This window comes from Patescibacteria group bacterium (assembly GCA_034660655.1).
Lineage (GTDB): Bacteria > Patescibacteriota > Patescibacteriia > JAACEG01 > JAACEG01 > JAACEG01.
Window position 1 is genome coordinate 1 of record JAYEJU010000012.1, and the last position, 48,232, is coordinate 48,232.

40 protein-coding genes, 7 tRNA genes, 1 rRNA gene and 1 pseudogene are annotated in these 48,232 nt (G+C 31.8%); 25 read left to right on the forward strand and 24 right to left on the reverse strand.

Translation table 11 applies throughout. The annotated features are described in order from the left end of the window. Positions 1-58: 58 nt before the first annotated feature. The 5 genes and pseudogenes from U9O55_00545 to U9O55_00565 form a co-directional block, all read right to left on the reverse strand. Positions 59-1,054 carry a DNA cytosine methyltransferase gene (locus U9O55_00545; GenBank protein ID MEA2088322.1) on the reverse strand — a complete coding sequence of 332 codons (996 nt, stop codon included), beginning with the start codon at positions 1,052-1,054 and terminating at the stop codon, positions 59-61. Continuing rightward, the gene (locus tag U9O55_00550; protein ID MEA2088323.1) at positions 1,051-1,632 is read right to left on the reverse strand and encodes a DUF3883 domain-containing protein; all 582 of its coding nucleotides are present in this window, start codon (positions 1,630-1,632) and stop codon (positions 1,051-1,053) included. Before U9O55_00550 ends, U9O55_00545 begins: the two co-directional genes overlap by 4 nt. Then, positions 1,633-2,433: pseudogene (locus tag U9O55_00555) on the reverse strand (hypothetical protein). A 7-nt stretch (positions 2,434-2,440) separates the two neighbouring features. Beyond that, complete coding sequence (locus tag U9O55_00560; protein MEA2088324.1) at positions 2,441-3,493, reverse strand: DNA cytosine methyltransferase; 1,053 nt, start codon at positions 3,491-3,493, stop codon at positions 2,441-2,443. A gap of 322 nt (positions 3,494-3,815) precedes the next feature. Next, positions 3,816-6,392, reverse strand: coding sequence for an Ig-like domain-containing protein (locus U9O55_00565; protein MEA2088325.1), 2,577 nt, complete (start codon positions 6,390-6,392; stop codon positions 3,816-3,818). 190 nt (positions 6,393-6,582) lie between these two features. On the opposite strand from U9O55_00565, the gene xerA reads away from it, so the two are divergent. Both xerA and U9O55_00575 read left to right on the forward strand, forming a co-directional pair. Further along, positions 6,583-7,422 (forward strand): site-specific tyrosine recombinase/integron integrase, encoded by an 840-nt coding sequence (xerA, locus tag U9O55_00570; GenBank protein MEA2088326.1) that lies wholly within the window; start codon positions 6,583-6,585, stop codon positions 7,420-7,422. Between the two features lie 276 nt (positions 7,423-7,698). Then, a complete protein-coding gene (locus tag U9O55_00575; GenBank protein MEA2088327.1) occupies positions 7,699-9,222 on the forward strand; it encodes a YifB family Mg chelatase-like AAA ATPase in 1,524 nt (507 codons plus the stop codon). 56 nt (positions 9,223-9,278) lie between these two features. Here U9O55_00575 and U9O55_00580 read toward each other — a convergent pair. Both U9O55_00580 and U9O55_00585 read right to left on the reverse strand, forming a co-directional pair. Next, positions 9,279-9,352 (reverse strand) — tRNA-Ile (locus U9O55_00580). A 383-nt stretch (positions 9,353-9,735) separates the two neighbouring features. Beyond that, positions 9,736-11,359 (reverse strand): 16S ribosomal RNA (locus U9O55_00585). Positions 11,360-11,600: 241 nt separating this feature from the next. Between U9O55_00585 and U9O55_00590 the strand changes: the two genes are divergently transcribed. From U9O55_00590 to rnpA, 7 genes are all read left to right on the forward strand, one after another. Continuing rightward, positions 11,601-11,675, forward strand: a tRNA-Gly gene (locus U9O55_00590). Between the two features lie 28 nt (positions 11,676-11,703). After that, entirely contained in the window at positions 11,704-12,624 is a 921-nt protein-coding gene (trxB, locus tag U9O55_00595; protein MEA2088328.1) for a thioredoxin-disulfide reductase, read from the forward strand. Positions 12,625-12,691: 67 nt separating this feature from the next. Beyond that, entirely contained in the window at positions 12,692-13,939 is a 1,248-nt protein-coding gene (gene glyA, locus U9O55_00600; protein MEA2088329.1) for a serine hydroxymethyltransferase, read from the forward strand. Between the two features lie 125 nt (positions 13,940-14,064). After that, a complete protein-coding gene (locus U9O55_00605; protein MEA2088330.1) occupies positions 14,065-14,892 on the forward strand; it encodes a bifunctional 5,10-methylenetetrahydrofolate dehydrogenase/5,10-methenyltetrahydrofolate cyclohydrolase in 828 nt (275 codons plus the stop codon). A 196-nt stretch (positions 14,893-15,088) separates the two neighbouring features. After that, positions 15,089-15,159: transfer RNA gene (locus U9O55_00610), tRNA-Trp, on the forward strand. Positions 15,160-15,227: 68 nt separating this feature from the next. Next, on the forward strand, positions 15,228-15,365 hold the full coding sequence (rpmH, locus tag U9O55_00615; protein MEA2088331.1) for a 50S ribosomal protein L34: 138 nt from the start codon (positions 15,228-15,230) through the stop codon (positions 15,363-15,365). A 25-nt stretch (positions 15,366-15,390) separates the two neighbouring features. Next, on the forward strand, positions 15,391-15,732 hold the full coding sequence (gene rnpA / locus U9O55_00620) for a ribonuclease P protein component (protein MEA2088332.1): 342 nt from the start codon (positions 15,391-15,393) through the stop codon (positions 15,730-15,732). 561 nt (positions 15,733-16,293) lie between these two features. Here rnpA and U9O55_00625 read toward each other — a convergent pair. Then, a complete protein-coding gene (locus U9O55_00625) occupies positions 16,294-17,445 on the reverse strand; it encodes an NADP-dependent malic enzyme (GenBank protein MEA2088333.1) in 1,152 nt (383 codons plus the stop codon). Positions 17,446-17,544: 99 nt separating this feature from the next. Between U9O55_00625 and yidD the strand changes: the two genes are divergently transcribed. Further along, entirely contained in the window at positions 17,545-17,781 is a 237-nt protein-coding gene (gene yidD / locus U9O55_00630) for a membrane protein insertion efficiency factor YidD (protein MEA2088334.1), read from the forward strand. Between the two features lie 13 nt (positions 17,782-17,794). After that, complete coding sequence (locus tag U9O55_00635) at positions 17,795-18,682, forward strand: ROK family protein (protein ID MEA2088335.1); 888 nt, start codon at positions 17,795-17,797, stop codon at positions 18,680-18,682. Here U9O55_00635 and U9O55_00640 read toward each other — a convergent pair. After that, on the reverse strand, positions 18,671-19,288 hold the full coding sequence (locus U9O55_00640) for a ribonuclease HII (protein MEA2088336.1): 618 nt from the start codon (positions 19,286-19,288) through the stop codon (positions 18,671-18,673). The two genes, U9O55_00635 and U9O55_00640, sit on opposite strands and share 12 nt — an antisense overlap. 61 nt (positions 19,289-19,349) lie before the next feature. Between U9O55_00640 and U9O55_00645 the strand changes: the two genes are divergently transcribed. From U9O55_00645 to U9O55_00660, 4 genes are all read left to right on the forward strand, one after another. Next, positions 19,350-19,877: a YfcE family phosphodiesterase gene (locus tag U9O55_00645; GenBank protein MEA2088337.1), complete on the forward strand. Its 528-nt coding sequence runs from the start codon at positions 19,350-19,352 to the stop codon at positions 19,875-19,877. A 643-nt stretch (positions 19,878-20,520) separates the two neighbouring features. Then, positions 20,521-21,225, forward strand: coding sequence for a hypothetical protein (locus U9O55_00650; GenBank protein MEA2088338.1), 705 nt, complete (start codon positions 20,521-20,523; stop codon positions 21,223-21,225). A gap of 6 nt (positions 21,226-21,231) precedes the next feature. Further along, positions 21,232-23,247: an alanine--tRNA ligase gene (locus tag U9O55_00655; GenBank protein ID MEA2088339.1), complete on the forward strand. Its 2,016-nt coding sequence runs from the start codon at positions 21,232-21,234 to the stop codon at positions 23,245-23,247. Positions 23,248-23,256: 9 nt separating this feature from the next. Beyond that, positions 23,257-23,330, forward strand: a tRNA-Arg gene (locus U9O55_00660). Positions 23,331-23,397: 67 nt separating this feature from the next. Here U9O55_00660 and U9O55_00665 read toward each other — a convergent pair. The 6 genes from U9O55_00665 to infB form a co-directional block, all read right to left on the reverse strand. After that, positions 23,398-23,673 (reverse strand): HU family DNA-binding protein, encoded by a 276-nt coding sequence (locus U9O55_00665; protein ID MEA2088340.1) that lies wholly within the window; start codon positions 23,671-23,673, stop codon positions 23,398-23,400. Between the two features lie 124 nt (positions 23,674-23,797). Then, positions 23,798-25,315 carry a ribonuclease Y gene (gene rny / locus U9O55_00670; GenBank protein MEA2088341.1) on the reverse strand — a complete coding sequence of 506 codons (1,518 nt, stop codon included), beginning with the start codon at positions 25,313-25,315 and terminating at the stop codon, positions 23,798-23,800. A 271-nt stretch (positions 25,316-25,586) separates the two neighbouring features. Then, positions 25,587-26,162 carry an ATP-dependent Clp endopeptidase proteolytic subunit ClpP gene (gene clpP, locus U9O55_00675; GenBank protein MEA2088342.1) on the reverse strand — a complete coding sequence of 192 codons (576 nt, stop codon included), beginning with the start codon at positions 26,160-26,162 and terminating at the stop codon, positions 25,587-25,589. Between the two features lie 70 nt (positions 26,163-26,232). After that, positions 26,233-27,183: a bifunctional oligoribonuclease/PAP phosphatase NrnA gene (locus U9O55_00680; GenBank protein MEA2088343.1), complete on the reverse strand. Its 951-nt coding sequence runs from the start codon at positions 27,181-27,183 to the stop codon at positions 26,233-26,235. Beyond that, positions 27,164-27,481, reverse strand: a complete 318-nt coding sequence (locus U9O55_00685; protein MEA2088344.1) for a ribosome-binding factor A — start codon at positions 27,479-27,481, stop codon at positions 27,164-27,166. Before U9O55_00685 ends, U9O55_00680 begins: the two co-directional genes overlap by 20 nt. Before the next feature lies 1 nt (position 27,482). Further along, positions 27,483-29,486 carry a translation initiation factor IF-2 gene (infB, locus tag U9O55_00690; GenBank protein ID MEA2088345.1) on the reverse strand — a complete coding sequence of 668 codons (2,004 nt, stop codon included), beginning with the start codon at positions 29,484-29,486 and terminating at the stop codon, positions 27,483-27,485. A gap of 832 nt (positions 29,487-30,318) precedes the next feature. Between infB and U9O55_00695 the strand changes: the two genes are divergently transcribed. The 10 genes from U9O55_00695 (at position 30,319) to U9O55_00740 (ending at position 41,683) form a co-directional block, all read left to right on the forward strand. Further along, entirely contained in the window at positions 30,319-31,188 is an 870-nt protein-coding gene (locus U9O55_00695) for a TdeIII family type II restriction endonuclease (GenBank protein MEA2088346.1), read from the forward strand. Between the two features lie 5 nt (positions 31,189-31,193). After that, a complete protein-coding gene (locus U9O55_00700; GenBank protein MEA2088347.1) occupies positions 31,194-31,835 on the forward strand; it encodes an HNH endonuclease in 642 nt (213 codons plus the stop codon). 9 nt (positions 31,836-31,844) lie between these two features. Next, complete coding sequence (locus tag U9O55_00705; GenBank protein MEA2088348.1) at positions 31,845-32,666, forward strand: Bro-N domain-containing protein; 822 nt, start codon at positions 31,845-31,847, stop codon at positions 32,664-32,666. Between the two features lie 11 nt (positions 32,667-32,677). Further along, positions 32,678-33,109: a site-specific DNA-methyltransferase gene (locus U9O55_00710; protein MEA2088349.1), complete on the forward strand. Its 432-nt coding sequence runs from the start codon at positions 32,678-32,680 to the stop codon at positions 33,107-33,109. Positions 33,110-33,119: 10 nt separating this feature from the next. Beyond that, positions 33,120-34,724, forward strand: a complete 1,605-nt coding sequence (locus U9O55_00715) for an AAA family ATPase (protein MEA2088350.1) — start codon at positions 33,120-33,122, stop codon at positions 34,722-34,724. A 145-nt stretch (positions 34,725-34,869) separates the two neighbouring features. Continuing rightward, positions 34,870-35,424: an aminotransferase class I/II-fold pyridoxal phosphate-dependent enzyme gene (locus tag U9O55_00720; protein MEA2088351.1), complete on the forward strand. Its 555-nt coding sequence runs from the start codon at positions 34,870-34,872 to the stop codon at positions 35,422-35,424. Positions 35,425-35,534: 110 nt separating this feature from the next. Continuing rightward, positions 35,535-36,977 (forward strand): cysteine--tRNA ligase, encoded by a 1,443-nt coding sequence (gene cysS, locus U9O55_00725; GenBank protein MEA2088352.1) that lies wholly within the window; start codon positions 35,535-35,537, stop codon positions 36,975-36,977. A 63-nt stretch (positions 36,978-37,040) separates the two neighbouring features. After that, positions 37,041-37,832 (forward strand): aldolase/citrate lyase family protein, encoded by a 792-nt coding sequence (locus U9O55_00730; GenBank protein MEA2088353.1) that lies wholly within the window; start codon positions 37,041-37,043, stop codon positions 37,830-37,832. A gap of 868 nt (positions 37,833-38,700) precedes the next feature. Continuing rightward, a complete protein-coding gene (locus U9O55_00735; GenBank protein MEA2088354.1) occupies positions 38,701-39,900 on the forward strand; it encodes a pitrilysin family protein in 1,200 nt (399 codons plus the stop codon). 367 nt (positions 39,901-40,267) lie between these two features. Continuing rightward, positions 40,268-41,683 carry a radical SAM protein gene (locus tag U9O55_00740; protein MEA2088355.1) on the forward strand — a complete coding sequence of 472 codons (1,416 nt, stop codon included), beginning with the start codon at positions 40,268-40,270 and terminating at the stop codon, positions 41,681-41,683. 181 nt (positions 41,684-41,864) lie between these two features. Here the strand turns inward: U9O55_00740 and U9O55_00745 are convergent, their stop codons facing one another. From U9O55_00745 to gyrA, 9 genes are all read right to left on the reverse strand, one after another. Next, positions 41,865-42,797, reverse strand: coding sequence for an aminoglycoside phosphotransferase family protein (locus tag U9O55_00745; protein ID MEA2088356.1), 933 nt, complete (start codon positions 42,795-42,797; stop codon positions 41,865-41,867). Between the two features lie 392 nt (positions 42,798-43,189). Further along, a tRNA-Glu gene (locus U9O55_00750) sits at positions 43,190-43,261 on the reverse strand. A gap of 20 nt (positions 43,262-43,281) precedes the next feature. Beyond that, positions 43,282-43,980 carry a polyprenyl diphosphate synthase gene (gene uppS / locus U9O55_00755; protein ID MEA2088357.1) on the reverse strand — a complete coding sequence of 233 codons (699 nt, stop codon included), beginning with the start codon at positions 43,978-43,980 and terminating at the stop codon, positions 43,282-43,284. A 4-nt stretch (positions 43,981-43,984) separates the two neighbouring features. Further along, a complete protein-coding gene (gene rpmG / locus U9O55_00760; protein MEA2088358.1) occupies positions 43,985-44,140 on the reverse strand; it encodes a 50S ribosomal protein L33 in 156 nt (51 codons plus the stop codon). Positions 44,141-44,209: 69 nt separating this feature from the next. Then, positions 44,210-44,286: transfer RNA gene (locus U9O55_00765), tRNA-Thr, on the reverse strand. 10 nt (positions 44,287-44,296) lie between these two features. Next, a tRNA-Thr gene (locus U9O55_00770) sits at positions 44,297-44,368 on the reverse strand. Positions 44,369-44,475: 107 nt separating this feature from the next. Beyond that, the gene (gene nusB / locus U9O55_00775; protein MEA2088359.1) at positions 44,476-44,937 is read right to left on the reverse strand and encodes a transcription antitermination factor NusB; all 462 of its coding nucleotides are present in this window, start codon (positions 44,935-44,937) and stop codon (positions 44,476-44,478) included. A gap of 69 nt (positions 44,938-45,006) precedes the next feature. After that, on the reverse strand, positions 45,007-45,228 hold the full coding sequence (rpmF, locus tag U9O55_00780) for a 50S ribosomal protein L32 (GenBank protein MEA2088360.1): 222 nt from the start codon (positions 45,226-45,228) through the stop codon (positions 45,007-45,009). Positions 45,229-45,658: 430 nt separating this feature from the next. Then, positions 45,659-48,151, reverse strand: a complete 2,493-nt coding sequence (gyrA, locus tag U9O55_00785; protein MEA2088361.1) for a DNA gyrase subunit A — start codon at positions 48,149-48,151, stop codon at positions 45,659-45,661. Positions 48,152-48,232: the final 81 nt, after the last annotated feature.

The window sequence follows — 48,232 nt, forward strand, 5'->3', positions numbered from 1 at the left end:
TTTTTTGTTTTGAAAAATGGAAGAGGGGCTGGGGGTGAATTCCATTTTTCAAAACTCCTTATTTTTTTTCAATTTGTTCAATCAATGCTTTTGCAACATGCCATATTAAAACTGGTGGTATTGCATTTCCTATTTGACGATAAGCGTCTGCTTCACTTCCGACAAACTTAAATTTATCAGGAAAAGATTGTATTCTGGCAGCTTCAAGCGGTGTAAATCTTCTATATAATTCTTTTTTGGGATTAACAAGTAAAACAGGATCTCTTGAATTTAAGCTTACTTTTGCTAGATGAGAAGTAACAGTTAAGCATGGTTTTTCTAAATCTTGCCATAAGCCTCTCTTCATATTGTTCTTAGCATTTTTCATTCCCTCAACAGCTTTTTTCGAGAAATAATATTTATCATCTTCTGGAATTAATGAATCAATAACTTTTTTTAATGGAACCCAACCACTTTGTTTTTCTTTTGGATTTTCATGAAATATGTTATCGGGAAAGACAAATTTTTGATTGAAATCTTTTCTTATGCCAACAATAAAAACGCGCTGTCTTTTTTGTGGAACCCCAAAATTTGCAGCGTTTAATAATTTGTAACTCAAGTTGTAGCCTTGATCTTCAAACTCTTTTAATACACTTTTAAAAATTTTACCTTTTTTTAATACCATTAGACCTTTTACATTTTCGGCAATAAAGGCAATAGGCTTTTTTTGTTTCAAAATTCTAGCCATATCTTTATATAATTGCCCTCTATCATCAAAAGGATTTTTTGTTGGGTTGACTGTACTAAAAGATTGGCAAGGGAAACCACCTATTAAAATATCAATATTTGGAATGTCTTTTTCTTTACAATCAGTTACAGACCCAATTATAGCTTTGTGCTTAAAATTATTGTTATAGGTATTTATTGCTTTCTGATCTATGTCTATCGCATATTTAATTTCAGTTGGTAGTTTGTCATATTTTTTATCAACAAATTTAAAACCACCTAAAACACCTAGGTCGCTACCACCACAACCACAAAAAAGTGAACCTATTGTATATTCTTTCTTTTTCATACTTTTTCAAAAGTTAAATCAATAGATTTAAGTGAGAAATCCAGTCTGTAATTTATTGGAGTACACTTTACTAATCGTTCCTGATTTTTCAGATATGGGTTCTTAATTACATAAACAATAATTTTTTCTGGGGTAAAATAGACCCTGTAAATTGAAAAAGAATTGGAGTGTTGTTCTGCTGCAATCCATTCATTTCTTGTTAGCGTGATGGCGTCTATCCAACCGTCAATTCCCTCATTTGGAACTGTAACTCTTTTTGTGGACTTAACTTCAATATAATGCACAAATTCTGATTTTTCAGAACCGTCTGCAAAAATTGATTGTATGTCATATCCAAGACCTTTTGTTTTGCCGAGTAATAATACTTTATTAGTAAGTCTTTTATCATACTTTTCGACTTTTTCTTTTTCGTAAGTAAATACAAAACTTTCTCCATCATCTCCAAGTGCTATTTTATCAAAGTCGGAAATTTTTGGAGCTTTTTCTTCAATATTAAACTGAATTGCATTGATCGATGTGCTAAATAGCTCTATGCCACCCTTGTCAACGCTTGAAAAACAAACTTGCCAATCATGCAATAATCTCTTTCTGTCCTCTATGGAAGAAAATGAATATTGATATACATCAAAATTTGGCTTTTTGTCATGAAACGATCTTATATAATCAATTGCAACTTTTTCGTAGGGATTTAAATAAATTACTTTATGATCTGTTCTAATTAAATTTGCAAGTTCAAGTAGGTTTAACTGTTCATTTATATGTTGCATTGAATAAGATGAGGCTTTTCCATCATCTTGTACTTTAACGATTTTACCTAAGTTTCTATACTCAATAATTTTTTCATATACTTGAATAGGTGGCACAATAGATTGCAAGACCTCAAGACTGTTCAAGACAAAATAAGCAATTTAATCTTTTGTTATTTTAGTGTTATTTTCTTTCGCAATATTTAAGAGTTCTAAAATAAATGGGAATTGTCTAATAGAAATATTTTGAGATATTTTTTCTTCAATAGTGTGAATACTATCCATTCCATTTGGAAATTGAAATTTTACACAAATATCTTTAAAAAATGCTGGTTGATCTTCATTTTCTAAAAACCTTAATGTGCGTTCAGAGGGATATACAGTATTATCACTATCGTAATAATACATACCAAAAAGTTTACCTGCTATTTCAGTTCTGTGGTTATCTAGAGTTTTCTTTGTTCCGCCTATTATTCTTTCAAGGTATTCATTAAATATTCGAGGAAACTCGTCTTTAGAGCATGGGCAAATCTCTTGAATAATTTTTGCGTATTTTGGCAACAAATTATCTAGGTCTGTTTTTGCCTTACCTCTTATTATTGTGCATCTAAATTGTATTTCTGGATTAAACATATTGGTATTATAGAAGTTTTAAAAGGTTTTTTCCAATAACTTTTCCAAGTATGGGAGGGACTGCATTTCCTACTTGTTTTAGTTGATCATTTTTCTTCCCACAAAAAATAAAAGTATCGGGAAAAGATTGTATTCTGGCAGACTCTCTTACAGTTGGCACTCTATTAAATTTATAATGAAAATGATGATTATGTCCTGTATCAATCGTAAAACTTGGTTTTTTACTATTTAATCTTGTCCAAGCAATATTTACTTTTCTTGTGTTCTGTAAATTTTTTGGTAAATCTTTATAGTTTCCTCCGTCTGGAACAAGTGAAATTATTTCCACTGTTTTTTCAGTATGTTTTGTTGTCTCATGATTGAAAATTTTTATTGAATTTTCTCTTATCATTTTTTGATATTCTGATTTCGGAAAATGAGGGTACAAAGTACCGTCTTTAATTTCGTTTTCTGGTAAATCACTAATGGCTTCAAAAGCAGTTATTTTATTATCTTTATATTTTCCTTCTGGGAAAGTAAAACTTTTACCATTTTGCAATCCGACAAACACAACTCTTTTTCTGTTTTGAGGCACTCCAAAATCAGAAGTAAGCAAAATTTTATAAACTACTTTGTAACCTAATGCTTCAAATTCTTTTATGATTTGATCTTTAACTTTTCCATTATTCATGGCTACCAAATTTGGAACATTTTCCATAATAAAAGCCTTTGGCTTGAAATATTCAACAAAGGAAACAAAAGATTGATAGAGTTTATTTCTCGGATCGTTTGGATTTCTTTTTCCTGAAATTGAAAATCCCTGACATGGAGGACCACCAATAATCACATCAAATTTTCCATTGATTTCTTGAGGTTTAACTTTTGATAAATCTGCACATAAAACCTCTGAATTTTTATGATTATTTTTAAATGTTTTCAATGATTCTTCCCAATTATCTATGCCTAGTGAAATTTCAAAACCAGCCTGTTCAAAGCCAAGAGATAAACCACCGCAACCACAAAATAGATCTAAAACTTTTAAATTCTTTTTTGCCATTTTTGTTTTCGTATTTCCTTGCATAAAGTAAATAAGTTAATCATTTGTATTGTATCTATTTTCTCTTTATAAATAAATCGTTTTCGGAGCGATAGCGGAGAAAACACCTTTTACCCCCCCCTCTTAAAAAATTAAAAAAATCAAATTCCTTATTTCTTAAAGCCCATCAAAAACATTTCAATAAACAAATTTTTCAAAAATATGTCGCCTAACATTTTGCATATCAGATGTTTTGCGAAGCGTAGCGGAGCAAAATATGGGAGAGGTCTCTGTTAAGAGACCGAACCTGATATGCTGTGTTAGCTGATGTATTCCTTTTCTTTCCCCGATTCTTATCGGGGTTGTTTTAAAAAATTTTCAAATTTCTTTGTTTATTTATTAAAATTCCTCGAGTAATTGGCCCAAAATAACCAATGCTCGGGGCTATACTGTTGTTTTTTTGGAATTTAATCAGAGCTTCTTTTGTTAGTCTGCCGAAAAACATTGTTTCTTCTCCAGGAGAGCCAGGTCCTGATTCAGTCAGGATAGAACCATTGTTATTAAGGTAGATCTGCAATTGTTTTACATCACCTCCGGTTGAACCAAGAAATAAGTCGCGGGTAAATTCAGTCTCAGCTTTTTTATACTCTTCTGTTTTTTGATCCTTAATTTTTATTATTTTCCTCTCTGGGTAGGTGAGGTTGCTATTAATAGTTATAATCTCATCCCAATTATAATTAAAGTAATTGAACGTTTTTTCATCGTAGATCCAGTGCTTTACCCCGTCCGTTAGCAAGTAGATCTTTGGTGAGTCTGCATACTTGATTAGTTTGTTGTTACCAAAAGACTGGAATGATAGTTGCTCAAAAGTTAGGTCAATCCGGTTAACTAATAGTTCATTGTAGGTTAACTTAATATCATTAATATTATCGTTGTCTAAGTCAATGTGTTGGGCTTCTTCAATGTCCAGTTCTAATATTTGATGATTTGGTGTAATTTCCACTTTAATTTTTTGGCTTATCATGTCTAAATTAGCTATTTTTAGATTACATACTTGAGCCTCTTGTGTTTTACTGACTACGGCACTAAATTCTGCGGTTGAATCTATAAACATCAAAACATTGATTGGTGTTTGGTTAAATTTATGTATAGGTTTTAATTTATACATGGGAATAAAAGTATCAGTCTGACCAATACCAATCGACGGAAGAATGATACGTGCCCCACCACCAGAAGCATTACATGTACCGTCTGAAAGAGTATATCCATCATTGCAAGTAGCCACCCCGCAGGTTGGGTATGCGTTGTAGGTGGCGGTATTATCTATTGTTGGGCAGGTTGGGGTTATGAATGCCCAAGAAGTTGTATCAGAAATACCAGCATAGCTATTTCCTGTCGCATCATCAAAGGCTGTGGCATCTATTTGGATATAATATTGTGTTTCATTATTTAGGTCAGAAGTGGGATCAATAGTGATTTCAGCGGTTCCAGAACCGGAAATATTAGATGTTACGTCAAACTGTTCAATTTGCGTGCCGTCTGATTTGTATAAAGTAATATAGCCCGATTCAGCATCAACAGCTTCATCAAAGGTAGCGACTATGTTAGAATTAATGGCCACACCAGTGGCACCGTCTGCAGGTGAGAGGGTGGAGACAGTGGGGTTGGTTTCATCCGCTGTAGTAAAGCTATATGTGGTGCTATTTGAAATACCAGCATAGCTATTCCCTGCCGTGTCGTCAAAGGCTGTAGCATCTATCTGTAAATAATAACTTGTTTGATCATCTAAATCAGCGGTTGGATTGATGGTTATTGTGTCTGTTCCCGACCCACTTATATCTGAGGTAACATCAAATTGCTGGACCAAAGTATCATCTGATTTGTATAATGTTATATTTCCGCTCTCTGCATCTACCGTTTCAGTAAAAGTAATCACAAGGCTTGAATCAGTTGCTACGCCGGTAGCATCATCCGCCGGAGTAGAACTAAGTAGCAAAGGATCACTATCTTGTGTATTTGTAATGATAATATTTGTACTATCTTCAACTGTTGCAGTCTCACCTCCTAAGCCACCATATTCAATAACATAATCAAGAGCATGAACAGGAACATAATCATTCCATCCACCTGAATTACTAATTGCTAAATAATTTTCAAATCCCGCATCTCCCTGATTTACATTATTTGGCTCTCCTACGTTCCAATCTTCATAAAATCCCGGAACAACACTTCCTCCTAGTCCTCCAGTCCAAAACTTTGTTCCTGCTTCAGGCCCCGTCGCCCATTCCCATTCACCCTCTGAAGCTCCTTCTGCTACTGCGTCTGAAGCACCATACCATGCGTCAGACCCTTGAGGCACCTTTGATTTAACAAAATCATTTTCACTAGAGCTGGTAATTGTTGCTAAATAACCAGTTAACCCATTGAATGAGCTAGAAGATGCGACAATTTTTGCCGCATCCCAATTTAAACCACTAGCTGATAGTTTATAGTAATGCCCATTATCTGGATTATAAGCAGCCCCGGTCGGAGTTGCAGATGCTTCTAGCGTGGTAGACGAACTTCCGCTTCCTTGATAAGAAAGAGTTGCAAGTGCATTATTAACATTAGTTTGTGAACCTTCAAAAGCAATTGTACTACTACCAGTCCAATCTCCAGAACCATATCCTGTTGGAGCTGTTAATCCAGTTGAAGTTGTTATTTTTATAGTTCCACTTGTTACCGAAAGCGTGATAATAAGATCTGTAGAAAAACCACTCACTGAGGAAGTTGTTCCCGAAGAAGAAAGCAGTACGTAGGATGTTGTATCTGCTTCCAATGTAGAGGGCATCGTAATCGTTGCCGCATGTACATTACTTTTAAGTATAAAAAAACACATAAATGATAATACAGAAATTAATATTACTCTGTTTATTGTATTATTTTTTATAAAAGTTTTTATCATAAATTTTTTGATTATAATATGTGTCATTATATCATTTTTGTGGAAACAAATAAAATATTTTTTAAAACAATTGGGCGATAGCCCAGAAAAGAAAAGGAATATTTCAGTTAACAAGTTATATGCGAATTAGTTGATTCATTATTTTAAACAAGCTAAAATAATTATATAAACTTTAAATCATAAATAGTTTATGAAACAAAGTGATTATTATCCAAGCCAAAATCCAATTTTAAAATTAAAACAAGAAATGAAACTGCGAGGCTTTAGCCAAAAAACTGTTAAAAGCTATTTATATTATATCACAGAAGTTTTAAAATTTGCAAATAAAAATCCAAAGATAGTTAATACAAAAGATATTAGAAATTATTTGGAAAAATTGGCGGATAATAAACAATCAGCTTCAACTTTAAATACAGCTTATAGCGCTTTGAAATTTTATTTTGAAAAAATTTTATATCGTCGCTTTTTTGTTAATATTCCGCGAGCGAAAAAATCAAAAAGATTGCCTGAGATTTTTACTAAAAGCGAAGTTAAAAAAATATTATCAACTATTCAAAATGTAAAACATAAATTATTATTAGGATTGATGTATTCTTCGGGATTAAGAGTTTCTGAAATAGTTAATGTTAAAGTTAGGGATTTAGATTTTGAAAATAATATGTTAAAAGTTAGGCAAGCCAAAGGTGCGAAAGACAGAATAACTATAATGTCAAAAAAAGTGGTTAATGTTTTAGAAAAATATGTAAAAAACAAGAAATTAAATGATTATGTTTTTGAAAGCACGCAAGGAAGCAAATTAACCGAAAGATCTGTCCAAAAAGTATTTACACAAGCGTTTAAAAAGTCTAAAATAAAAAAGCAAGCCAGTTGTCATAGTTTAAGGCATAGTTTTGCGACCCATCTATTAGAAAGCGGAACCGACATTAGATATATTCAAGAATTGTTGGGACATGCCAGAATAGAGACTACACAAGTCTATACTAAAGTCGCCGGCAATAAAATCAAAAACATCAAAAGCCCGTTGGATTAAGAATTTATAATATAATTTGTAAGAATCAAGAGCATTGTTTGCACTTTTTGAAAAATTCTTCTTGGTTGTCATTCCGAAAAGTATAATTTCTCGACGAGCTTGCGAGTCGTAAGAAATTAACTTATCCGGAATCTACGCTATATATAACCACAAATCAATTAAAGCTATAGATTCCGGATAAATGATTTTATAAAAGCTCGCAGGCTCGCTTAGAAAATCTATTTTCTGGAATGACAAAAAGTGTAAATAATGCTAGTATATCTTACATATAATTTTATGTCATCAAAAATATTTTCAGCAGCAGCTGTTGGTTTAGACAGTGAATTAATAGAAGTAGAAGCTGATATTTCGGGCGGACTTGGTAATTTTATTATTGTTGGTCTTCCAGACACTGCCGTGCAGGAATCAAAAGAGAGGGTTAGAGCCGCTATTAAAAATAGTTTTATTCCTTTTCCGCAAACAAGAGTGACAATAAATTTGGCGCCTGCTGACATAAAAAAAGAAGGGCCTGCTTATGATTTGCCAATAGCAATCAGTATTTTGCTGGCAAACAATAAAAGATTTTTACCAAAGTATGATTTGAAAAAATCTGTTTTTATTGGTGAGCTTTCATTAGACGGATCATTACGTGGTGTTAATGGAATATTGCCGATTGCCATAATGTGCAGAGATAGAAAAATTAATACTCTGTATTTGCCAAAAGCTAATGTTAAAGAAGCGACTTTAATAAAAGGCGTTGAAATAATCCCTGTTGAAAATTTAAATCAATTAGTCAAACATTTAAGTGGAATTGAAAAAATATTGTCTTATCAATGTCATGGAAATTTTTTAAATCAGGAAAAGCAATATGCTTATGATATGGCGGATGTTCGCGGTCAGGAATACGCAAAAAGAGCAATGGAAATCGCGGCGGCTGGAGCGCATAATGTTATAATGGACGGGCCTCCAGGATCTGGAAAAACTTTATTAGCGCGGACAATGCCGTCAATACTTCCTAAAATGACGTTGGAAGAAGTATTGGAAGCTACAAAGATTTACAGCGTGTCAGGCAAATTAGCAAAACGCAAACCATTAATAAATATTCGCCCGTTTAGAAATCCGCACCATACTGCTTCTTCTGTTGCTTTAATCGGCGGAGGTTCGTGGCCAAAACCAGGCGAGATAAGTTTGGCTCACAGAGGAATTTTATTTTTGGATGAGTTTCCTGAATTTAATCGTCAAGTGTTAGAAAGTTTGCGCCAGCCATTAGAAGACGGAGTCGTGACTGTTTCGCGTGCGTCCAATAGTTTAGAATTTCCTGCTAAATTTATTTTAATCGCGGCGCAAAATCCATGTCCTTGCGGTTACGCAAGCGATCCTGACAAAGAATGCGTTTGCTCCCCCGGTCAGATTATGAAATATCAGCGCAGGATTTCAGGTCCGCTTTTAGACAGAATTGATATGCATATTAATGTGGAAAAAGTTAAATTGGAAAAATTAACCTCAGACGCAAAAGGCGAAAAATCAGAATTAATAAGAGAAAGGGTGCAAAAAGCGCGGAATATGCAGAATAAAAGATTTGAAGAAATGAATATTTTTACTAACGCGGAAATGAGTTCGCGACAAGTAAAAGAGCTTTGTAAATCTGAAGACCAAGCGTTAAATCTTTTGAAAAATGCTGTTCAGCAATTTCATTTGTCAGCGCGTTCTTATTTTCGGATGTTAAAACTCGCTCGCACAATAGCTGATTTAGCGGAAGAAGAAATAATCAAAATTCAGCATATGGCAGAGGCGTTGCAATACAGGCCAAAAACGGAATAAATTTATTAAAAAATAAAAAGCAGGAAGTTTTTAATGAACTTCCTGCTTTATTTTTGTGGGCATACGTGGACTCGAACCACGGACCTCGTCCTTATCAGAGACGCGCTCTAACCAGCTGAGCTATATGCCCCAAAATCACTTTAACATCTAAACACACTAATATTTAAACATTTTAAATATAATTTTTATTTGAATTAATTTTATCAAAATTTTTTAAAAAAGCAATTGTTATTGTCTAAAATAATTTTACATTTTGATTTGTTCTGCTAGAGGCGGACAAGCATTTTGAGTTTTGATTTTTGCATTTTGAATTCTTACTAATAAACCCCGCTATCGCGGGGTTATTTTTTAACAACTAAACAGCAACAAGTAGATAACATTTTTTAATGTTTTGATTTATCTAATCTCATAGACAAGTAATAATCTGATTTCCCCAAATATAATTTGGGGCGACCTATAATGATTAGTAAAAAAATTATATAAAATAATTTTTTACTAATATTTTCTCCCTAGAAAGGAGGTGATCCATCCACAGCTTCCGCTACGGATGCCTTGTTACGACTTTGTCCCTGTTACCAGCCTTACCTTCTTCCGCAATACTGCGGAATTCGGGCACTGCCGGCTTCCTTGACATGACGGGCGGTGTGTACAAGACTCGAGAACGTATTCACCGTGACGAGGCTGATTCACGGTTACTAGCGATTCCAACTTCATGAGGGCGAGTTGCAGCCCTCAATCCGAACTGAGACCAGTTTTGATGGGATTAGCTCCACCTTTCGGCTTGGCAACCCTTTGTACTGGCCATTGTAGCACGTGTGTAGCCCAAGGAGTAAGGGCCATGCTGATTTGACGTCATCCTCACCTTCCTCCCAGCCCAAAACGCATTTCGTTTCACTCATGTTTAATTTTTAATTTTATAATTTTTAATGTTTAAATAAATTTTAATTTTTAATGTTTAAAAAATTATTTAAAAATTACAAAATTAGTAATTAAAAATTAAAGCACGAAGTGCGCTTAGGGCTGGGCAGTTCTCTAAGACATAGTAACTTAGAGTAAGGGTTGCGCTCGTTTTCGGACTTAACCGTACACCTCACGGCACGAGCTGACGACAACCATGCAGCACCTGTCACCGAGTTCCTTGCGGCACTCCCGCATTTCTGCAGGATTCTCGGGATGTCAATCCTTGGTAAGGTTCCTCGCTTGTCGTCGAATTAAACCACATGCTCCACCGCTTGTGCGAGTCCCCGTCAATTCCTTTGAGTTTTAAGCTTGCGCTCGTACTTCCCAGGCGGGATACTTAAGATGTTAATTTAGGTAAACAACACTGACAGGGTCGAAACTGCCAATGTTTAGTATCCATCGTTTACGGCGTGGACTACTGGGGTATCTAATCCCATTCGCTCCCCACGCTTTCGTATCTCAGCGTCAGACATGTTATAGCAAGCTGCCTTCGCATTTGGTGTTCCTGCTGATATTAATGGATACAACCCCTACACCAGCAGTTCCGCTTGCCTCTCCCAGTCTCAAGTCTAGCAGTATTATTCGCAGCCCTGATGTTAAGCATCAGAATTTGACAAATAACTTACTAAACCGCCTACATACTCTTTACGCCCAATAATTCCGGGTAACGCTTGGGGCTCACGTATTACCGCTGCTGCTGGCACGTGATTAGCAGCCCCTTATTCTTTAAGTACCGTCGTGTTTCTTCCTTAAAAAAAGTCCTTTACACTCCGAAGAGCTTCTTCAGACACGCGGCGTCGCTCCTTCACGCTTTCGCGCATTGAGGAATATTCTTGACTGCAGCCTCCCGTAGGAGTTTGGGCAGTGTCTCAGTCCCAATGAGGCGGGTCGCGCTCTCACGCCCGCTACTCGTCATAGCCTTGGTAGGCAATTACCCTACCAACTAGCTGATAAGCCATAAACTCATCCCAAAGCGTTAAAACTTTATTTAAACAATTTATATTGCTTAAACATATCGAGTATTATCCAGCCTTTCGGCAGGTTATTCTCGTCTTTGGGGTAGATTATTAATGTGTTACTCACCCGTTTGCCATGCCGAATAAATTCGGCATTAGACTTGCATGCCTTAGACACGCCGCCAGCGTTCACCCTGAGCCAGGATCAAACTCTCAATAAAATATCCAGTTAAAGATTAACTGGAAAAAAGTTTAAAATCCAAACTAAAAATAAAAAGAAATTATTACTTGTTGCTGTTCAATTGTTAAAGTTCTCAAATAAAAAATTGATAAAAATAGATTTTTATTTTTATTATTTTTAATATAAATGATAACTAAAAAAATGTCAATAGTGTTTGCGAAAAAAATTTAAAAATTTTATTATTGACTTTTAATAAAAAAAATATAAAATAGAATTTAATTGCGGGTATCGTATAGTGGCTATTATATCAGCCTTCCAAGCTGAGGACACGGGTTCAATTCCCGTTACCCGCTCCATCAAAATAAAGTACTCAAAATTTATTATATGCTTTACGATGTTATTATTATTGGGGCAGGACCTGCTGGCTACACGGCGTCTATTTACGCTTCACGATATAAATTAAAAAATTTGATCATAAGCAAAGAACAGGGCGGGCAAATTAACGAGGCGCATTTGGTTGAAAATTATCCAGGATTTATTAGCATTTCAGGGACAGAATTAATGTCTAAGTTTAAAGAGCAAAGTGAAAAATTGGGCGCTGAAATAATTTTAAAAGAAATAAAAAGGATTATAAAAGAAAAAAATGATTTTGTTGTGATTACTGAAAATAATGAAAAATATTTTGCCAAGACAATTATTTTAGCAATGGGAATGGGGTATAGAAAATTAGAAATTCCAGGCGAAAAGGAATTTATAGGCAAAGGAGTTTCTTTTTGTTTTGTTTGCGATGGCATGTTTTTTAGAGACAAAACAGTAGCTGTTATTGGAGGAGGAGACAGTGCCGTGACAGGCGCTGTTTATTTAGCTGATATTGCCAAGAAAGTTTATCTGATATACAGAAAAGAAAAATTAAGAGCAAGTCCGTCGCAACAAGAAAAAATTAAAAATAGTCCAAAAATAGAATTAATATTAAATACGAATTTAATGGAAATCAAAGGAAATAATATTGTTAAGGAAATTATTTTAGATAAAGCTTTCCAAAACAAAAAAACACTCGCGGTTGATGGAGTGTTTATAGAAGTTGGATCTGTTCCAAATTTCGCGCTTGCAAAACAGCTTGGTATAAATATTGACGATGACGGACGTATAAAAGTTGAAAAAAATCAATCAACAAATATTAAAGGAATTTTCGCTACAGGCGATATTACTGACGCGTCTAATGGGTTTCGGCAGGTTATTACGGCTTCTTCTGAGGGAGCAATAGCTTCCAGCGCGGTTTATAAATTTTTGCAAGAAAAAAAATAAATAATAACTATAAAATTTTTAATTCATCAGCTGACGAATTAATTTTCAATTTTTTTTATATAAAATTATGTTAAATTATAAAAATTTATCAGAGCAGGATCCACAAATAATGGACGCGATAAACAGTGAAGCAAGAAGGCAATCAGAAGAGATGGAACTGATTGCTTCTGAAAATTATGTTTCAAAAGAAATTTTAGAAGCAATGGGAACGGTCTTAACAAACAAATACAGCGAAGGTTATCCTGGGAAAAGATATTACGGTGGGAATCAGAATATTGACGATATAGAAAATATAGCAATAGAACGGGCAAAAAAACTTTTTAACGCGGAACATGTGAATGTCCAGCCGTTGTCTGGCTCGCCTGCTAACGCGTCTGTTTATATGGCTTTTTTAAAATCTGGCGATAAAGTGCTTGGCTTGAAATTAGACCATGGAGGACATCTTTCGCACGGACACCCAGTTAATTTTTCAGGAATGCTTTATAATTTTGCGCAATATGAAGTTGACACAAAAACTGGCAAAATTGATATGGAAGAAGTAAAAAAAATAGCTAAAAAAGAAAAACCAAAAATGATCGTTGCTGGATATAGCGCTTACTCTCGAGAAATAGAATGGAAAAAATTTAAAGAAATAGCTGATGAAGTCGGGGCGTACACTTTTGCTGATATAGCGCATACAGCCGGTTTGATTGCTGCAAAACAAATGGATAATCCAACTCCTTTTTTTGATGTCATTACAACAACGACGCATAAAACTTTGCGTGGACCAAGAGGGGCAATAATAATGTGCAAAGAAAAATTTGCTAAACAGATTGATAGAGCTGTATTTCCAGGAATGCAGGGCGGTCCGCATGATCATATTATCGCTGCAAAAGCGGTAGCTTTTGGAGAAGTTTTAAAACCAGAATTCAAAGATTATGCAAAACAAGTTATTGCTAATGCGAAATTTTTAGCTCAGAAATTACAAAATTTAAATTATAAAATAATTTCCGGAGGGACTGATAATCATTTGATGGTAATTGATTTAACAAATAAAGGATTAGCAGGGAAAGAAGCTGAAAATATTTTGGATAAGGTTGGAATTTCCATTTCTCGTTCTACTATTCCTAATGATCCAAATCCTCCAATGAGTCCTTCAGGAATTAGACTTGGAACTCCAGCAATTACTAGCCGTGGAATGAAAGAAAAAGAGATAAAACAGATAGCGAATTTTATAGATCAGGCAATACAGAATAAGAACAAAGAAGAAAAATTAAAAGAAATAAAAGAGGAAATTAAAAAAATTTGTTTAAATTTTCCAATACCAAGCGTATAATCAAAGTTCAAAGTTTAAATAGTTCCCCCTTTGAAAAAGGGGGATTTAGGGGGATTTTATAATCAAAAAATTTAAAAATCCTCCGACTTCCTTTGTTAAAGGAGGAATATATCAAATTAAAATTTATGATTTTGCGAGGGGACAAATTAGCAAAAGAAATAAACAAAGAAACTAAAAAGGAAATTCAAAAATTTAAAATAACGCCGGGACTGGCTGTTATTTTAATTGGCAATAATCTAGCTTCTAAGCTTTATGTTGAATTAAAAGAAAAAACAGCCAAACAAATTAAAATAAATTTTTATAAATTTTATTTTTCAGAAAAAGCGAAAGAAAACGAAATTTTAAAAATCATTACAGAATTGAATCAAGATAAAAATGTTAGTGGGATTATTGTCCAGCTTCCTTTGCCAGAAAAATTTAATACTAATAAAATTGTTCAATGTATAAATTCCAAGAAAGACGTTGACGGGTTTCATAAACAAAATATAAAAAGTTTATTAACAAAAAAATCAAAAATAATTTCTCCTTTGATTTTAGCTGTTATTAATATTTTAAAATCAACTAAACAAAATTTATCAGATAAATCAGCAGTAATTATTTCTAAAAATAAAATTTTTGTTAAACCTCTTAAAATAGTTTTGCAAAAAGAAAAAATAGCTTGCGAAAAAATTGAATGGGTAAAAGAAATTAATAAAAAAACAATTGAAAAAATTGAATTGGCTGATATTGTTATTGTAGGCATTGGAAAAGCAAGAATTTTGAAAAAAGAAATGATTAAAAAAAATGCAATAGTAATTGACATTGGCATTAACAAAGAAAACAATAAAGTCGTTGGCGACGCTGATTTTAAAAATTTAAAAAATAAAGCGTCTTTTATTACGCCTGTTCCCAAAGGAGTTGGGCCGATGACTGTCGCGATGTTGATGAAAAATGTTTTAAAATTGTCGCGATAATGCATTGACAATTTATAAATTTATAATAATATTATAATTCAAAGTTCAAATAGTTTTCCCTTTATCAAAGGGGGACAGGGAGGATTTTAAAATTAATTTTCAATTTACAAATTATTGTTTTGTTGTTTAAAAAATTAAGTCATTAAAAATTGTTTAAAAATTAAAAATTAGAAATTGAAAATTTTATATTATATACGCGGGATTAGTATAATGGTAGTACAGAGGTCTCCAAAACCTCTGGCGGGGGTTCGATTCCCTCATCCCGTGCTAATTTACTTGATTTTTTATAAAAATCATTTATAATCTTGATATATTTGTTAACCATTTTTATTTATATGCCGAAAAGAACTTTTCAGCCGAACACAAGGCGAGCCAAGAAAAAGCACGGTTTTAGAAAAAGAATGTCAACTAAGGCTGGGCAAAATATTTTAAAAAACAGAAGAGACAAAGGAAGAGAAAAATTAAGCAAATAGGTCTAATAAACAATTTGCTATTTTTATGTTGCCTAAAAAAGAGCGATTACAACACAGAAGAGACTTTGACAATGCTTTTAAATCTTCAAAAGGCGTTTTTACTAAAATTGTCGGAATAAAATTTATTGCCAATGGTTTGGAAAATTCCAAATTTGGAATAATTGTTTCCAATAAAATTTCCAAAAAAGCTGTTGTCAGAAATAGAATTAAAAGGCAGATCCGCGAAATTATCCGTTTGAATTTAGAAAATATTAAAAAAGGTTTTGATATAGTTATAATTATAAGGATTGGAATTGTTGGAAAAAAATATCAAGAAATTGAAAAAAATATTTTAAATATTTTTAAAAAAATAAAATTATTAAAATAAAAAAATTTAATCTTCCTTTTTTTATTAAAAAGAAAAAGCCCTGGCTTAAAAGTCAAGGCTTTATTTTCAAATTAGACCAGCTTGCTTTTTAAAAAAGCAAGATTAAGAAAACAAAGTTTTTTTAGGAATATTTTTTTTTGTAAAAAATAACCACCCCCTTAAATCAGTTACTGCTGTTGACTCACAATTTGGGCAGCGGAAGCATCCTGGGCAATATTCCTCTAATCTTGCGCCGCAAAAACAAGTTTTGACATTTTTTGTTATTATTTTCATGTTTTTCTCCTCTTCCTTCTTTACTTGTTGAAATTCATTGGGCGTCCATGGCGCCGCGTACAATTTTTTTTCGGGCATTTTTTCCTCCTTTGAATTTGTAAAATGTGCGTAAAATAAAACCGACTCCTTAGGAGCCGATTTTTTGTATTTTATTTTTGTTATTACTTATTTATTCAATACAAAATTTCTGACTCCGAAAGCCGCTGAAAAACCAAAAGCTGAAAAAATAAAAATTTTGTATTAAGATGTTTTTCATATATTTACACAATAACATAGTAAATATTTACGTCAAGTATTCCAGGCCTTTTTTACGGCATTTGTTACAGCAAGATGCGTTTTAGGATTAAGAATACTTGGAATAATATTATTTTTATTTAAATTTTTAACCAAATTCGCGAGAGTGTAACTGGCTGAAAGTTTCATTTTTTCTGTAATTTTTTCAGCGCGCGCGTCAATGGCTCCTCTAAATATTCCTGGATATGCTGAAGCATTATTAATCTGATTTAAAAAATCAGAACGCCCAGTCGCCACAATATACGCGCCTGCCTTTTTTGCCTTGTTTGGCAAAATTTCAGGATCAGGATTTGCCATGGCAAAAACAATCGGTTTTTTGTTCATCAATTTTATCCATTCTTTTTTTAAAATATTAGGCGCTGAAACCCCGATAAAAACATCCGCGTTTTTTAAAGCATCTGGCAGCAAGCCATTTTTAATATTTTTATTTGTGAATTTAGCAATTTTTTGTTTATGTGGAATTGATTTAATATCTGATCGTTGATTATAAATAATTCCTTTGCTGTCGCACACTACAATATTTTTCGCCCCAGCCATTTTTAACAGTTTCCAAATCGCAAATCCGGCCGCGCCAGCTCCGCTAATTACGATTCTAATCTTAGTTAAATTTTTTTTAACAATTTTTAAAGAATTAATCAACGCTGACAGAACAACAATAGCTGTTCCATGCTGGTCGTCGTGCATTACTGGGATTCCTATATTTTGCAAATTGTTTTCTATTTCAAAACAGCGAGGCGCTGAAATGTCTTCTAAATTTATTGCTGCAAAATTCGGCGCGATGTTTTTTGCGATATTTATTATTTCTTTCGCGTTTTGAGTTTTAACACAAATCGGGAAAGCGTCAATATTCACGAATTTTTTAAAAATTACTGACTTGCCTTCCATCACTGGAATAGCGGCATAAGGCCCAATATTACCTAATCCCAATACCGCGGAACCGTCGCTCACAATCGCGACTGAATTTCCTTTCATTGTCAGTTTATAAGCGTTGTTTTTGTCTTTATAAATTTTTTTGCTGACTTCGGCGACACCCGGCGTATAAATAGTTGAAAGGTCGTTTTTATTTTTTATAGAAACTTTTGGCTTTATTTCAATTTTACCATTATATTTTTTATGCAAAGCAATTGATTTTTTAAAATAATTCATAGTTGTTATTTTATTTATTTTATTATAATATTAAATTACCTTAAATATACTAAAATGTCAAAACGAAATTTAAAAAATAATTTATTATTATTCTCGTTTATCCCAAGACAAATAATTCTTAAATTAATAAAATTTTATCAAAAGACTTTTTCTTTTGATCATGGATTTTTAAAAATATTTTTTCCAAATGGATATTGCCGTTTTAGACCGACTTGTTCTGAATATGGTTATGAGGCAATTAAAAAATACGGTATAATTAAAGGAGGGGTAATGGCGCTTTGGAGAATTATAAGATGTAATCCATGGAACAAAGGAGGCAATGATCCCGTTAAATAATTTATTTTAATTTATGGTAAAAATATTAACAATTGATGTTGGCGCGACAAAAATCAGCGCTGGCATTGTTTCTAAAAGTAAAGTTTTAATTTTTGAAAATTTTAAAACTGATATAAAAGCTGATAAGCAAAAATTTTTAAGCGATTTGAACGATATAATTGAAAAATTTATTTCAAAAGAAATAAAAGGAATAGGAATTTCATTAGCGGGACAGGTAAATTGGTTTGATAATATCGTTGATATAAGCCCTTTTTTTAAAAAAGGAATAAAAAATTTTTCTTTAAAAAAATATTTAGAAAAAAAATATAAGTTACCTGTTGCTATTGATAATGACGGGCATTGTTTCGCGCTAGCTGAAGCAGTATATGGCGCTGGTAAAAAATATCAAAATGTTATAGGCGTTGCGATCGGAACTAATTTGGGATGTGGTATAATTATAAATAAAAAAGTTTATCGCGGATCACAAAATATGACTGCTGAATTTAGCCATTTTATAATTGATAAGTCTTCAAAAATAAGATGTAGTTGCGGGAATATAGGACATTTCGCGAGCTTGGCAAGCGGTTCAGGAATGGTAAAATTATATAAAGAAAAATATAAGAAAAAAATATCAACTCAACAAATATATAAGGACTATAAAAATAAAGACCAAAAAGCAATAGAGATTATTAAAAAAACAAGCGCAAATTTAGGAATAGGCTTTGCAAGTATTATAACAATCCTTAATCCAGATGTTTTGATTTTAGGCGGAGGGCTTTTAAAAATCAAACCGCTTTTTAATTTAACAAAAAAACAGACTATTAAAAATCTGCCATTTAAAAAACTTAAAAAAGTTAAAATCTTAAAAGCTGAACTTGATTATCCGCATTTAATCGGGGCAGGATTGTTATTAAAGATTTGACATTGGTTTAAATGATTTCCTGTGAATTTCACAAATTCCGTATTTTTTAATCATTGCGCGATGATAAGCAGTGCCATAACCTTTGTGTTTTGCAAATCCGTAATTTGGAAATTTTTTCTCATAGGAAACCATTATTCTATCGCGAGTTACTTTTGCGATTATTGAAGCCGCTGAAATTGAACATATTTTTTCATCGCCTTTTTTTATTAAAATATAAGGAATATTATTTGTTATTTTTATTTTCTTTTTTAATAAAAAATCAATTAGTAAATAATTAGGTTTTTTCTTTAAATTTTTTATCGCTTTATTCATCACATCAAGATTAGCTTGGCTAATTCCAATTTTGTCAATTATTTTATTACTGATTATTTCAGCTGACCAACAAATAGCTTTTTTAATAATTATTTTATAAACTTTTTCGCGAGTGATAGGAGATAGCATTTTAGAATCTTTCAAATCAGGAATTTTAATATTCGCGGGTAAAACAACAGCCCCCGCGACTATTGGTCCGGCCCAAGATCCGCGGCCTGCTTCATCAACTCCGGCAATAGTTTTAAAGCCTTGTTTTATTAATTTGTTTTCATATAATGAATTTGGATATTTCATAAATTAATTATAATATAAAATAAAAATATTATAAAAATAAGTAAAATATAAATATACAAAAATGTCAACAAAAGATTTAAAATTCGCGATTATTTCCGATGTTCATGACAATTTAGCAAATCTAAATAAAGTTTTAGATTATTGTGATAACAAAAAAATAAAAATTTTAATCTGTTGCGGGGATCTTGCTAATATGGAGACTTGGGAATATTTGAAAAGCAAATTTAAAGGAAAGATTTATTTTGTTTTTGGAAATATGGACGAAGATTATTTTAAAAGCGAGGCGCAGAAAAAAAATTTGCAAGAAGCAAACCCAGATGTAAAAATTTTTTATAAAATAGGGGAGTTTGAAATAGAAAATTTTAAAATAGCCATTACGCATTTTCCAGATATTGCCAATGATTTGGCAAAAACAAAAAAATATGATTTAGTATTTTTCGGGCATACTCATAAGCCAACATTAGAAAAACAAAATAATACTCTGCTTCTGAACCCGGGAAATATTGCTAATTTATATTACGCGCCAAGTTTCGCAATATTTGATATTGAAAAAAACAAGCCAGAGCTGATATTACTGAATGAATTATAAACAGCGCAAAATCTTGGCAAAATCTATTTTTTTAATAGTCTTTGTTGATATCTTTTTGTCAATCAAAAAGTAAAATTAATCAAATAATAAATCTATTTTGAACACAAAAGGAGGAGGTTATGGATTTAAAAGAAATAGCTGAACTATTGGAAGTAGGAAAAACAACAGTTAACTTTGTCTTAAAAGGAAAATGAGCAATTCCTTTTTTAACAACCCCAAAGGAAGCTATGGGGCTATATAATAGTTGCCCTAGTTCAATGAAATCTGCTATAATTAAAATTTTATCCAAGATGTAGAATAGGGTGATTGACGCTATTTCAAGCCGAAGGCAATTTGTCTTCGGCTTTTATTTTTTTGACACAAAAACAAAAAATATTTATAATCAAAGTATATTAAATATTCAAATAAAAATTTTAAATTTTTGACGCCCCAAATATTGACTTTTATAGCCTTAAAGCTACAATATAAAATGTAAGATATGATAGAGTTATTTATACTTTTTGAAAAATTTTTTTTGGTTGTCACGCTATATATAATTACAAATCAACTAAGGTTCTAGATTCTGGATAAATGATTTTCTAAAATGACAAAAAGTGTAAACAACGCTCTTGGCTCTTATATATAAAATAATAAAATAAATTTTATGAAAAACAATTTTTTTGAAAAAATACAATTAGAAGAAACGGAAAAAGAATTTTCCAGTGATCGTTGTTTAGAGCAGGCAATAACTTATATCAGTGATTTTAAAAAATTTTATGAAAGCGATTTTGTAAAAGAAACCTCTATGGAAAAATATGGATTTTCAAAACAAGAGCAAGAAAAAATATTAGGACTGGCAGAAAAATTAAAAAGTAATATACTTGATGAATATGAAAATAATGAAAAATTATTAGTGTCAGGAGATTCTCAATTCAAACATTTAGCTGGAAATTCTACAATGGTTTTTGCTGGCGGGCAGGCAAGGCGTTATGAAAGTGGAAAAACAATTTCCGAAGAATTCAGAAAAAAGATAAAAAATCAAATAGAACTTTTAAATTATTATATTCAAGAATTAGTTGAAAATAAAGAATTATTGCAAGACGAATTAACGCTTAAAAACGGGCATTTGCAAAAATTTTCTAAATATTTTTCCAGTGAAGTAGTTTCTGAGTCGCCAAAAAGAATTTTAGTTTTTAAATTTTTTCGCGATTTAGAAAAACAAGGAATCCTCAAAAAAAACTTTTCTCATCGTTTAGAAGAAATAGATGAAGAAACCAAAATAAAAAATTTTTTAGACATTAAAAAATTAGAGCAAGAAGGATTAATTTTAGTAAAAGAAAACGATGATGAAATATATAAATATGTTTAACTTTGTATGACAGCAGAAGAACTTAGAAAAAAATATATAAAATTTTTTAAAGAAAAAGGGCATCAAGAAATTGCGTCAGCTTCATTGGTGCCAGAAAATGACCCAACAACACTTTTTATAACTGCCGGAATGCATCCTTTGGTTCCGTATTTAATGGGCGAAAAACATCCAAAAGGAAAACGACTTGTGAGTGTTCAAAAATGTGTCAGAACAGTAGATATAGAAGATGTTGGAGATAGCACGCATAATACTTTTTTTGAAATGCTTGGAAACTGGTCGCTTGGAGATTATTTTAAACAAGATTCAATTAAATGGAGCTGGGAATTTTTAACAGATAAAAAATGGCTTAATATTTCTCCTGAAAAAATAAAAGTGACAGTTTTTGAGGGCGATAAAGATGCTTCGCGTGATGATGAATCAGTAAAAATTTGGCAAAAATGTTTTAAAAAATCAAAAATTTCTTTTGAAGTTTATGACAATAAAAAAAAGAATAATAAAACCGCGCGAATTTTTCCTTTGCCTAAAAAAGATAATTGGTGGGGGCCGGCTGGGGAAACAGGTCCGTGTGGTCCTGACACAGAGATTTTTATTGATTTAGGCAAGCCAGTAAATTTTGAAAAATGTCCAAATAACAATAATTGTAAACCTGGCTGTAATTGTGGAAGATATATTGAGATATGGAATAATGTTTTTATGGAATATAACAGAAAATTCAAAATTCCAAATTCCGAATTCCAAATAAATTCAAAATCTCAAATTCAAAATAATAAAAAATATAAGTATATTGCTTTGTCGCAAAAAAATGTGGATACAGGGATGGGATTAGAAAGAACTTTGGCAATTTTGAACGGGTTTGATAATGTTTATGAAATAGAATTGTTTAAGCTGATTATTCAAAAAATTGAACATTTAACAATAAGGACATTAATGCATTTTGAAACAGAAGAAAAAGAAGAATATGAAAATAGTGGAACTAAATATAAAGACAACCCAAAAGCTTTTAGAATAATAGCTGATCATATAAGAACATCCGTGTTTATGATTTCCGATGGTGTGATACCGTCTAATCTTGGAAGAGGATATGTTTTAAGGCGTTTAATTAGACGAGCTATTCGTTATGCTAAAATGATTAAAATAGAAGAATCACATTTTACTTTTTTAATTGCGAAAGAAATAATAAAAATATACAAAGATGTATATCCAGAGTTAGAAAAAAATAGAGATTTTATTCAAGACTGTTTAGTAAAAGAAGAACATAAATTTTGTCAAACTTTAGAAAGAGGATTAAAAGAATTAAAAAAAATTTATGGAACGGTTATTAGAGGTGTAGATCCTGAAAATTTGTCAAAAGATATGGTTATACAAAATAATATAATGCGTGCTGACGGCAAAAAAATTTTTCATATTTATGAGACTTATGGGTTTCCAATTGAGATGTCGCAGGAAATTATGAAAGAATGGGGAATAGCATTTGACGAAGAAACAATTGAAGAAGCAAAAAAAGCATTTAAAGAACATCAAGAACTTTCTCGCACTGCTTCAGTAGGGATGTTTAAAGGCGGATTGGCAGACGCCGGGGAACAAGCAACTAAATATCACACAGCAACACATCTGCTTTTGGGATCTTTGCGAAGAATTTTAGGAAATCATATTTATCAAAAAGGAAGCAATATCAACGCTGACAGATTAAGATTTGATTTTTCGCATTCGGAAAAATTAAGTGAAGATGAAAAACAAAAGATTGAATATTTGGTAAATAAACAAATACAAAAAAAATTGCCTATCAATAGTGAAGAAATGAGTTTAGAAAAAGCGAAACAGCTTGGAGCAATAGGAGTTTTTGATTCTAAATATGGAGATAAGGTAAAGGTTTATACAATAGGCAACCCAGACAATGTTTTTAGCAGAGAAATTTGCAACGGACCTCATGTAAAAAATACTTCTGAATTAGGGAAATTTAAAATAAGGAAAGAACAATCTTCGAGCGCCGGAGTCAGAAGGATAAAAGCTATTTTAGAATAAAAATATTAAGCGCTCGTAGCTCAACTGGATAGAGCGTCTGGCTTCGGACCAGAAGGTTGTGGGTTCAAGTCCTACCGAGCGCGCATAAAACAAAAAATCCCTAAATAGGGATTTTTTGTTTTTTACAATTTTTTTGTAAAAAATAAAATTTTATTTTTTAAGAGCGTCCTTCAAATTTTTGCCTGCTTTAAATTTTGGCACAACAGTTGCCTTAATTTGAATTGTTTCGCCAGTCTGAGGATTTCTCCCTGTCCTTGCTGCTCTTTGTTTAGCGGAAAAAGTTCCAAAGCCTGTTAAAGCCACTTCTCCTCCAGCTTTTAATGTGTCAATTACAATGTCAGTAAAAGAGTCAACAAAATTTTCAGCATCTTTTTTACTAGCTTCTGTTTTATCAGCAACAGCTGAAATTAGTTCTGATTTGTTCATTTATATTCACCCCCTTTCTATATTCACTTTAACATTTTAGCAATATAACACATAAACAATTTATAATTCTAATGCCATTTTTGTTAAAATGTTTTAATAAATTATTTTATCTCAGATGTTTTTATTAACGGGCATATTCTAACACGCGTGTTTCTCTGATTATATTGACTCTTATCTCGCCGGGATATTTTAGTTCTTTTTCTATTTCTTTAGCAATATTTTTAGCTAATTTATGCGCTTGGAGATCGCTTATTTCTTCGGAATTTACAAAAACTCTTATTTCCCTGCCTGCCTGAATCGCGTAGACTTTATCAACTCCGTCAAAGTTTTTAGCTATGCCTTCAAGCTCTTCTAATCTTTGAAGATATTCTTCGTAAGTGTCTTTTCTTGCTCCTTGGCGAGATCCAGAAATTGAGTCAGCAACCTTTACAATTATCGCTTCTAATGTTGGGGGGTGATCATCGTGATGAGTGAGAATTGGTATTATGATTTCTTCTGGCAGTTTAAATTTTTTAGCAATGTCTCTGCCAATTTCAGGATGCGTGCCTTGTATTTCTTGGTCTACTGCTTTTCCAATATCATGCAGTAAACCAGCTTTTTTAGCCACAACAGAATCAGCGCCAAGTTCTTCGGCTAATATAGCAGATAGTTGAGCTACTTCCACGCTATGTCTTAATACATTTTGCCCATAGCTTGTGCGATATTTTAATCTGCCTAAAATTTGAACCAACTTTGGATCCAAACCAGCGACTCCTGTTTCATAAACAGCGTCTTCGCCTGCTTTCTTAATATCAATTGATAATTCTTTTTTAGCGGAAACAATGGCTTCTTCGATCCTTCCAGGGTGTATTCTTCCATCTTTAATTAATTTTTCTATCGCAATTTTCGCGACATTTCTTCTAATTGGGCTAAATCCTGATATTATTAAAGTTTCTGGTGTATCATCTATTATAATCTCCACGCCTGTTAGTTGTTCAATAGATTTGATATTTCTTCCTTCTCTGCCAATAATTCTGCCTTTCATTTCATCGTTTGGCAACGGCACTGATGTTGTTGTTGTTTCAGCAGTATGTGAAGAAACACATCGTTCAATAGCTGAAATTAAAACCTCTTTAGCTTTCTTGTCAACTTCTTCTGATGATTCTTTTTCAACTTTTCTAATTCTTGTAATAAGATTTTCTTCTGCTTCTTTTTCTATTAAATCAAGCAAAATATCTTTTGCTTTGGTTTTTGTTATTGTAGCTATTTTTTCTAATTTTTTAATTTGATTTTCGCGAATTTTTTTTATTTCTTCTTTTATTTTCGCAATATGATACGCTTCTTTTTGAATTCCTTTTTTCTTATTTTCAATTTCCAGAATTTTTTTGTCAAAAGCTTCCTCTCTATTTTCTAATCTAGATCTCATTCTTGATAGTTCGCGACGTCTTGAATATTCTTCTTGCTTTGCCTCATCAATAACTTTTATTGACTTGTCTCTTGCTGACAAAAGAACTTCCCTTGCTTTTTCTTTTGCATTAGAAACCAGGTCAGTTGATTTTTTTTCAGCGTCATCAGCTTGTTTTATCGCGACTGTTTTTCTCAGTAAATACCCCACCGCTATGCCAGAAAATATCCCGATAGTTAAAAATAATACTTCCATCATATTTTTTGATTTTTCAAAAAACTATCAACACAATTTTTGCTTTTAAGCTAACTTTTTATTTTTAAACTTAATTCTAACGCAAATAAAAAAACTATTTATAAAGTATTCAAATTTTTAGTAAAATTAAGTTTTATTTTTTTTATATCCATTTTTTTATTTTGTAGATACTATGCTCTTCAGTATTGAGTTGATTAGCTGTCTGAAATTATTTAATAATTTAAAATTTTATTTTTTTATATTAAAAATATAAAAAAATAAAATTTTAAGTTATTTATTTCACAATTTTATCAATAATTCCATATTTTAACGCTTCTTCCGAAGACATATAATAATCCCTGTCCGTGTCTTTTTCAATTTTTGGGAGATTTTGTCCTGTATGTTTTACTAAAATTTTATCTAATTTTTCTTTTAATTTTAAAATATATTCCGCTCTGATTTTAATATCTGACGCTTGCCCCTCAGCTCCGCCCATTATTTGATGGATCATAATGCTTGAATTTGGCAAAGCAAATCTTTTATTTTTAGCGCCAGCAGACAAAAGCAATGCTGCCATTGAAGCAGCGTTTCCAATGCAGATAGTGGAAATATTTGATTTTACGTATTGCATTGTGTCGTAAATCGCCAAGCCGGCAGTTACAGATCCGCCATTACTGTTGATGTAAAGTTTAATATCTTTATTTTTATTTTCACTTTCTAAAAATAGAAGTTGAGCGATGATTGTATTCGCGACAACATCATTAATTACTGAACCCAAAAAAATTATTCTGTCTTTTAAAAGACGTGAATAAATATCATAAGCTCTTTCGCCAAAATGTGTTTTTTCAATAACTGTTGGAATTAAATGCATAAAATAAAAAATTTTTATTTTTTTTCATATTCTCACTATTTAGCTGTTTAGTCAAGTATTTTTATAATAATTAAACAATTTTCCATCCATAAGCTGTTTTTTTGATACATCCGTTTATTGTAAAGCCAGCAGCTTTTTTATGTCCGCCTCCGTTAAAAAAAATTGCGAAATAAGAAAGATTAATATTTTCTTTTGTTGTTCTTAGGCTAATTTTTACGCTATTTTCCTGCTCTTTTAAAACCATAACAAAGTCTAAGTTTTTTAAATTATTAAAAAAATTTACCAGATCTTCAACTTTTTCAATAAAACCGTTTTTTTCAGCGTTTTTGATTTCGTTTTTATGAATAACAGTATGGGCAAAATTATATTGTTTATTTTCTTTTATTCTTTCAAAGGATTTACCCCAAAATTTTAAAGTGTCTATTTTTTTGTTTTTGTGATTATTACGATTAAATTTGGCGATATTCGCGCCTTTTTCCAATAAATATGACGATATAGCAAATGCGTCTGAAGATGTGCCTTTGTTAGAAAAGTTATCAGTGTCTGTTAAAATTCCAAGTAATAGTGCTGACGCAGTGTCTTTGTCTATTTCAAAATTAACTGTCTGAAAAAATTTAGTTAATATTTCGGTTGTTGAAGAAGCATTGCTGTTAACTAAATTAATATCTCCAAAATTATTATTTGATATGTGATGGTCAATATTAATAATTTTTAAACCAGTTATTGCCTTGTCTAATCCTGTCCTGGCCAAATCTCCAGAGTCTAATGTTATTAACGCGTCAAAATTTGCATTGCTAATATTTTTTATGTCAACACTGGTAAAATTTAAAAAAGGCATATTTTTATAATTATTTTCGCCTTCTATATAAATTTTATAATTTTTGCCTTGGCTTTCTAAATATTTAGTTATAGCAAAAATAGAGCCTAAAGCGTCGCCGTCAGGTTTTTGATGCGCTGTAACAAGAATTTTTTTAGCTGACTGGATAGCTAATTTTATTTTTTTATATTTTATCTTTAACATAATTTTTTTCATCCTCTATCGCGAATCTAATCAGTGGAGAATGTTTTAAAGAAAGCCTTTTGCAAATCAAATGCTTAAAATAACTTGTTCTTTTGTTTAATAAAGTTAAAACTTTCCCGCTAAATCTGCCCGGCAAAACTGAAATACAAATTTTTGCCTCTTTGCAATTTTTTAAAGTTTCAACTTTAATAACGGTAACTAAACATCCTTTTGGAAAATCAATATTTTTTAGCATTATATCGCCGAGTTCTTTTCTAATTTGTTCATCCATTTGTAAATGTCTGTAATCTGTTTGCATATTAGGCTTTTGGAATTATTTCTTCCTTTTTGTAAATAATTATTTTATCATCTTTTTTAATAATTGGATCGCCAGCAAAAAGCATTCCAAACTCTTGTCCGTCTTCAACAAAAGAAACTTCTTGCCTTCCTGATTGCAAGCTTTCAATTTTTCCAATTCCTATTTTTTCGTTGTCGCGCCAAATTTCTGCTTTATCTGTTTTTTCAGCTTTTCCTTTCAAAATTTTGCCGCCGATTATCATTGATTTTTTGTCTGTTTTAAAAATTTCAACAACAGATAATTGAGCTATTTCTTTTTCTATAGTTTCTACGCCAATCATTTCTTTTACAATTTTATTAACATAATCCAACAAACCGTATATAACCTGAAACAATTCTATGCTGATATTTTTTTCTTTTGCCATTAAATCTGCTTCTGCCGCGGTTTTAATATTAAATCCAAGCAAAATTGTTTTGCTATTTTTTTGTTGATTATTAATAATTCCTTCCATTTGTAAAATATCAGACTCTGTAATATTTCCCAATCCTTTATTAATAATTTTTATTTTTACTTTTCCTGATTCTATTTTTTCTAAACTTTCCATTATTACTTCTGTTGACCCCAAAACATCAGATTTTAAAAGAATATTCAGAGAATTTTCCCTGTTTTTTTCGTCTTCTTGATTTTGGCTGTGAGCAAATTGTTTTGTATCCACGCCAGTTTTTTGCGTTTTTTTAATTTTTCCTCTTTTATCTACGACTTCCAAAATATCGCCAACCTGCGATAAATTTTTGATCCCGGATATCCTTACGGGAGTTGACGGAACAGCTTTTTCAATTTCATTTCCATTGCAGTCTTTCATTATTCTTATTTTTCCAGAAAATTGCTTATTAATGTTAATAAGATCTCCTTTATTTAATTTTCCCTTTTGGATTAATATTGTCATTATTCCTCCTTCGCCTTTATCTAGGCAAGATTCAATAACAGTGCCGACTGCTTTTCCGTTATAATCAACATTTAATCTTTCTTTGTCAATATCAATTGTTAAAAGCAGCATATCAAGCAGTTCATTTATCCCTATCTTATTTTTTGCGGAAATAGGGACACAAACAGCTTTGCCTCCCCAATCTTCCGTAACCACATTATGCGTTGAAAGCTCTTTTTTAACCTTATCTATATTTGCTTCTTTTTTATCAATTTTATTTATTGCGACAACAAAAGGAATTTTTGATTTCTCAATGATTTTTATCGCTTCTATTGTTTGCGGTTTTACTCCATCGTCAGCCGCCACAACTAAAATAGCGATATCAGCAATACTAGCGCCGCGAGATCTCATTGCCGTAAAAGCTTCATGCCCTGGAGTGTCAATAAAAGTAACTAAACGATTATTTTTTTTAATTTGGTATGCTCCGATATGCTGGGTAATTCCGCCAGCTTCTTTGTCAACTATGTTAGTTTTTCTAATTGCGTCTAAAAGTTTTGTTTTTCCATGGTCAACATGTCCCATCACGACTACAACAGGCGGTCTTTCTTTAATATGATCGTCATTTTTATTCTTTTTTAATAAATTAACAAGATATTCTTCTCTATTTAAATCATAGTTTTTTTTATCCATTTCTATTTTTTTTGTTTTAGCTCCTAAATCCATAGCAATTATAGCGGCTGTGTCATAATCAATTTTTTCATTAAGCGAAATAAAAATTCCGTTTTTCATTAAAATTTCCATAAGCTTATTAACTGGGATTGAAAGGAGAAACGAAAAATCCTTTACTGTTATAAAAGGCGGTATTTCTATTTCTTTATCTTGAAAATCTATTTTTTCTTCTTTTTCTTTTTTAATCTCTTCTTCAGCGATTATTTTTTTATATTGGATTAATATTCTATTCCAATCATTTAAAACCCTTTTAGCTGTTTGCTTGTCAATTTTGATGGCTTTTGCTCCAATATCAATACCAACCGCGGAAAGAATTTTACGCAGTTCTTGAGGCGATATTCTTAATTTTCTCGCTAACTCAGAAATATTCATAGATTAAAATTAATATTTAATATTATTTAGCCTACTATAAATTATTGAATTAGTCAATAAAAACCGCTTTAACACTTGAATATACAAAGACTTTAGCGCGCCAATGCTTTAACATTTAAACATACAAATTTTAATACGCGAATGTTTAGCCTTTTTAAATTGTTGTGAAATTACAACGACCGCAAGTTTTTTACAACAATTCAATTTTTTTTAAAAAAATAGAAATTTAAAAATTTTAGTTGTTAATATTTTTTGGATTTTTTTTTGTTGTATTTTAATAATTTTTTATTATAATACAAATAAGTTTTGATTGCTTTAAAATTAGAACATTTAATTTTCAATCTTCGCTCAGGATTATAATATATTTGATTTTTTTGTTCTAATTATTTTATTATAATTTTATGTATTCATAATCCTTGCTAATTATTTTGAATTACGAAATAATATTATTTCATAGTTCCCCTCTTTGAAAAAGAGGGGTAAGGGGAGATTTTTAAATAAAAATCAATAATAAATCCCCCTTGCTCCCCCTTTTTCAAAGGGGGAAACCTGCTTTCAATGAATTTCGTAATTCAAAATAATTACATATTTACTATAAAATATTGTTTATTTTGAATAAAATAATTAACTAATTCAGATATAACTTGTTGTGTGAAATAATTTTTTTCTCTTTTTTAAATTTTTATTTATTGGTCTTTTTTAATAAGGAAAATTTTAATTTTTTTTATTTATTTTAAAAGGGGTATAAGGAGTGTTTTTTCCGCTATGCTACGAAAACGATTTATTTTAATTTTTTATTGATGTATAATTATAATAACTTTAAACCATATTTATGACAAAAAATACTTTGGATAAAAAAGAGGCAATAAGATCATTGGTGCATACAGCAGTTGAAGCATACGCAGAGGGTTTTCAAGCACGACACGAGGGAGAAGTTGATAATCCAAACGGAACAATCAACATGAAAATTCATAATGTTTTTATTGCAGCGCTTGGAGAGGATATACAATATTATTCATCTCTTGTTCGTTCCCTTGATAGTTCACTTGGGAATATGCTTGAAAAATTAGCGATAAATATTGCTGGTTTTTCATACGAGGTTAATAAACGAGTCGAAGGTCTTTTGGGGGTTGAACAAACAAGAGGTGTTGCTGAATTACTGGAAAAATACAAAAGACGAGAAATAACACCGCCAACAACAGAGGATTATCAATTTTTAAGAGTAAACCCAAAAGACAAATCGCTAAAAACCAAAAGGCATGAAAGCGATTATTATTTAATTGATAAGGATACGAAAGACAGTTATTTGATTGAATTAAAAATTGGAGGCGATTTAGATAACAAAAAAGCAAGATCTGAAAAGGAGGCTCTGCTGGAACAGTTTGCTATTCTCTCAAACACACTACCAAAAACTAAAAAAATAATATTATATTTCGCAACAGCGTATAATCGTTATGGCGAGGGGAAAGAATGGAAGCAAGAAAGAGTACGCCAATTTTTTGCTGATGATGAATTGCTTATTGGAAAAGATTTTTGGGATTTTGTTTGCAAAATGGATAATGGATACGATATTGTTCTTGATACATATAAAGATGCAATCAAAAAGTTAAAGTATAAAAAGATTAGAAATGATTTTTCAATTTTTAAAAACTTTAACAATCTTCCTTATTTTTTAAAAAATAAATTTGAACAAATTTATTAATATTTATGACTAAAGTTGAAGCGATAAAAAAAGTTCTTGAGGATAATGGAGGTATTGCGACATGGGAAATTATCTACAACGAGATTGAAAAATATTATCCAGAAGCGAAAAAATCTAAAGAATGGTCAGCTGGTATTCGTGGTGTTTTATATAGAGAAATTAAAAATAATAAGAATTTTAAAAAGATTAACGAGGGGACATTTTCTATTGCTGATTATGATGAAACTAAACTTGCATTGTCGCCAAAAGACTTAATAACTACAAAAGATATACTAACTGCAATCCGCATAGGGCAAAGTCAATTTAGAAAAAAACTTATTACTTCGTTAAAAAAATGCCCGATTACTGGAATTGATGATACCCGTATTCTAACTGCCAGTCATATTAAACCATGGACACAAGCAACAAATCACGAACGATTAGATGTTTGCAACGGATTTTTGTTTAGCCCGACATTTGATAGGCTCTTCGATAGGGGAATTATAAGTTTTTCAAATGACAAACAATTGTTGGTATCTAAAAGTTTTTCAGAAAAAAATCTTTTAAGGCTCAATTTAAAACATCATCAGATAATTGAAAATTTACCAATTATTGGAAGAGAAGAATATTTGGAATATCATCGTGACAAGATATTTCTTCATAACTAACTCAAATATATGACAACAAAAATTGCTATTTTTCAAAAAAAAGAAATTCGCAAAACTATTTATAAAAATGAGTGGTGGTTTTCAGTCGCTGATGTGATTGAAGCACTTACAGATACGGTTGATGTTAGGGATTATATAAAAAAGATGAGAAAACGGGATAAGGAATTAAATTCCTACTGGGGGACAAATTGTCCCCCACTTGAAATGATCGCTAAAGATGGCAAAAAAAGGAAAATAATCAGCGCTAATACTGAGGGTCTTTTTCGTGTTATCCAATCAATTCCGTCGCCAAAAGCCGAGCCATTTAAACGTTGGTTGGCGAAAGTTGGTTATGAACGAATACAGGAAATAGAAGATCCTGAATTGGCAACAAAACGAACAAGAGCTATTTATAAAGCAAAAGGTTATTCGGACGCTTGGATTAAAAAACGAATGCGTGGAATTGAAGTTAGAGAAACTTTAACAAATGAATGGAAAAATCGTGGCGTGAAAAAAGAGCAAGAATATGCGATTTTAACAGCTGAAATTTCTAAAGCAACTTTTGGAATGACGCCGAGCGAATATCAAAAGTTTAAAGGATTAAAACGAGAAAACTTACGAGATCATATGAATGATTTAGAATTGATTTTTACCATGCTTGGTGAAGCGTCAACAACGGAAATCGCGAAAAATAAAAATACGCAAGGATTTGTCGAAAATCAAACAGCGGCTAAAGATGGTGGCGCCATTGCGGGAGATGCTCGAAAAAAACTTGAACTTAAAAGCGGTAAAAAAATTTCAACAAACAAAAATTATTTACCAAAGATAGAGGATAAAAAAAGATTGAATTAGAATAGTGGGTTTTGAATAATGTAATGTTGGTAAAAATTGACGCTATGCCTAATTTTAACGGCAGAAGATTTACGAATAACCATGAAACGCTAATTTGGGCGGTAAAAAATAAAAATTGCAAAAATTATACTTTTAATAACGAATTTTTGAAGCAAATGAATGGCGGACAGCAAATGAAAGACACGGATTGGGTGTTTAAAATTTGTCGCGGAGCAGAAAGATTAAAAGATGAAAACGGCATAAAAGCTCACCCCACGCAAAAACCGCTTAAACTTATTCAGCAAGTTTTGTTAGCGGCAAGCAAAAAAGACGATATTGTTTTAGATCCATTTTTGGGAAGCGGTACTACCGCTTTCGTTGCCAAAGCGCTTGGCAGAAATTGGATAGGAATTGAGAAAGAAAAAAAATATGTTGATTTAGCAGACAGTAGGTTGAGACAATAATTTTGAAATCATGAAAATTTCCAAAATAATAACTGAAAATTACCGCTCAATTCAAAAGACCGAAATTTTACCGAATAATTTTTCGGTTTTTGTGGGTCAAAATAATCATGGCAAAACTAACTTTTTTGAATCAATAGAATGGTTTTATACCGCGAAATCATCCAAAGCAGACGAGCATTTTAATAAAGATGAAACAAATAAAATATCTGTAGAAATCTTTTTTGAAGATGTAGTCGAATCTGATATTGAAAAATTAACTACTGACGCAAACAAAACAAAAATAAAAACAATGCTTGGCGAGCATAAAAATTTTTCTGTTTTGAAAACCAGCACAGATCATAAAAGAAAATATTTTGTTAATGACGAAGACAAGGGTAATCCGTCTGGCTTAGACACAGCTATAAATGAATTTTTACCAAAATTAGAATACGTGAATACAAAAATATGTCTTGATGATGTTTCAAAGTATAAAGACAAAAATCCAATAGGCACAATGCTATCAGGAGTCTTAACTGCAATTATTGAAAATTCTCAGGATTATATAGATTTTAAAGCACAATTTTCAAAATTATTTGATAGCGACTCCTCTGAAGTGCGGCAAGAATTAGACAAGCTGGGAACAAAAGTTGAAATATATTTGCAAAAACAATTTCCAGACGGTACAAAAGTTAAATTCGGAGTTAATCCTCCAAATTTTAACGACTTGCTAAAAAGTTTTGACACAACAGTTGATGATGGTATTGAAACAAAGGCGGAAGATAAAGGCGATGGAATGCAAAGAGCTATAATGCTATCAATTATTCAAGCATTCGCAGATTATAGAAAAGAAAAGAGTGGTGGCGGAACATTTCTATTTTTAATTGACGAGGCAGAATTACATCTACACCCTTCGGCCCAACGAGCGTTGAAAAAAGCCTTGATTGATATTTGCACAACCGATCAAGTTTTTATCAATACTCATTCATCGGTTTTAGTGGTAGAAGATAATAAATGTCAAAAAATTTTTAAAGTAGAAAAAACAAATAAGATTACCGACATAACAGAAGTTGGCGAAGCAGAAAAAATTGATGTTATTTTTGATTTATTAGGTGGCAGTCCTTCCGATCTTTTTTTGCCAAGAAATTTTTTAATCGTCGAAGGCAGAAGTGAATTTGAATTTATAAATTGCATAATCAAACGTTTTTATATTTCAAAATACAAAGGAATAAAAATAATTTTTGCGGGTGGCGATATTGACGAGCAAGAACCAAGCTTACTCGCTGTCCACAAACTTTTTGTACCATTGGCAGGATCTGATAATCCGATATATAAAGACAAGGCAGTAGTACTAATTGATAAACCAAACAGCAAACAACAAACAAAATATGATCAATTCAAAGCTGGCTATCCATATTTATTTGAGAATAAACAGGTTTTTGAATTAGATGTTGAAACACTTGAGCAATATTATCCTAATGGATACAAAAAAGCAAAAAACGAGATAGATGCGAATAAAAAAGTTGAATACACAAAAGAGGTTGCTACGAATATTACAAAAGAGCAATTTGAATCAGAAATGAAAATCATATTTGATGCGTTGGAAGCTGTCAATACAAAAGGATTTAATCCGAATTGAAATTAGAATAAGGAGTTTTTTATTTTTGGCATTCACCCCTACCCCTCTGCCAAAAATAAAAAGACAAAAAAACTTATCTTATTTAAAAGCAGATTGAGAAAAGAATAATAAGGATGAAAAAAATTTACATCACATAACAAAGTATATGAGGGAAAAGAAAAAGAGCATTTTAAACTTTTCAGCGGTTGCACTTTTTCTTTCACCCAAATTTCGCTTCCTCTATGATAAAATAATAAGGAAGTCGGCGAAACTTCTCATATTCGGATACGTTATATGCAATTCAAAAAATATAGGAATGGCAGGGATTAGAATTGGGTATATTTTAACCTCTGAATGTTTAGCGGGAATGATAGAAAAATTTAAGCCGATGATGGAGGTAAGCTCTTTGGCGGTAAATGCAATTGTAGCTATTTGTTCCAGTAGGAAATATTTAAAGAGTGCCGTAAAAGATATTGTTATTTCACGGGGTAAGTTTACATATGGTTTAAGAGATTTAGGGTATAATGCTATTGAAAGAGGAGGTAATTTTATTCTTGTTGATTTTGGAGATAAGCGAAAGGAGGTCTTAGAAAGTTTAGGAAAGAATAATATAGAATATAGAATTTTTGGCAGTCCACTGAAAAAATATACCAGAATAACAGTCGGGAAATACAAGATAATGAACTATGTATTGAAAATTATTAGAAAACATAATAAATAATTGAATATTTTTTTGAAATTTACTTTTATTTATTGATATTGACTTTTAGGTTAAAATATATTAAATTATTATTATGTCAAAATAAAAAATTAAACTTAAGAAGAAAAGTTATGATAAAAATCTATAATTCTTTAACAAGAAAAAAGGAAGATTTTGTACCGCTTTTGGAGGGTGAGTTGAAAATGTATGCTTGTGGTATAACTCCTTATGATGAAATTCATATTGGACATGCTAGACAAGCAGTCGTTTATGATGTTGTTAGGGCTTATTTTGAATATCTTGGATATAAGATTACATATGTAAGAAATTTTACAGATGTAGATGACAAGATAATCAAAAGAGCAAATGAGGAGGGCAGAGATAGTATAGAGGTAAGCGAGCATTATATCAAGGAAAATTCAGAAGATTTGGAAAAACTTAAAGTTAAGCACGCTACCCATGAGCCAAAAGTCACTGATTGTATTGCTGACATAATAGAGTATATTCAGGTTCTTATCGACAAAGGTTTTGCCTATGTTGTTAAAGGCGAAGTGTTTTTTGATATCGATAAATTTACTGAATACGGCAAGTTGTCCAACCGGAAAAGAGATGATTTGATAGACTCTGAAGATTCTCCAAACAAAAAGAATAACAATGATTTTGCTTTGTGGAAACCTCATAAGCCAGGCGAGCCATACTGGGATTCGCCTTGGTCAAAAGGTCGGCCTGGATGGCACATCGAATGTTCAGTAATGGCTCATAAATATCTTGGCGATGAAATAGATATCCATGGAGGCGGATTGGATTTAATATTTCCTCATCATGAAAATGAAATTGCTCAAAGCGAGGCTTATTCAGGTAAAGCTTTTGCAAAATACTGGGTTCATAATGGTCTGGTAATGATCAACGGAACTAAGATGAGTAAAAGTTTGGGAAATTTTTTGACAGTTAAGGATGCTTTGAAAAAATATTTTCCAGAAGAAATCAGATATGTAATATTAACCAATACTTATAGTTCTAATATCGATTTTTTAGATGATCTATTCTTGAATGCCAGAAAGAGACTTTATTATTTTTATACTACTCTTTTGCGAATGGAGGAATTTGCCAATGGTGCGGATGCTAAAGTTGATTCAGATCGAGTCCCTGGAGTTATTATCGGTCTTGAGGGAAAGTTTAATGAGTTAATGGATGATAATTTTAATACTCCTAGAGTAATTTCCGAAATAACGGAAATATTCAAAGAGTTGAATAAGATTATTGATTCCAATAAATATTCTACCGAAGAAAAGAGCGGTATCTTTAAATCCTTTTTCCAAATTTTTAACAAAATTTCTTCTGTTTTAAGACTCTTTGAAGATAGTCCAAATGAATATCTTTCAAAATTAAAAGAGAAAATCTTGACAGAAAAAAATATAACTGAGAATTTTATTAATTCAAAGCTGGAAGAGCGTCAATCTGCCAAAAAAATAAAAGACTATGAAAAGGCAGATAGTATAAAGGAGGAACTAAAATCAAAGGGGATATCAATTCAAGATTCTCCTGATTCTGTAAAATGGGAAATTATTTTTTAGTAATTAAATTTTTTATTGGCACTATCCAGGTAGCGCCATTTATTTTATTATTATTTTTGCAATATGACTAAATTAGAAATAAAAATGTTAAATTTTTTGAAGGAGTTAAAGAAAAAATATTCAGTCGTTGGCATAAAGGCTGAATTTGAAGCAGAAGGAAGTCGCTTGACTGAACTTTTACGCTTAAAGGAGATAGTCGCCAAAGCTGGCTTGGGTTTGACTATAAAAACAGGAGGCGCTGAAGCTATTAGGGATTTATATGATGCAAGGCTTATTGGTGTTTCCGGTATAGTCGCTCCTATGATTGAATCTCCTTTTGCTTTAAAAAAATTTTTATCGGCAATAGACACAGCTTTCCCAGAAAAAGAGGAAAGAGAGGATATTTCCTTTTTCGTTAATATAGAAACAATTGATGCATATAATAATTTTGACGAAATGCTTGAGATAGAGAATATAAATAAATTAGCAGGAATTGTTTTGGGTAGATCAGATATGTCTTGTTCTCTTGGGCTCGCAAAGAAAGATATTAACTCAACTAAATTATTTAAAATAGCAGAAACTCTTATTAAAAAAATAAAAAAGAAAGATTTAAAATTTATAATTGGCGGATCTGTTGATATTAAATCTTTAGATTTTTTTAATAAACTTCCGAAAACTAATTTTGTTGGATTTGAAACCAGAAAAGTAATATTTGAATGCCCAACTGCGCTTAATCGACAAGCTAAGGAGGGAATACAAAAGGCCTTGGAATTTGAGTTATTATGGTTACTGAATAAAAAAGATTATTATAATAAAATTTCAGCTGAAGATAGCGAGAGAATTAAAAAATTACAAAAAAAGTATAATCTTAAATAAATGTTTATACTTAGAGATTAAATAATAATAAAGAGTTTTAGGCAAAGGGAATTCACCCTTTTAATTTCCCTCTTCCCTTTGCCTAAAACAAAAAAATCAAATTTTCTTTTCTAGTAGAAAAGGTTTAAAATAATTAAAACGAGATAAAAAATTTACTCTGCGGATTTGCTTTTCAAAGTTATTCTGGAAATTTATATTTAAATCAGTATTAAAATCAGTTTTTCTTTTCACGTTCATCCAAAGCAAATCCTTGTCCCGTTGCGCCTGCCTGCCGGCAGGCAGGCTCTCCTCCTTTCAGTCGTCGTGGCGTAAACAAGGGATAAAAGGAAAATTGCTCGGCTCGCAATTTTCCCAAATTTTTTTTGCTACGCTCTGAAAATTTTTTTTATCCCCGATGTTATCGGAAATAATCAAAAGTTTTTTATCAGCTTAGCGGATAATTATTTGGGGCTATTTTTTATTTTTATATTACAAAAACCCTTAACAAAATGGGGGGGGTAGTGATAAGGTATCAATGACTATCATGGTGGTAGTTAAATCGTTCATTCCAAACCAAAAGGAGGTGAGAACCGATGGGAAAAAAGAACACTCCAACACGCGGACCTTCGAAACATGGTGGTTGGGGAGGCAAGAGAGCATCTAAGGGAGGTGGCCTTTCCACAACGAAATCCGGAGGCAAATCCGGAACTTCTGGCGGTGGCAAAAAGAAATAAATGTTACCGCAAAGCGAGGTAGATTTCATAATTACCTCGCTTTTTTAATATTACGATACATGTTATAATATAACTAACTTAATTTGCTTACATTAATAAATAGTCAAGTGTAACGCATTAGGTTAGAATGGTCTAAATTATATTATTCCACAACTATGTTAAAATTTTATCTTAAAAAATTGAAAAATAATTTAACTGTATTTATTATTAAAACACAAAAATTATCATCTCTTGATATTACTTTGTATATTAAGACTGGTTCAGTTTATGAAGATAAAAAAAATAATGGAATTTCCCATTTACTTGAACATTTGCTCTTTCTAAAAACTAAACAACTTGAATTACATCCCATTGTCCTTGATATATATCCATATACTAGAAAGGATTTTACTTATTTTGAAATTACTACTTATAAAGATTTAATAAATGATGCTCTGTCATCTCTATTTTCAGTAATTGCATTTCCTGATTTTACAGAAAATAATCTTAAAATTATTAAAAAAATTACCACAGAAGAAATAATGGAATTTTATGATAATCCTTGTGATGTTTTAAATCAAAAAATAGATCAATTTTTATATCAAAAGAACAGCTTGGCGCTTAATGTGGCAAGTAGCGAAGAAAATCTAAAAAATATTACCATAGCAAATTTAAAAGAATGGTATAAAAATTTTTATGTTCCAAGCAATATGATTTTAACCTTAGTTGGTGATATAAATATCAGCAAAACAATAAAACAAATTAATAATATTTTCCATTTTAATAATTTATCTGATAGAACAAGTAAAAATAAAAAAATTGGCAAGATTGTTTATCCCAAGACTATATCAAAGCCAATCAAATTAAAAAGTAGTAATAATTTTAAACAAACATATTTAACTTTTGTCTTCCCAGTGTCCAGCATTAATAATTCAAAATATACTCATTTTATTTTGTTAGCAGAAATTTTAAATAAAAAAATAAGGCAAAAAATGGAAAATAGCGGCCTCTTTTATGATATTCAGTTTTGTTACCATCACTATTTAAATGTAGGAGAATTTAGGATAATAACTGCTTGTAAAAAAAATAATACGGATAAAATAATAAAAAAAATTTATAATTTTATTAATGCTATTAAAATATCGGATTCATTTTTTAATGAAACAAAAAAATATATTAAATATCAATTTTTATTAAAAGAGGATAATGTAGACGAATTGTCATCTTTGTCTTTGTATTTATTAAATAACAATTCTAAATTAACTACTCTTAAAGATGAAATAGATAAAATTGACAGTATAAAATTTGATGAAATAATCACTATTAAGAAAAAATATTTTAATAAGAAAAACAGTTATCATTTTCTAATGAATTAAAAAAATTAAAAATAAAAAATAGCCATAAATAATGTTTTGATTCCCGCCAATTCGGCGGGCAGGCGCAAAACAAAAATTTTTAATTACATCCGATAACAGCGTGTATGAGGCTACGGCTTCTATACAAGTTTCCACCCATATTTGCCATATTTTGCTCCGCTACCTGCCTGCCGGCAGGCAGGCGCTCCGCAAAACATCAGATATACGCAAACGTTATCGGAAATAATTAAAAATTTTTTATCAGCTTAGCGGATAATTATTTGGGGCTATTTTTTATTTTTTCATCGCAACAAAATCCTTGACAAAATGGGGAATAGTGATAAGGTACTGTCAGTTCTTTAACATCAAAAACAAGGAGGATAGAAACATGGAAAAACAAAAGTATCAGTTATCCCCAAATATCCGCATTATATCTGATTCTGAATCAGATATGGCGATGGTTTATCACGCCCTATATGGTAATCCTCGAATTATCAATGACGAGGGTTTGCGATTTTTGAATCTTTTCAAACGACCAAGCAGCGCAGAAGAAATCTCTGAAATTTGCGACGACAATCCAAAGGGTACAATTCAAGAGTTCGCCGAGATTTTCTTTCTTGTCGAACCCGGCTTTGACGAGAAAAAATTCCTACGAGAGAAGAAAGAACAACAACTCATCGAAGTACAGAAGCAAAGGACGGTTGACCGAATGGGCCTCGCAATCAGCGATTCGTGCAACTTTGGATGTACACACTGCATTCATTTCCAGCCTGCGACCAATCTTGATCAAGTGCTGCCTATATATCAACGAGCGGCTCCGCAACTCAATATGACTTGGGAAATCGCAAAGCGATGCGTAGATCAGTATGTTGCATTAATGAGAGAGCAAGAAAAGACTCACGGAAAGATACATTTTGGAAACGCAGAACCGTTAGTCAATTGGCCTGTTATTGAGCAAGTGCTTGAATACTGCGATAAGATGAGCGATTTCTCATTTGAATTTGCCATCAATACAAATCTGGTACTCATGACAAAGCAGATCGCCGAGACATTCAAACGATATCAAGTCCGTATCGCAACGTCACTTGACGGAACTCAAATAGCTAACGATGCTATTCGCATTACAAAAGGTGGGCGGGGAACATTTACCCGCATCCTTGAGAAGTTCGATCTCCTATCAGAGATCGGTTATTCGCTTGATGGATTCAGTATCACTGTTACAAGAGGCAACTTCGAACTCATTGACACAGATATTTTAGACTTGGCCATTGAAAGAAGAATGTCTTCAATCGCTTTCGATTATGACCTTGTTGGTCTGATTCACATTTCTGCTGAGGAACGAATTGCAAAACTCATGCGACTCAAAAAGTACGCCAATGAACACGGCATTGACTTCTTTGGAACATGGGATTCTCCGTTTCGTAATCTGACCTCAGAAAGTCTATTGTCTGGAGATCACGCGTTTTGTGCCGCCGTTCAAGGCAAATCCATTGAGTTTAATGTGAATGGCAGTATCAAGATCTGTAGTCACACCACCACGACGATCGGGCATCTCGACAGCTTCGATGAGATGTTCGGAAAAAATGGTGGTTTAACACAGATTGTTGCCAATCGTTTTCCGGGGACAGATGAATACTGTTCCGGGTGCGAGATTGAAGGTCCGTGCGGTGGACAATGCCATGTCACCAGAGAGGTTGTTTCTCGTTCAATGGGTGGGGAACAACAAGAAATTTTTACAGATATGTGTAATTTCTATCGCGGAATCACAAAAGCGCTTGCGATAGAGTATATCCGGTCAAGCTGAACCGCGGCGGTCGGCAACCGTCAAACCTGCATCTTATGAAAGGAGGTGAGCCAGATGAGAAAGATCAAGATCAAAAAGATCAAGATTGCCAAGGTCGTCCCACTGCCTTCGGGGATGTCTTTCCCCGGCAAACGAACCAGTTGCAAGTAATTGCAGCCCGTGGGGTTAAGTACGTAAGTGTTTAACCCCACTTTTTTTTGTCCCACTGCACCACAAGTTCATAAATATTTTTTTGAGGATTATTTGAGCTCACTGCCCAATGAAGCGCGTTAAGATAAAAAATGGCATAAACAAACTGATATTTTTTCTGAAATAATTTTTTATCTTCTACAAGAGTGGATTCCCAAATCGCCGCAATGAGTTTATCCATATAATCAGCTTCAAATGTTTCATCAACGCCCTGCTCTTGATATGCTTTAGCGCACTCTTGATAATAAAAGAGGCGAGAGAGATCATAGTTGGGATCGCCAAATAACGCTAATTCCCAATCAAGTACCCCCGTTAAATTTTTACCATCAGTAAGTAAATTATGAATAATAAGATCGCCATGAACTAAGGTAAACTTTATTTTAGTAGTAAATAGATTTTTAATTTCGGGGTTATTAATTATTAAAAATAAATCCCGCAATAATTTATTAGCTTGCTCAAATTTTTTAATATCAATACTTTTCTGCTTTACTCCATCTGTAAGGTAGTCCAAAAACCTTTTATATTTTTTACCTGTTTTTACCGAATAAATATTATCTTTTATTATGATTCTCTGATACTGAAGAAATTCAACGACTTGTTTGATAATATCACTTTTACTGCTTGACGAAAGATTTTTCCAAGTTAAATCCATTGTCTGTCCGGGAAGGCGATTCTCAACCATAAAAAATAATTCATCAATTTTTCCATACCATAAAACTTTTGGTATTAATTGATAATTAAGACGCTTTAAAAAATTTGCCTCTCTTAGTAAAAGTTTAGGGTTATCGTCCCTAAAACGTATAACATAGTTATCCGAGAGAAAAACTTTGTAGTTAGTGCCACTTGGCGCAACCGTAAAATTTTCCCCTACGGGGATGGCAAATTGTCTCTTAATTTTTTTAATTCGTAAAAGATAATTTTTCATAGTATAATTTTATCAAAAATAATAATATTTGTCATTTTTTAAAAATTTTAAAGATTGAATTTTAACTTATTTTAATTTATAATATCAGTATATGGTACGATTTCAAAAAAATAAAAAATAGCCCTAAATAATATTTTGATTCCCGCCAATTCGGCGGGCAGGCGCAAAACAAAAATTTTTAATTACATCCGATAACGGCGTGTATGAGGCTACGGCTTTTTACAAAAGCCTCTACCCATATTTGCCTCAGCTACCTGCCTGCCGGCAGGCAGGCGCTACGGCAAACATCAGATATGCCGAAACGTTATACGCAATTTAAAAAATATTTTTGCTATATTAAAAATAAAAAAGCCATAATTTAATATTATGGTTTTTATATAACAATTAAATTGTACCGCTAACGGGAATCGAACCCGTGTTTCCGCCGTGAGAGGGCGATGTCCTAACCCCTAGACGATAGCGGCTATATTACTCAACAAACCTACTACTTTTTTGCGTCGCCGCCAAATCTTCTATCGCGATTGTTAAACCAGTCAATTGCTTCATCTAAGTCGCTTTCGGAAAAGTCAGGCCAGCAAACAGATGGAAAATATAACTCGCTATATGATGACTGCCAAAGAAGAAAGCCAGAAAGCCGCTGTTCTCCGGATGTTCTGATAATTAAATCAGTGTCAGGCAATCCAGCAGTATAAAGATTATCATTAACTATTTTTTCTGTTATTTTGTCAGCGGGTATTTTTTCTTGTATAATTTTTTTTATGGCATTAACAATTTCTACTCTTCCTCCATAACTAATAGCAATATTTAAAAGTCCTTTTTTGCAATTTTTAGTTGCTTGTTCCATTTTTTGAATGCTTTTTTGCATATCAGACGACAGATCAGAAATTCTCCCAATAACACGCACTTGAATATTTTGTTTTTTAAAATATTCTATCTCGTTTATCATCGCGTTTTTTAACAATTTCATTAAATAACCGACTTCTTTTTTTGATCTGTTCCAATTTTCAGTTGAAAAAGCGTAAATAGTTAAAATTTTTATTCCTTTTTTTAAGCATAACTCTCCAACCTCTTTGATTTTGTCATATCCTTTGCTGTGGCCTTTTAAAGTCGGCAGGCCTTTGTTTCGCGCCCATCTTCTGTTCCCATCCATTATAATTCCTAAATGGTTTATATTTCTAGGCATAGATTTATTTTGTTTCTTTATGAAGAGTATGAGCTTTGCAAAATTTGCAATATTTTTTTAGTTCTAAACGGTTTTTTATTGTTTTTTTATTTTTTTGAGAATAATAATTTATTCTGTGGCATTTAGAACATTCTAATTTTATTAGGTTATCTTGCGACATAATTTAAATTTTAGCTTTTTAGCTTTTAGCTTATAGATTGAATTATAAACTAAAAATAATTAAATTTTTTGGAGCCAGCGAAGGGATTCGAACCCGTGACCTACTGTTTACAAAACAGTTGCTCTAACCAACTGAGCTACGCTGGCAAATCTATTGAGCCGTTGCGCGGGCTTGAACCGCGGACCTCTTCCTTACCATGGAAGCGCTCTACCGCTGAGCTACAACGGCAAAAAAACAAATTAAAATGTGAAATGTTTTGCTAAGTTGTTGACTATCCTAATAAATATACTAGCTTGTCCCGCCGTATGGCGGTAAGCTACAACGGCAAATTAAAGTTATATTATTTTTTTTTCTATATCTTTATAGATACTGCCGAGCACTCCATTAACAAATTTTCCAGAAGAAGTTCCGCCAAAAGTTTTTGCTAATTCTATTGCTTCGTTAATTGCGACTTTTGCGGGAATATTTTTATCATAACATAATTCATAAACTCCGATACGCAAAATATTTCTGTCTATGTTGGTAATTTGGTTAATAGGCCATTCAGGTGCGTATTTAGTTATTGTTTTATCAATTTTAACCAAATTTTCAATAACACCATCTATAATATTGGTAATAAAGTCTTTTTCATTTATTCCGGGAGCAAATCCTTTTATATTTTTATCAGCTTCTTCTTTTACATTTTTAATAACAGCATCATCTTTGAGTCGATTATAGTCAGAATGAAAAGCATTGCGGAAATCTATTTGATACAGAGTCTGCATTGCTACTGTTCTTCCAAGGTGGCGATTAGACATATTATTAGCTTTTAGCTTTTAGCTTTTATACAAAGACAAAAAACTAAGAAATTAAAAAATTAAAAAATTTTATTTTTTTTCTTTATCTTTTTTTTCGTCTTTTTTCTTTTTTGAAACAGCGATTTTTAAAACCTGCTTGCCTTTGTATGTTCCGCAATTTTTACAAACAGTATGAGATAATATTGGTTGCTTGCATTTTGGGCATTTAGAAAGGCTTATTTTTTTTAATGCGTTATGCGACTGCCTTTTTTTGATTGATGATTTTGTGCGGCGTTTTTTTGGTACTGACATAGAATATTAATTATCCCAGCCAGAGGCTGGTCAGCCTTCGGCTGAAATTTACAATTTTTAATTATAAACTGAATTTATTTTTTTAAATTAAACTTGATAAGTATTTTAACATAAAGAATAAAGAAATCAAGGGAATAAGGTTTATATTCAATTTAGTTGTAAATTCCGATAATATTATATAGAATTGATTTTATAAATACTTTTTTAAAAGCACCAAATCCAAAATTACAAATAACAAACAAATTACAATAACCAAAATTACAAATTCAAAACTTTTCAATTATATTGTTTTGAATTTTGAATTTTGAACATTGGTGCTTATTTGGAATTTATGATTTTGAATTTTGAATTTTCTAAATAAAATCCTATTCAATTTTATTATCTAATTTTATTTTTTGAAATGATTAAATTGCGTATAGCCTGAAAATAATTATATAAAAGTTATATTAGCTACTTCATCTTCCTTATTTTTAAATCTCATAAGCTTTACTCCTTGCGTTGACCTTCCCAATGAATTAACAGATTTTAGAGGAAGCCTGATAATTTGTCCAAGTTTGGAAATGATAATAATATCCTCGTCCAAGATTTTAGAATTTGTAATAACCATAGCTATTAAATTTCCTGTTCGCGATGTTATTTTTGCTGTTTTTATTCCTGATCCTCCTCTTGATTGCAAACGATATTCAGACAATTTTGTTTTTTTGCCAAAGCCATTTTTGCTAATTATTAAAACTTGCAAATTTTTTTCTTTTGCTTGAAAATCAATGACATCCATTCCAATCACTCTATCATCTTTTTTCAGCCTTATTCCCTTAACTCCGCTTGCGTTTCTTCCCATTGAACGGACGCCTTTTTCATTAAATTTTATTGACTTGCCAAGAGTTGTGGCAATTATAATATTATCTTTTCCAGAAGACGGGCTAACCCATTCTAATAGGTCGTCATTTTTAAGTTTAATTGCGATAAGTCCGCTTCTTCTCACATTAGTAAAGTCTGATATAGCTACTTTTTTTATTAAGCCATTTTTTGTTTGCATTATTATATATTTGCATTCTTCTAATTCATCAAAAGGAAGAACAGCTGAAATAAGTTCGTCAGATCCTAATTGTAAAAAATTTACGATTGCTTGTCCTTTTGACTGGCGGGTTGCCTGCGGAATATCATAAGCTTTTAATTGGAATACTCTTCCTTTTGTCGTAAAAAATAGAACATCAGAATGTGTCATTGCGGTAAAAAAATGTTCTACTAAATCTTCTTCTTTTGTTGTTAAGCCAATAACTCCTTTTCCTCCGCGAGATTGAGTTTTAAAATTATCAGGAGACATTCTTTTAATATATCCGTCGCGAGTTATCGCGATAATCGTTGATTCATTAGGAACCAAATCTTCCGCTGAAAATTCCCCAACAGCTCCGGCAACAACTTTTGTTCTTCTTTCGTCAGCAAATTTTTCTTTAACTTCTTTTAATTCATCTTTTACTATATTTGACATCAACTTTTTAGACGCTAATATTTTTTTTAATTCTTTAATAATTTTTTTCTTTTCTTTTAGTTCATCTTCAATTTTCATTCTTTCCAAATTTGCCAAATTTTGCAATTTCATTTCTAAAATAGCAACTGATTGTTTTTCAGAAAGTTTGAATTTTTTTATTAAATTGATTTTTGCTTCTTCCTTGTCTTTGGATTTTTTAATCACTTTGATAACAGCGTCAATTTTATCTAAAGCGATTTTTAAACCTTCTAAAATATGCGCGCGGTCAAGAGCTTTTTGCAATTCAAATTTGCACCTTCTTTCAATAACTGTCAATCTGTGTTTAATGTGTTCTTCTAACGCTGTTTTTAAATTTAGTACCTTAGGCTGTATCCCATTGATTAACGCTAACATATTAAAGTTAAAATTTTCTTGCAAAGGCGTTAATTTAAATAAGCGATTTAATATTTTTTTAGGATAAGAATCGCGTTTTAATTCAATAACAATTCTTATATCTTCCAGCCCTTTTGATTCATCTCTCAAATCTTTAATCCCGTCTATTTTTTTATTTCTAACCAAGTCAGCTATTTTTTCTATTAAAGTAGCTTTATTAACTTGATAGGGAATTTCTGAAACAATAATTTGGAACTGATTAGTTTTCACTTCCACTATTTCAGTTTTAGCCCGCATTGTTACTCTTCCTCGTCCAGTGTTATACGCTTCTCTTATTTCTTTTTTATTATAAATAATTCCGCCTGTTGGAAAATCAGGACCTTTAACAAATTTTATTAAATCGTCAATTGTGGCATCAGGCTTGTCAATCAAATATTCAAGCGCGTCTATAAGTTCTTCTAAATTATGCGGTGGAATATTTGTTGCCATGCCAACTGCAATTCCCAATGTTCCATTTAATAAAAGAATAGGGAGTTTAGAGGGTAGAATCCTTGGTTCTTTTTGGCTTCCATCATAATTAGGAACAAAATCAACAGTATCTTTATCAATGTCTTTTAAAACTTCTTCAGTAATTTGTTCCAGCTTTGCCTCTGTATATCTCATAGCTGCTGCCTTATCTCCGTCCATTGATCCAAAGTTTCCCTGTCCTCTTACTAATGTATAACGCAAAGAAAAGTCTTGCGCCATTCTTACCATACTTTCATAAACAGCGGCGTCTCCATGAGGATGATATTTACCAAGAACTTCACCAACTACTGTGGCTGATTTTCTGAATTTAGCCGTATGTTTCAGCCCAATGCTCCACATCGCGTAAAGAATTCTTCTGTGAACCGGCTTTAATCCATCGCGGGCGTCAGGCAAAGCGCGAGAAATTATCACGCTCATGGCGTAATCAAGATATGATTCTTTCATTTCATCAACAATGGCTAAATCTTCTATTTTTTCAATGATTTCTGTTTGCTTGTCTTCCTTATTTATATTATTGTTTTTATCTTTTTTCATAAAAATTTTTTAAAAAAATAAAAAAACGGCAGTCGTTTTTTTATTTTGATTTTTATACAGTGTGTATATTATTTCCTGCCT

Coding starts and splice junctions, on each gene's coding strand:
- U9O55_00545 (MEA2088322.1), bottom strand. CDS start 1,054: ATGAAAAAGAAAGAATATACAATAGGTTCACTTTTTTGTGGTTGTGGT.
- U9O55_00560 (MEA2088324.1), bottom strand. CDS start 3,493: ATGCAAGGAAATACGAAAACAAAAATGGCAAAAAAGAATTTAAAAGTT.
- U9O55_00565 (MEA2088325.1), bottom strand. CDS start 6,392: ATGATAAAAACTTTTATAAAAAATAATACAATAAACAGAGTAATATTA.
- xerA (MEA2088326.1), top strand. CDS start 6,583: ATGAAACAAAGTGATTATTATCCAAGCCAAAATCCAATTTTAAAATTA.
- U9O55_00575 (MEA2088327.1), top strand. CDS start 7,699: ATGTCATCAAAAATATTTTCAGCAGCAGCTGTTGGTTTAGACAGTGAA.
- trxB (MEA2088328.1), top strand. CDS start 11,704: ATGCTTTACGATGTTATTATTATTGGGGCAGGACCTGCTGGCTACACG.
- glyA (MEA2088329.1), top strand. CDS start 12,692: ATGTTAAATTATAAAAATTTATCAGAGCAGGATCCACAAATAATGGAC.
- U9O55_00605 (MEA2088330.1), top strand. CDS start 14,065: ATGATTTTGCGAGGGGACAAATTAGCAAAAGAAATAAACAAAGAAACT.
- rpmH (MEA2088331.1), top strand. CDS start 15,228: ATGCCGAAAAGAACTTTTCAGCCGAACACAAGGCGAGCCAAGAAAAAG.
- rnpA (MEA2088332.1), top strand. CDS start 15,391: ATGTTGCCTAAAAAAGAGCGATTACAACACAGAAGAGACTTTGACAAT.
- U9O55_00625 (MEA2088333.1), bottom strand. CDS start 17,445: ATGAATTATTTTAAAAAATCAATTGCTTTGCATAAAAAATATAATGGT.
- U9O55_00635 (MEA2088335.1), top strand. CDS start 17,795: ATGGTAAAAATATTAACAATTGATGTTGGCGCGACAAAAATCAGCGCT.
- U9O55_00640 (MEA2088336.1), bottom strand. CDS start 19,288: ATGAAATATCCAAATTCATTATATGAAAACAAATTAATAAAACAAGGC.
- U9O55_00645 (MEA2088337.1), top strand. CDS start 19,350: ATGTCAACAAAAGATTTAAAATTCGCGATTATTTCCGATGTTCATGAC.
- U9O55_00650 (MEA2088338.1), top strand. CDS start 20,521: ATGAAAAACAATTTTTTTGAAAAAATACAATTAGAAGAAACGGAAAAA.
- U9O55_00655 (MEA2088339.1), top strand. CDS start 21,232: ATGACAGCAGAAGAACTTAGAAAAAAATATATAAAATTTTTTAAAGAA.
- U9O55_00665 (MEA2088340.1), bottom strand. CDS start 23,673: ATGAACAAATCAGAACTAATTTCAGCTGTTGCTGATAAAACAGAAGCT.
- rny (MEA2088341.1), bottom strand. CDS start 25,315: ATGATGGAAGTATTATTTTTAACTATCGGGATATTTTCTGGCATAGCG.
- clpP (MEA2088342.1), bottom strand. CDS start 26,162: ATGCATTTAATTCCAACAGTTATTGAAAAAACACATTTTGGCGAAAGA.
- U9O55_00680 (MEA2088343.1), bottom strand. CDS start 27,183: ATGTTAAAGATAAAATATAAAAAAATAAAATTAGCTATCCAGTCAGCT.
- U9O55_00685 (MEA2088344.1), bottom strand. CDS start 27,481: ATGCAAACAGATTACAGACATTTACAAATGGATGAACAAATTAGAAAA.
- infB (MEA2088345.1), bottom strand. CDS start 29,486: ATGAATATTTCTGAGTTAGCGAGAAAATTAAGAATATCGCCTCAAGAA.
- U9O55_00695 (MEA2088346.1), top strand. CDS start 30,319: ATGACAAAAAATACTTTGGATAAAAAAGAGGCAATAAGATCATTGGTG.
- U9O55_00700 (MEA2088347.1), top strand. CDS start 31,194: ATGACTAAAGTTGAAGCGATAAAAAAAGTTCTTGAGGATAATGGAGGT.
- U9O55_00705 (MEA2088348.1), top strand. CDS start 31,845: ATGACAACAAAAATTGCTATTTTTCAAAAAAAAGAAATTCGCAAAACT.
- U9O55_00715 (MEA2088350.1), top strand. CDS start 33,120: ATGAAAATTTCCAAAATAATAACTGAAAATTACCGCTCAATTCAAAAG.
- U9O55_00720 (MEA2088351.1), top strand. CDS start 34,870: ATGAGGGAAAAGAAAAAGAGCATTTTAAACTTTTCAGCGGTTGCACTT.
- cysS (MEA2088352.1), top strand. CDS start 35,535: ATGATAAAAATCTATAATTCTTTAACAAGAAAAAAGGAAGATTTTGTA.
- U9O55_00730 (MEA2088353.1), top strand. CDS start 37,041: ATGACTAAATTAGAAATAAAAATGTTAAATTTTTTGAAGGAGTTAAAG.
- U9O55_00735 (MEA2088354.1), top strand. CDS start 38,701: ATGTTAAAATTTTATCTTAAAAAATTGAAAAATAATTTAACTGTATTT.
- U9O55_00740 (MEA2088355.1), top strand. CDS start 40,268: ATGGAAAAACAAAAGTATCAGTTATCCCCAAATATCCGCATTATATCT.
- U9O55_00745 (MEA2088356.1), bottom strand. CDS start 42,797: ATGAAAAATTATCTTTTACGAATTAAAAAAATTAAGAGACAATTTGCC.
- uppS (MEA2088357.1), bottom strand. CDS start 43,980: ATGCCTAGAAATATAAACCATTTAGGAATTATAATGGATGGGAACAGA.
- rpmG (MEA2088358.1), bottom strand. CDS start 44,140: ATGTCGCAAGATAACCTAATAAAATTAGAATGTTCTAAATGCCACAGA.
- nusB (MEA2088359.1), bottom strand. CDS start 44,937: ATGTCTAATCGCCACCTTGGAAGAACAGTAGCAATGCAGACTCTGTAT.
- rpmF (MEA2088360.1), bottom strand. CDS start 45,228: ATGTCAGTACCAAAAAAACGCCGCACAAAATCATCAATCAAAAAAAGG.
- gyrA (MEA2088361.1), bottom strand. CDS start 48,151: ATGAAAAAAGATAAAAACAATAATATAAATAAGGAAGACAAGCAAACA.